Annotated in this window: 36 protein-coding genes and 4 pseudogenes; 23 read left to right on the top strand and 17 right to left on the bottom strand. The window is 72.1% G+C overall.

Annotation, left to right across the window (positions count from 1 at the left end; genetic code table 11):
- Positions 1-225: 225 nt before the first annotated feature.
- Entirely contained in the window at positions 226-1,299 is a 1,074-nt protein-coding gene (locus tag MCAG_RS33445) for a winged helix DNA-binding domain-containing protein (protein WP_198141715.1), read from the top strand.
- Positions 1,300-1,449: 150 nt separating this feature from the next.
- Here MCAG_RS33445 and MCAG_RS05175 read toward each other — a convergent pair whose 3' ends face one another.
- Genes MCAG_RS05175 through MCAG_RS05190 form a run of 4 tightly spaced genes read right to left on the bottom strand, consistent with a single transcriptional unit; the run spans position 1,450 to position 5,801 of the window.
- Positions 1,450-2,658, bottom strand: a complete 1,209-nt coding sequence (locus tag MCAG_RS05175) for an ABC transporter ATP-binding protein (protein WP_007071918.1) — start codon at positions 2,656-2,658, stop codon at positions 1,450-1,452.
- Positions 2,659-2,670: 12 nt separating this feature from the next.
- Positions 2,671-3,504 carry a carbohydrate ABC transporter permease gene (locus MCAG_RS05180; protein ID WP_036372407.1) on the bottom strand — a complete coding sequence of 278 codons (834 nt, stop codon included), beginning with the start codon at positions 3,502-3,504 and terminating at the stop codon, positions 2,671-2,673.
- Position 3,505: 1 nt separating this feature from the next.
- Entirely contained in the window at positions 3,506-4,465 is a 960-nt protein-coding gene (locus MCAG_RS05185; RefSeq protein ID WP_007071920.1) for a carbohydrate ABC transporter permease, read from the bottom strand.
- Between the two features lie 55 nt (positions 4,466-4,520).
- The gene (locus MCAG_RS05190; protein WP_007071921.1) at positions 4,521-5,801 is read right to left on the bottom strand and encodes an ABC transporter substrate-binding protein; all 1,281 of its coding nucleotides are present in this window, start codon (positions 5,799-5,801) and stop codon (positions 4,521-4,523) included.
- Positions 5,802-6,327: 526 nt separating this feature from the next.
- Here MCAG_RS05190 and MCAG_RS05195 point away from each other — a divergent pair.
- Positions 6,328-6,759: a hypothetical protein gene (locus MCAG_RS05195; RefSeq protein WP_007071922.1), complete on the top strand. Its 432-nt coding sequence runs from the start codon at positions 6,328-6,330 to the stop codon at positions 6,757-6,759.
- 47 nt (positions 6,760-6,806) lie between these two features.
- Positions 6,807-7,082, top strand: coding sequence for a hypothetical protein (locus MCAG_RS05200; RefSeq protein WP_007071923.1), 276 nt, complete (start codon positions 6,807-6,809; stop codon positions 7,080-7,082).
- A gap of 548 nt (positions 7,083-7,630) precedes the next feature.
- Here the strand turns inward: MCAG_RS05200 and MCAG_RS05205 are convergent.
- Positions 7,631-8,341, bottom strand: a complete 711-nt coding sequence (locus tag MCAG_RS05205; protein WP_007071924.1) for an HAD family hydrolase — start codon at positions 8,339-8,341, stop codon at positions 7,631-7,633.
- A gap of 53 nt (positions 8,342-8,394) precedes the next feature.
- Positions 8,395-11,145, bottom strand: coding sequence for a glucosidase (locus tag MCAG_RS05210; protein WP_036372409.1), 2,751 nt, complete (start codon positions 11,143-11,145; stop codon positions 8,395-8,397).
- A gap of 41 nt (positions 11,146-11,186) precedes the next feature.
- On the opposite strand from MCAG_RS05210, the gene MCAG_RS05215 reads away from it, so the two are divergent.
- From MCAG_RS05215 to MCAG_RS05260, 10 genes are all read left to right on the top strand, one after another.
- Entirely contained in the window at positions 11,187-13,130 is a 1,944-nt protein-coding gene (locus tag MCAG_RS05215; protein ID WP_007071926.1) for an amylo-alpha-1,6-glucosidase, read from the top strand.
- Between the two features lie 142 nt (positions 13,131-13,272).
- The gene (locus tag MCAG_RS05220; RefSeq protein WP_007071927.1) at positions 13,273-14,604 is read left to right on the top strand and encodes a glycosyltransferase family 4 protein; all 1,332 of its coding nucleotides are present in this window, start codon (positions 13,273-13,275) and stop codon (positions 14,602-14,604) included.
- Positions 14,605-14,683: 79 nt separating this feature from the next.
- On the top strand, positions 14,684-16,501 hold the full coding sequence (locus MCAG_RS05225) for a serine/threonine-protein kinase (RefSeq protein WP_036372412.1): 1,818 nt from the start codon (positions 14,684-14,686) through the stop codon (positions 16,499-16,501).
- A gap of 136 nt (positions 16,502-16,637) precedes the next feature.
- On the top strand, positions 16,638-17,447 hold the full coding sequence (locus MCAG_RS05230; protein WP_007071929.1) for a metal-dependent hydrolase: 810 nt from the start codon (positions 16,638-16,640) through the stop codon (positions 17,445-17,447).
- Positions 17,448-17,633: 186 nt separating this feature from the next.
- Positions 17,634-18,761: a LacI family DNA-binding transcriptional regulator gene (locus MCAG_RS05235; RefSeq protein ID WP_085986105.1), complete on the top strand. Its 1,128-nt coding sequence runs from the start codon at positions 17,634-17,636 to the stop codon at positions 18,759-18,761.
- Positions 18,761-20,065, top strand: coding sequence for an ABC transporter substrate-binding protein (locus MCAG_RS05240; protein WP_007071931.1), 1,305 nt, complete (start codon positions 18,761-18,763; stop codon positions 20,063-20,065). Before MCAG_RS05235 ends, MCAG_RS05240 begins: the two co-directional genes overlap by 1 nt.
- Positions 20,066-20,126: 61 nt before the next feature.
- Complete coding sequence (locus MCAG_RS05245; RefSeq protein WP_007071932.1) at positions 20,127-21,095, top strand: carbohydrate ABC transporter permease; 969 nt, start codon at positions 20,127-20,129, stop codon at positions 21,093-21,095.
- Positions 21,095-21,997, top strand: a complete 903-nt coding sequence (locus MCAG_RS05250; protein ID WP_036372415.1) for a carbohydrate ABC transporter permease — start codon at positions 21,095-21,097, stop codon at positions 21,995-21,997. The genes MCAG_RS05245 and MCAG_RS05250 overlap by 1 nt, the downstream gene beginning before the upstream one ends.
- The gene (gene yicI / locus MCAG_RS05255) at positions 21,994-24,231 is read left to right on the top strand and encodes an alpha-xylosidase (RefSeq protein ID WP_007071934.1); all 2,238 of its coding nucleotides are present in this window, start codon (positions 21,994-21,996) and stop codon (positions 24,229-24,231) included. Before MCAG_RS05250 ends, yicI begins: the two co-directional genes overlap by 4 nt.
- Positions 24,228-25,661, top strand: coding sequence for a GH1 family beta-glucosidase (locus MCAG_RS05260; protein ID WP_007071935.1), 1,434 nt, complete (start codon positions 24,228-24,230; stop codon positions 25,659-25,661). Before yicI ends, MCAG_RS05260 begins: the two co-directional genes overlap by 4 nt.
- Positions 25,662-25,887: 226 nt before the next feature.
- On the opposite strand, the gene MCAG_RS05265 is transcribed toward MCAG_RS05260, so the two are convergent.
- On the bottom strand, positions 25,888-26,577 hold the full coding sequence (locus MCAG_RS05265) for a TetR/AcrR family transcriptional regulator (protein WP_007071936.1): 690 nt from the start codon (positions 26,575-26,577) through the stop codon (positions 25,888-25,890).
- Between the two features lie 166 nt (positions 26,578-26,743).
- Here MCAG_RS05265 and MCAG_RS05270 point away from each other — a divergent pair, with 166 nt between their 5' ends.
- From MCAG_RS05270 to MCAG_RS05295, 6 genes and pseudogenes are all read left to right on the top strand, one after another.
- The gene (locus MCAG_RS05270; RefSeq protein ID WP_007071937.1) at positions 26,744-28,537 is read left to right on the top strand and encodes an ABC transporter ATP-binding protein; all 1,794 of its coding nucleotides are present in this window, start codon (positions 26,744-26,746) and stop codon (positions 28,535-28,537) included.
- Positions 28,534-30,267: an ABC transporter ATP-binding protein gene (locus MCAG_RS05275; protein ID WP_007071938.1), complete on the top strand. Its 1,734-nt coding sequence runs from the start codon at positions 28,534-28,536 to the stop codon at positions 30,265-30,267. Before MCAG_RS05270 ends, MCAG_RS05275 begins: the two co-directional genes overlap by 4 nt.
- Positions 30,268-30,299: 32 nt before the next feature.
- Positions 30,300-30,953 carry an MptD family putative ECF transporter S component gene (locus MCAG_RS05280; protein WP_007071939.1) on the top strand — a complete coding sequence of 218 codons (654 nt, stop codon included), beginning with the start codon at positions 30,300-30,302 and terminating at the stop codon, positions 30,951-30,953.
- Between the two features lie 28 nt (positions 30,954-30,981).
- The gene (locus MCAG_RS05285; RefSeq protein WP_036376432.1) at positions 30,982-31,704 is read left to right on the top strand and encodes an energy-coupling factor transporter transmembrane component T; all 723 of its coding nucleotides are present in this window, start codon (positions 30,982-30,984) and stop codon (positions 31,702-31,704) included.
- Positions 31,701-33,134 carry an ATP-binding cassette domain-containing protein gene (locus MCAG_RS05290; protein WP_036372420.1) on the top strand — a complete coding sequence of 478 codons (1,434 nt, stop codon included), beginning with the start codon at positions 31,701-31,703 and terminating at the stop codon, positions 33,132-33,134. The genes MCAG_RS05285 and MCAG_RS05290 overlap by 4 nt, the downstream gene beginning before the upstream one ends.
- Positions 33,135-33,208: 74 nt before the next feature.
- Positions 33,209-34,468 (top strand): annotated as a pseudogene (locus MCAG_RS05295) (MFS transporter).
- A gap of 181 nt (positions 34,469-34,649) precedes the next feature.
- On the opposite strand, the gene MCAG_RS05300 reads toward MCAG_RS05295, so the two are convergent.
- The 7 genes from MCAG_RS05300 to MCAG_RS05325 all read right to left on the bottom strand — a co-directional run bounded on the left by MCAG_RS05300 (position 34,650) and on the right by MCAG_RS05325 (position 41,624).
- Entirely contained in the window at positions 34,650-35,243 is a 594-nt protein-coding gene (locus tag MCAG_RS05300; protein ID WP_007071943.1) for an NTP transferase domain-containing protein, read from the bottom strand.
- Positions 35,244-35,380: 137 nt separating this feature from the next.
- On the bottom strand, positions 35,381-37,075 hold the full coding sequence (locus tag MCAG_RS05305) for a bifunctional 3'-5' exonuclease/DNA polymerase (protein WP_036372423.1): 1,695 nt from the start codon (positions 37,073-37,075) through the stop codon (positions 35,381-35,383).
- Between the two features lie 48 nt (positions 37,076-37,123).
- Positions 37,124-37,927 carry a carbohydrate ABC transporter permease gene (locus tag MCAG_RS05310; RefSeq protein WP_369751355.1) on the bottom strand — a complete coding sequence of 268 codons (804 nt, stop codon included), beginning with the start codon at positions 37,925-37,927 and terminating at the stop codon, positions 37,124-37,126.
- 169 nt (positions 37,928-38,096) lie between these two features.
- Positions 38,097-39,038 (bottom strand): carbohydrate ABC transporter permease, encoded by a 942-nt coding sequence (locus MCAG_RS05315; RefSeq protein ID WP_007071946.1) that lies wholly within the window; start codon positions 39,036-39,038, stop codon positions 38,097-38,099.
- A gap of 42 nt (positions 39,039-39,080) precedes the next feature.
- Complete coding sequence (ngcE, locus tag MCAG_RS05320; protein WP_007071947.1) at positions 39,081-40,493, bottom strand: N-acetylglucosamine/diacetylchitobiose ABC transporter substrate-binding protein; 1,413 nt, start codon at positions 40,491-40,493, stop codon at positions 39,081-39,083.
- A gap of 25 nt (positions 40,494-40,518) precedes the next feature.
- Positions 40,519-40,671, bottom strand: coding sequence for a hypothetical protein (locus MCAG_RS32240; RefSeq protein ID WP_198141506.1), 153 nt, complete (start codon positions 40,669-40,671; stop codon positions 40,519-40,521).
- Positions 40,668-41,624, bottom strand: coding sequence for a MurR/RpiR family transcriptional regulator (locus MCAG_RS05325; protein ID WP_007071948.1), 957 nt, complete (start codon positions 41,622-41,624; stop codon positions 40,668-40,670). Before MCAG_RS05325 ends, MCAG_RS32240 begins: the two co-directional genes overlap by 4 nt.
- 198 nt (positions 41,625-41,822) lie before the next feature.
- On the opposite strand from MCAG_RS05325, the pseudogene MCAG_RS05330 reads away from it, so the two are divergent.
- Together MCAG_RS05330 and MCAG_RS05335 are read left to right on the top strand one after the other, a co-directional pair.
- Positions 41,823-42,811: pseudogene (locus MCAG_RS05330) on the top strand (N-acetylglucosamine kinase).
- An 89-nt stretch (positions 42,812-42,900) separates the two neighbouring features.
- Positions 42,901-44,322, top strand: a pseudogene (locus tag MCAG_RS05335) (acyltransferase).
- Here the strand turns inward: MCAG_RS05335 and MCAG_RS05340 are convergent.
- Both MCAG_RS05340 and MCAG_RS05345 read right to left on the bottom strand, forming a co-directional pair.
- Positions 44,294-45,784, bottom strand: a complete 1,491-nt coding sequence (locus tag MCAG_RS05340; RefSeq protein WP_007071951.1) for a CoA-acylating methylmalonate-semialdehyde dehydrogenase — start codon at positions 45,782-45,784, stop codon at positions 44,294-44,296. The pseudogene MCAG_RS05335 and the gene MCAG_RS05340 overlap by 29 nt on opposite strands.
- 17 nt (positions 45,785-45,801) lie before the next feature.
- Positions 45,802-47,106: an aspartate aminotransferase family protein gene (locus MCAG_RS05345; RefSeq protein WP_007071952.1), complete on the bottom strand. Its 1,305-nt coding sequence runs from the start codon at positions 47,104-47,106 to the stop codon at positions 45,802-45,804.
- Positions 47,107-47,317: 211 nt separating this feature from the next.
- Here MCAG_RS05345 and MCAG_RS05350 point away from each other — a divergent pair, with 211 nt between their 5' ends.
- The gene (locus MCAG_RS05350; protein WP_007071953.1) at positions 47,318-48,298 is read left to right on the top strand and encodes a hypothetical protein; all 981 of its coding nucleotides are present in this window, start codon (positions 47,318-47,320) and stop codon (positions 48,296-48,298) included.
- 146 nt (positions 48,299-48,444) lie between these two features.
- Here the strand turns inward: MCAG_RS05350 and MCAG_RS05355 are convergent, their stop codons facing one another.
- Positions 48,445-49,116: a hypothetical protein gene (locus MCAG_RS05355; RefSeq protein ID WP_007071954.1), complete on the bottom strand. Its 672-nt coding sequence runs from the start codon at positions 49,114-49,116 to the stop codon at positions 48,445-48,447.
- Positions 49,117-49,584: 468 nt separating this feature from the next.
- Here MCAG_RS05355 and MCAG_RS33450 point away from each other — a divergent pair.
- Positions 49,585-49,824 (top strand): annotated as a pseudogene (locus MCAG_RS33450) (TetR/AcrR family transcriptional regulator); the annotation flags it as partial.

Consider the following 49,824-nt stretch of genomic DNA (forward strand, 5'->3'; position numbering starts at 1 on the left):
CGGCGCAACCCCCGGGCGGGTGGGTCCCTGGTGATCCGCCCGCCCGGGCGCGTGCCCGGCGGTGTCGGTGCCCGGTCCTATGCTGGCCGTCGAGGCGTGGGGAAGGCGGCTGACGACGTGGCGACGAGCGGCGCGAGGAAGCGGGCGGGGGCGGCCCCGCTGGCCGGCGGGGCGGCGCTGACGGGCCGGGCGGCGCTGACCGGCGCGGAGGCGCTCGCGCTGCGGATGGCCAGCCTGCTGCTGCGCCCCCACCCCACGGCCCGCCCGAAGGACGTGGCCGGCGTCGTCGAGTGGTTCGGCGCGATGCAGGCGCAGGACGCGGCGAGCGGCCTGTGGTCGCTCGGGCTGCGGCTGCCCGGCTGGACGCAGGCCGACGTGCAGGACGCGCTGGAGCGGCGGGAGGCGCTGCGCACCTGGCCGATGCGGGGCACCGTGCACCTCGTCCCGTCCCGCGACGCCCGCTGGATGCTCGAGGTCACCGGCGTGCGCGCCCTGGCCGCGGCCGGGCCGCGCCGGGCGTTCCTCGGGCTCAGCCTGGAAGAGGCCGACCGGGCCGCCGACGTGCTCGGCGAGGCGTTGACCGGCGGTGTGCGGATGACCCGCTCGCAGTGCCAGGCCACCCTCCACGCGGCCGGCATCGACACCGCCGGGCAGCGCGGCTACCACCTGCTGTGGTACGTGGCGCAAAAGGGCGTGACCTGCATCGCCCCGCACGTCGGCACCGAGCAGACCTTCGCGCTGCTCGACGAGTGGGTGCCCGACCCGCACCGCCCCGACCGCGACGAGGCCCTCGGCATCCTGGCGCTGCGCTACTTCCGCAGTCACGGTCCCACCACCCGGCAGGACTTCGCCGGCTGGACGGGCCTGACGGCAGCCGACGCCAAGCGGGGCATCGCCGCCGCCGGTGACGCGCTCGCCACGGTGACGGTCGACGGGGTCGAGGCGGTGGCCGATCCGGCCCTGCTCGACGCGCCCCGCGCCCCGGTCGACGACGTGCACACCCTGCCCGGCTTCGACGAGTACCTGCTGGGTTTCAAGGACCGGTCGCTGATGCTCGCCCCGGAGCACAAGCAGGCGGTCATCCCCGGCGGCAACGGAGTGTTCCAGTCGACGGTGGTGCACGGCGGCCGGGTCGCCGGCACCTGGAAGCGGACGCTGGGCAAGACCAAGGTGAAGGTGGCGGTGCGCCCGCTGGTCGACCTCGACGCCGCGACCCGGGGGCGGGTGGACGCGGCGTTGGCGGCGTACGCGGCCTTCGTCGGGTTGCCAGCGGCCGTCGCGTGGTCCGAGGGGGTCTAGTTCGCGGAGAGCCGCTCCAGCTACGCGGAAGTCGACCACGGGTGGCCCCCGGTCGGACCGCCACCGGGCTCCGGCCACGGGACAACCCGGGTCGGAGCCCGTTCGGCGCACTGGGCCCACGCCCATGCCGCCGTGGGCCCGCCGCGCAGGTCAGGAGCCCCCGAGCGCGCCGGACGCCCGCCCCTCGTGCAGGGTCAGGTTGCGGCCGGTGCCCGGGTCGAACAGGTGGATCTTCTCCAGGTTGAACCAGACCCGGCGGTCCTCGCCCTCGCGTACCGTCGACTCGGCCGACAGCCGGGTGACCAGGCTGGCTCCGCCGCCGGTGAAGTCGGCCCCGGCGTCGGCGGCCAACTCCTCCAGCTCGGCGGCGCTGGCCCGCTCCCCCTCCAGGGTGAAGTAGACGTACTTGTCGGAGCCCATGGACTCGACGATGTCGACCGGCGCGGTGAACTCCGCGCCCCGGCGGCGGGTGTCGTCGTCGACGAGTTCGGCGTCCTCGAAGTGCTCGGGGCGGATGCCGAGGATCAGCTCGCGTGGGGCGTCGCCGGCCTCCAGTTCGCGGCGGATCCGCTCGCCGATCGGCACGTCGCCGATGGCGGTACGCAGCTTCCCGTCGGAGACGGCGGCGTGCAGGAAGTTCATCGACGGGGAGCCGATGAAGCCGGCCACGAAGAGGTTGCGTGGGTGGTCGTAGAGCTCCTGCGGCGGGCCGACCTGCTGGATCGAGCCGCCCCGCATGATCACCACCCGGTCGCCGAGGGTCATCGCCTCGGTCTGGTCGTGGGTGACGTAGACGGTGGTGGTGCCGAGCTGCTTCTGCAACCGGGACACGACCGTGCGCATCTGCACCCGCAGCTTCGCGTCCAGGTTGGACAGCGGCTCGTCCATCAGGAACGCCTTGGGCTGGCGGACGATCGCCCGGCCCATCGCCACCCGCTGCCGCTGGCCGCCGGAGAGGTTGGCCGGCTTGCGGTCCAGCAGCGGGGTCAGCTCCAGGACCTTCGCCGCCTCGTCGACCTTGGCGTCGATGGTTTGCCTGTCGAGCTTGGCCAGTCGCAGCGGGAACGCCATGTTCTCCCGGACGGTCATGTTCGGGTAGAGCGCGTACGACTGGAACACCATCGCGATGTCCCGGTCCCGGGGGGCCTTGTCGTTGACCCGCTGGCCGCCGATGCGCAGCTCACCGGAGCTGATGTCCTCCAGCCCGGCGATCATGTTGAGGGTGGTGGACTTCCCGCAGCCGGACGGGCCGACCAGGATGACGAACTCGCCATCGGCGATCTCCAGGTCCACGTTCTGCACCGCCACGGTCCCGTCCGGGAACCGCTTGCTCACCTTGTCCAACACGATGTCAGCCATGCCTACAACCACCTATCCCTTGACTGCGCCGGAGGTCAGGCCGGAGACGATGCGGCGCTGGAAGAAGAGCACGAATGCGACGATCGGTACGGTGATCACCACGGCGGCGGCGCAGATGGCCCCGGTGGGGTCCTCGAACTGCGACTCGCCGGTGAAGAACGACAGCGCCACCGGCACCGTGCGGGCCCGCTCGGTGGAGGTGAGCGTGATGGCGAACAGGAAGTCGTTCCAGCAGAAGATGAAGACCAGGATCGCCGTGGTGAACAGCCCCGGCGCGGCCAACGGGGCGATGACCCGCCGGAACGCCTGGCCCTGCGTCGCGCCGTCCATCTTCGCCGCCTTCTCCAGGTCCCACGGGATCTGCTTGAAGAACGCCGACAGCGTGTAGATCGCCAGCGGCAGCGCGAAGGTGATGTACGGCAGGATCAGCCCCGGCCAGGTGTCGAACAGCCCGAGCTGCCGCTCGATCTCGAACAGCGGCGACACCAGCGACACCTGCGGGAACATCGCGATCAGCAGGGCGACGCCGACGAGCAGCTTCTTGCCGGGAAAGTCCAGCCGGGAGATCGCGTACGCGGCCATCGCGCCGAGCACCACCGCGACGAGCGTGGCGATGAGCGCGATGCCGACCGAGTTGACCAGGGCCCGGACGAACTGGTCGGTGTCGAAGATCGACCGGTAGTTGTCCAGCGTCCACTCCCGGGGCCAGAATCTGCCGTCGGTGAGGGTGGCCGGGGTCTTGAACGACAGCGAGGCGATCCAGAGCACCGGGACCAGCGCGAAGACGACGACGATGACGTCCAGCAGACCCCAGCGCAGCTTCGCCCGCGTGGTGGTGTCGGCCATGTCAGCGCCTCTCCCCATCGTCGCTGCCCGGGGCAGCGGTGCCGAACAGCTTCACGAAGACGAACGCGATGGCCGCCACGGTGAGGAAGATCAGCACGGACATCGTCGACCCGATGCCGAGGTTCAGGCCCCGGATCAGGTTGTTGTAGGCGAGCATCGACACCGACGAGGTCTCGTTGCCACCGGCGGTGAGCACGTAGATGTTGTCGAACACCCGGAACGCGTCGAGCGTGCGGAACAGCAGGGCGACCAGGATCGCCGGCTTCATCACCGGCAGCATGACCCTGGTGAACCGCTGCCACGCGGTCGCCCCGTCGGTGGACGCCGCCTTGAGCAGGTCCTCCGGCACCAGGGCGAGGCCGGCCATCAGCAGCAACGCCATGAACGGAGTGGTCTTCCAGATCTCCGCGAGCATGACGATCGCCAGGGAGCTGGCCCGCTCGGTCAGCGGCGCGCCGTCGCTGAACAGGTTCGCCAGGTAGCCGGTGCCCGGCGTCCAGGCGTACCGCCAGGAGAAGGCGGCGACGACCGTGACGATCCCGTACGGGATGAGCGCGGCGGTGCGGACGATGCCCCGACCGACCAGCGTCCGATGCATGATCAGCGCCAGCCCCATGCCGAGCGCCAGCTCGACCGCGACGGTGACGACGGTGATCAGCATGGTGACCCCGAACGCGGTCCACCAGAACTCGTTGGTCAGCACCGTCACGTAGTTCTCCAGCCCGATGAACTCGCGCTGGTCGGGAAAGCGCAGGTCGTAGCGCTGCAACGACAGCCAGATCGAGTAGCCGATCGGGTACGCCGTGACCAGCACCATGACCAGCGCGGCGGGAGCGCAGAGCAGCCAGCCGAGCTTGCGTTCGGCCCGCTTGTTCTCGCTGAGTGCGGTCTTGCCCAGGCGGCGGCCGGCGCGCTGGGCGGGCACGAGCGCCGGCAGGACCGGCTCACTCCTCACGCTCACGGTGCCTCCTTCGTTCGCGACTGCGGGGCTCGCAGGACCGGCTCACTCCTCACGCTCACGGCAGCACCCCCTTCGACTCCAGGGCGTCGGCGATGGCGTCGCGCAGCTCGTCGGCGGTCTGCTCGGGGCGGATCGCCGACGGCGGCGACAGGATCGCCGACATCACGGTGGAGATGCTCTGGTACGCCGGGGTCAGCGGGCGCGTCGCCGGCTCCTTCAGCTCCTCCAGGATGGTCTCCTTCATCGGGTACGCCTCGTCCATCTCCGGGTCGTCGTAGACCTGCTCGATGGTCGGTGGCACGCCGTCGTTGACGGCGGAGAACCTCTGGTTCCTCGCGTTGCGGAGGCACCTGGCGGCCTCGAAGGACTCCGCCGGGTGCGTCGAGTACGCGCTGACGGCCAGGTTGACGCCGCCGATGGTGACCTTGCTCGGGGTGTCGGCGTCGATCCCCGGCACCCGCGCCCACTTCACCTTCCTCGCCAGCTCCGGGTCGGCCTCCTGCAAGGCCGGGTAGACGAAGGGCCAGTTCACCTGGAACGCGCCGCCGCCGGACTGGAACTCCAGCCGGACGGGGTCCTCGGTGGCGTTGCTGAACGACGGCGACGTCACGCCGGACGTGGCGAAGCGCCGGAGCTGGTCGAGCGCGGTGACCGTGCCGGCGTCCATCACCGCCTGCTTGCCGTCGTCGCTGAGAATCTTGCCGCCCGCGCTCTCGGCGAGGGTGTTGTAGAGCACGACGAGCCCCTCGTACTGGGCGCCCATGGTGAGCACCTGGTAGGGCTTGCCCTGCGCCTTCAGGTCCTGGGCCTGCTTGATCATGTCGTCCCAGGTCTTCGGCGGCTGTGGCACCAGGTCGGTGCGGTACCACAGGAGCTGCACGTTGGTGTTCTTCGGCGCGCCGTACAGCTTGCCCTGGTACCGGGCGGTGTCCAGCGGCCCGGCGAGGGTGCCCTGCTCCACGTCGGCCCGGTCCTGCCCGGTCCACTCCCGGATCCAGTCCGCGCTGGCGAACTCCTGGGTCCAGGTGACGTCGAGGCCGAGCACGTCCATCCCGGTGTCCCCGGCGGCGAGCCGACGGACCAGTTGCACCCGCTGGTCGTCGGCTTGACGCGGAAGCACCCGGTAGGCGATGCGGTAGCGCCCCTGGGCCTCGGCGTTGCAGTCGTCGACGACCTTCTGCAGGTTCTGCTCGGGCGGGTAGTACAGGTTGATGGTGGGCGTACCGCCGTCGCCGCCGGAGCCGCACGCGGCCAGCGGCGCGACCAGCGCGAGCGCGGCGGCGACGGCCCCCGCCCGGGCCGCGGGTCGACGCCGATGTCGGGCCGATTCTGCCATCGTCCTCCCCCTCTCTTCGGCGAAGATCCGGGGAGGTCACCCGTGCCCCGGCGCACGGCGAGACGGCCGGGCGAGGGCCGGCGACCACCGGCCCGTCCCGGGCGCTTCGTGCGGGGAACACTGCCCGACCTGCGAAGCCGCGAAACCTGACCGCAACAGGTGTCACCCCGGGCGGCCTCCGCTTCGGCCGCCGGGCCGCCGATCGCGCCACGTGTCCGGTTCGTCCGCCGGCGACGGCCGCTGGGACGAGGCGGTACGCGGGTCGCACGGGAGTCCGTCGGGCGCGGGCCGGCCGGGACAACGTGCCTCCGGCCGGTCACGACACGTACGCGCGGAGGCTACCGGGCATCCGCCGGTTCGACTAGCGTTTGCCTGGAGTTCCCCCGACTCAGCTGCCAGCGCGTCGCCGTCGAAGTCGATACGCCTCCGGCCGACCCCTGCCTGCCCGATCGGTGGGTAATCGAGCGAACCCCCCGCTGCCGGTTCACCCGTTGGGCAGGATCGTTGACGACGAGGAGGTGCCGTCGTGCAGGACACCCGCGCTCTCGCCCTGACATTCGAGGTGAGCGGCCTGCCCCCGGTGAAGACCGAGGCCCTGTCCATCTTCGCCGCCGGGCACCGGCAGGCGACGAGAGTCCGGGCCCTGCTCCTGGCGGCCTGCTCGGCGGCCCAGCGCACCGGCTGGACCCCGCTGGGCGGGCCGGTGGAGGTGGAGCTGACCCTGCGCTGTCCGCCGGGGCACCGCACCTCCGACGCCAGCACCCTGCTCGGCGGAGTCTGCGCGGTGCTGCAGGACAAGAAGAGGGTCGCCACCATCGGCCTGACCCACCTCGGGGTCCTCGCCGACGTCGCCCTCTACACCGACGACCGGCAGATCCGCCGGCTGTCGTACCTGGAGGAACCGGCGGAGGAGTTCTCCTACCGGGTGCGGGTGGCCGCCATGCCAACCGTGGTTTGACCGACGCGCGCGGTGGGGTACCGCCGACGCCGACGAAGGGAGCGTTGATGTCGGAGCCACATGTCACGCTCGACCCGAACGGGCTCGACCCCGTGCAGCGGAAGCTGCGGGGCCCGCTGGAGGACCAGCTGACCTCGGCCCTGCAGGCGGCCACGGAGCGGATCCGGTCGAGTTTCGCGGGCGAGCCGGTGGAGCAGGTCTGTCAGCGGCTGCTGGACGAGACGCGGTCCGGGCTACACCCGGACATCGCGGCCGGTTTCCAGCCGGACATGGACGAGTTCTGCCGGGTGGCGGTGGCGATCGTCCGGGGCGAGATCTCCTGACCGCCGGTCGAGACGCCACCCGCTCCACGATCGACGGCGTCGACCCGACGGGCGGCCACGATGCTTGATCGGCGCGGCAGGCGGCCCACGGCGTCGCCCCCGTGGGCGGACACGGGTCAGGACCGGGTCCGCAGTTCCCCGGCCCTGACCCACCGGCCGTCCGGTGTGGCAGCGGAATCGCGCCGGTGAACGCGTGAGCGGACCATGCCGCCCACGCTGGGGCTCACCCGCGACGATGCGGCCCGCCTGCACTCAGCTCCACGGTGCGCCACCGCCGGACTTCGGCGCGTTCCCGACTCACCCGAAGAGCCGCGAACGCCGGTTCAGGTTAGGCAGCGCGGCGCAGGCGGAACAACCTGTCCCGGCCATTCATGGCCGCGATTGTCGGCAGATCCCAAATCCGGCAGCAGGCCGTAACACGAGCCACCGCGCCGACGCTGTTCTGCATCGGAGCAGGTGCGCCCGGCGGGCGTGTCGAGCGCGCCCAGAACGGGCGTGTCGAGCGCGCCCAGAACGCGAGAAACGGGCGCGTCGAGCGGGTGAGAACGTCAGAAGTGCCGGAGCAGGTCTTCGAACGTGGCCAGCCGGAGCACGCCGGTGTCGGTCGGGTCGAGGTCGTCGTGCTCCAGCACCCAGGTGTTCTCGTTCGGGATGAACACCGCCCACATGCCGGCGGCCCGGGCCGGCAGGATGTCCGACCGCGGCGAGTTGCCGATCATCCAGGCGGCGCCCGGGTCGAAGCCGTGCTCCCCGGCGAGCCACCGGTAGGTGTCGACGTTCTTCTCCGGCACGACGTGCGCGGCGTGGAAGTGGTGCAGCAGCCCGGAGGCGTCGAGCTTGCGCTGCTGCTCCTCCCGGTCGCCCTTGGTGAGCAGCAGCAGCCGGTGCCGCTCGGCCAGCGCGTCGAGCGTCGCGGCCACCCCGGGCATCAGTTCGACCTGGTGGTTGACCAGCGCCTCGGCCAGGGCATCGATCTGGCGGCGCTCCGCGGCGGAGACGGGCCGCTCCCGCAGCCGCTCCAGGCACTCGCCCAGGCTGCGCAGGAAGACCTTGCTGCCGTACCCGTGGACGACCGCGTTGGCCCGCTCGATGTCGTCGAGGATGGCCCGGATCTCCGCCCGGTCCAGCGTCGGGTGGTCCAGCCACGCGAGGAAGTCGTCGATGACCCGCTCGAAGACGACGTTGTTCTCCCACAGCGTGTCGTCGGCGTCGAAGACCAGCACCTGCGCGTTCCGCCGGCCCGTCGTGCCCTGCCGCATCGCTTCCCCCTCCCGCTGGGCCCGGACACCGTACTGCGGATGGCGCGGCGCGGTCACGCCGATTCCGCCGGGCCGGTGGGCCCGCGGCGCAGGGTGAGGATCAGGTCGGCGACCAGGGCCGTCCAGCCCGTCTGGTGCCACGCCCCCAGCCCCGCGCCGTTGTCGCCGTGGAAGTACTCCGGGAAGCTGATCAGGTCCCGCCAGTCGGGGTGGGTCTGGAAGAGCTGGGCGGCCCCGTAGATGGGCCGCCGGCCCCAGCCGTCCCTGGTGAACAGCGAGATCAACCGCGCGGAGAGGTCATCGGCGATCTCGTTGAGGGTCCGCTTCACCCCCGAGCGGGTCGGATACTCGACCTGGAGGTCGTCGCCGAAGAAGGCCGCGTAGTCGCGCAACGCGCTGATCAGCAGGAAGTTGGTCGGCATCCAGATCGGGCCGCGCCAGTTGGAGTTGCCGCCGAACAGGCCGCTGGTCGACTCGGCCGGCTCGTAGCCGACGCTGAACTCCTGGCCGCCGAGGGTGACGGTGAACGGCTTGTCCAGGTGGGCACGGCTGAGCGTGCGCAGGCCGTACTCGGAGAGGAACTCCTCGGTGTCGAGCATCCGGGCCAGCATGCGGACCACCTTCTCCGGGCCGACCATGGTCAACAGCCGCTGCTGGCGGCCGTCCGGGCCGATCCGGCGGGCGCCGATCACGGCGGCGTACTCGGGCCGGTGGGTGAGGAACCAACGCAGCCGGGCTCCCAGCTCGGGCAGGCGGCGCAGCGTACGCGCGGTGAGCCGGGTGGTGGCCGCCAGCGGCAGCAGGCCCACCACCGAGCGGACCTTCAGCGGCACCTGGCTGCCGTCGGCCAGCCGCAGCACGTCGTAGAAGAACGCGTCCTCCTCGTCCCAGAGCCCCTGGTCGTACGCGGCGGCGGCGATGTAGGCGAAGTGCTCGAAGAACTTGGTGGCGGTGTCGACCCACGTCCGGTCGTGTTCGGCGAGCACGATGGCGATGTCGAGCAGGTTGAGCGCGTACATGGCCATCCAGCCGGTGCCGTCGGACTGCTCCAGCGTCCCGGCCACCGGCAGCGCCGCCGAGCGGTCGAACGGGCCGACGTTGTCCAGCCCGAGGAAACCGCCCTCGAAGACGTTGTTGCCGCCGGTGTCCTTGCGGTTGACCCACCAGGTGAAGTTGAGCAACAGCTTGTGCATGACCCGGGCCAGGAACTCGTGGTCGCGGGAGCCGTCGATCTCGAAGACCTTCAGCACGGCCCACGCGTGCACGGGCGGGTTGACATCGCCGAACGCCCACTCGTACGCCGGAATCTGCCCGTTGGGGTGCAGGTACCACTCGCGCAGCAGGAGCAGTAGCTGCGACTTGGCGAAGCCCGGATCGACGCGGGCGATGCTGACGCAGTGGAAGGCCAGGTCCCAGGCCGCGTACCAGGGGTACTCCCACGGGTCGGGCATGGAGATCACGTCGAAGCTGGTCATGTGCCACCAGTGGCTGTTGCGCCCGTGCCGGCGGCCGGCCGGAGGCGTGGAGCCGGGGTCGCCCTCCAGCCACCGCTTCACGTCGAAGTGGTAGAACTGCTTGCCCCACATCAGCCCGGCGATGGCCTGCCGGGCGACGAGGGCCTCGTCGGCGGTGGCGGTGGCCGGGACGACACCGTCGAAGAACCGGTTCGCCTCGGCCCGCCGCGCCCACACCAGCGCGTCGAAGCCGGCACCCAGGTCGGCGGCCGGCGGCGGCGTCCCGCCAGGCGGCGGCGCGGTGCGGGTCAGCCGCAGCCGGATCTGCCGGTGCCCGCCGGCCGGCACGTCGAGCACGTAGTGCAGCGCGCCCTTGGTCCCCTCCCGCTCGGGGTTGACCGTCGCCGCGCCGTTCACCACGTGGTCGTTGATCCCGTCCTTGGGGTACGCCGAGCGGCCGGGCAGCCCCCAGAGCCGCTCGGCGTTGGTGTCGTTGTCGCAGAGCAGCGGCACCGGGTCGCCGTCGCCCTCCAGCAGGATCTGGCCGAGCACCCAGTGCTCGCCGACGAGCCGGGCGCCGACGCCGGCCCCGGCGGCGGAGCCGACGAGCCGGGGCACCCGGTCCCCGCCGGGCAGGCCCCACGCCCACGTGTTGCGGAACCACAGCGACGGCAGCACGTGCAGCCGCTCGGCGGTGTCGCCCCGGTTGGCGACGGTCACCACGACGCACATGTCCGTCGGGGACGCCTTGGCGTAGTCGACGGTCACCGCCCAGTACCGGTCGTCGTCGAAGATCCCCGTGTCGACCAGCTCGTACTCGGTGTCGTCGCGGCCACGCAGCGCGTTGACGGCGACCAGTTCGTCGTACGGGAAGGCGGCCTGCGGATAGTGGTAGCGCCACCGCATCCAGGAGTGGGTGGGCGTGGAGTCCAGGTACCACCAGTACTCCTTGGCGTCCTCGCCGTGGTTGCCGCCGTCGCCGCCGAGGCCGAACATCCGCTCCTTGAGGATCGGGTCGCGCCCGTTCCACAGGGCGAGGGCGAAGCAGAACGTCTGCCGGTCGTCGCAGACGCCCGCCATGCCGTCCTCGCTCCACCGGTAGGCTCTGGACCGCGCGTGGTCGTGGGGGAAGTAGTCCCACGCCGTGCCGTGCTCGCTGTAGTCCTCCCGTACCGTCCCCCACGCCCGCTCGGACAGATAGGGACCCCATGCGCGCCAGTCCTGCTCCCCGGAGTCTGCCTGGGCGAGCCGGAGCCGTTCGGCGTCGGGTGCGGGCGCGGAGGAGGGGGGCATGTCGGTGATCACGTGCCTATCTTCGGTGCCGCCGGGGTACTTCACCACAGCGGCCATTCTCGTCGTGGTGTGTTACACCTCGCGCCGCTGGAGGAAAGTTGATCGACATTCGTTTCGGTCCGCAGATTTGCGGGGAGCTGACCGGCGGAGCCACCAGGGAGTGGCTGGTCCCGGACGGCCTGGGCGGGTACGCCATGGGCACCGTGAGCGGGCTGCGCACCCGCCGCTACCACGGGTTGCTGGTGGTTGCCGGCCAGACCCCGGCCTCCCGGAACGTGGGACTGGTCAGTCTCGACCCGGCGGTCACCCTCCCCTCGGGCGCGCGGCTGCGCCTCGGCGCGCACGAGTGGTCCTCCGGCGACGTCGACCCGCGCGGCTTTGAGCTGCTGGAACGCTTCGACTTGACCGACGGGCTGCCGCGCTGGCGGTGGCGGATCGGCGACGTGGTGATCGAGCGCGAGCTGGCGATGGCGTACGGGCGCTCGTGTGTGGCGGTGGTGCACCGGCTGGTCTCCGGCGGGCCGGTCCGCCTCGACCTGTCGGCGGCCTGCACCTGGCGCGACGCGCACGGCGAGCGGCGCGCCGACGGTCCCGCGCCCCGGGTCGAACCGGTGGACGGCGGCGCGGTGGTGGAGGGCACGTTCCGCCTCGCCGGGCCGGACTGGGCCCCCGAGGGGCAGTGGTGGCTCGGGGTGCACCACCGCGAGGAGGCGGCTCGGGGCCTGCACCCGGACGACGACATCTTCCACGCCGGGCGGTTCTGCGGCACGCTGGAGCGCCCCGGCGACACGGTGTCGGTGCTGGCCTGGGCGGGAGACCTGACCACCGCGCCGCCCCCGGCGGAGCAGATCGTCGCGGCGGCCCGGCGGCGCAGCCGGCAGGTGGTAGCACGGGCCATGCCGGCGGACGCCGTCGAGGCCACCCTCGCGCTGGCCGCCGACGCGTTCGTCGTACGCACCGCCGCCGGCCCGGACGTGGTCGCCGGCTACCCGTGGTTCGGCGCGTGGTCACGGGACACCATGACCTCGTACGAGGGGTTGTTCCTGTGCGCGAACCGGGCCGACGAGGGGCGGGAGCTGCTGCGGGCGTACGCGGCGAGCCTGTCGGAGGGGATGCTCGCCAACACGGCCGACACCGGGCAGGTGGAGTACAACACGGTCGACGCCGCGCTGTGGTTCCTGCACGCGGTGAGCCGGCACGTCACCGTCACCGGGGACACCGACCTCGGCGACGAGCTGCTGCCGGCGCTGCGCGGGGTGGTCGACGCGTACCTGGCCGGCACCCGGTACGGCATCGCCGTCGACCCGGCCGACGGCCTGGTCACCCAGGGCGGCAGCCCGGGCACGGCGCTGACCTGGATGGACGCCCGGGTGTACGGGGTGCCGGTCACCCCGCGCACGGGCAAGCCGGTGGAGGTCAACGCGCTGTGGGTCAACGGGCTCGCGGGGCTGGCCGAGCTGACGGAGCTGGCCGGGGCCGACGCCGCCGAGCTGTGGCGGCTGCACGCCCGGGCCACCGCGTCGTTCGCCGCGCGCTTTCCCTCCCCGGTCGGCTGGCTGCACGACGTGGTGGACGCGCCCGCGCCGGCCTACCCGCTGGGCGGCGCGCCGTTCCACGACGACGACCTGCTGCGCCCGAACCAGCTACTGGCCTGGTCGCTGCCGTACGCGCCGCTGGAGCCCGACGAGCCGACGCTGCGCCGGGTCGCCGCCGGGCTGCTCACCCCGCTGGGGCCGCGCAGCCTCTCCCCCGACTCGCCCGGCTACGTCGGCCGGCACCGGGGCGGCCCGGCCGAGCGGGACGGCGGCTACCACCAGGGCACGGTGTGGCCGTGGCTGCTCGGGCCGTACGTGGACGCGGCCCGGCGGGCGAAGCTGCCGGTGGACGACCTGTTCGTCGGCGTGGAGGCACACCTGACCGAGCACGGGCTGGGGTCGGTCAGCGAGACGGCCGACGGGGCGGCCCCGCACGCGGCGACGGGCTGCCCGTTCCAGGCGTGGTCGGTCGCGGAGGTGCTGCGCGCGCGCCGGGTCCGCCGGTAGCGCTTTACATCCCCGCAACGGTGACGTCTCCGCCGGTTATCCGGCCGGGGGCAGGATTGGCCGAAGATCCAGGGCTCGTCGGCGGCACCCGGTCTGCGGGTGTGGCCGGCGCGCGCGCCGGGGACAACTCAAAGGGGGCCGCATGTCACCTGACGCCAAAGTGATCGACATCAACCCCGCCCGGCACCAGCGGGTGCTCATCCTCTCCTGGGAGTATCCGCCGGTGCTCGTCGGCGGCCTCGGCCGCCACGTGCACGCCCTCTCCGTCGCCCTCGCCGCCGCCGGCCACGAGGTCACCGTCGTCACCCGCCACGCCGAGGGCGCACCCCTGGAGGAGTACGCCGACGGCGTCCGCGTCCTACGCGCCGCCGAGGACCCGGTCACCTTCCCCCTGGCCACCGGCAGCCTCCTGGCCTGGACCATGGCCTTCAACCACACCCTCACCCGCGCCGCCCTGCGCGCCACCGAATCCGCCACCTACGACGTCATCCACGCCCACGACTGGCTCGTCGCGCACACCGCGATCACCCTCGCCGAGTACCTGGACCTGCCGCTGGTGACCACGATCCACGCCACGGAGGCGGGCCGGCACCAGGGCTGGCTGCCGGAGGAGATGAACCGCACCATCCACGGCGTCGAACACTGGATCAGCGGCGAGTCGACCCGGGTGATCGCCTGCTCCGGGTACATGCGCGACCAGATCACCCGCCTGTTCGACGTGCCGGCCGCCCGCGTGGACGTGGTGGCCAACGGGGTGGACGACCGGGCCTGGCGGGCCCGCCCCCGGGCGGTCGCCTCGGCGCGGGCCCGGTTCGCCGGTGACGGTCCCCTGGTCGGGTACGCGGGCCGGCTGGTCTACGAAAAGGGCGTGCAGCACCTGATGCACGCGGTGCCGTACCTGCGCGAGCGGCACCCGGGGCTGCGGGTGGTGATCGCCGGCGACGGCCCGTACCGGCAGGAGTTGGTGGAGCAGGCGCACCGGCTGCACCTGGGCGACACCGTGCGCTTCACCGGCTTCCTGGACTCCACCCAGCTCCCGGCCATGCTGGCCGCCACCGACGCCACCGTCGTGCCTAGCCTCTACGAGCCGTTCGGCATGGTCGCCCTGGAGGCCGCCGCAGCCGGCGCTCCGCTGGCGGTCGCCTCGACGGGCGGGCTCGCCGAGATCGTCGAGCCCGGGGTCACCGGGGTGACCTTCCCGCACAGCGACCCGGGCGCACTGGCGGGCGCGGTCGACCGGCTCATCGGCGACGAGGTCTTCGCCCGCCGGGTGGCCCGCCGGGCCCGGACGATGGTCAGCGAGCGGTACGGCTGGGCGACCATCGCCGCCCACACCGCGAGCAGCTACACGGCGGCCCGCCGCGAGCACGGCTCGTTCCAGGCCCGCCGGGCGGCGAGCCGGCTGGGCGCGGGGCGGCCCCGGATCGCCATTCCGGAGGGTAACCTGCTGACCGCCGGGCACGCCGCCTGCTGACGCTTCCCCGACCTGACGTCCGATAGGTCGTCGCCGATCCTCTGGCTATGGTGTACGTCGGCCAGCGGTGAGGAGAGCGGTGCAGCAGGTAGTTATCGGCGGCCGGTACCGCCTGCTCGACCTCGTGGGTCGCGGCGGCATGGGCCGGGTCTGGCGTGCCAAAGACGAGATGCTTGACCGCGACGTCGCGGTCAAACAGGTCGTCCCGCCGGCGGTGCTGGCCGGGGAGGAGCGCGACGAGCTGCGTTCCCGCACGCTGCGGGAGGCGCGCACGACGGCCCGGCTCAACCACCCCAACGTGGTCCGGGTCTACGACGTGGTGCCCGTCGACGGCGACCCGTGGCTGATCATGGAGTACGTGCCGTCCCGGTCGTTGCAGAACATCCTGGACGCGTCCGGGCCGCTACCACCCCGACGGGCCGCGGCGATCGGGCTGGCACTGCTGGCCGCGCTGCGCGCCGCGCACCACGCCGGGGTGCTGCACCGCGACGTCAAGCCCGCCAACGTGCTCATCGCCGACGACGGGCGGGTGATGCTCACCGACTTCGGGCTCGCCGTCTTCGACGGCGGGGACGGGGCGATGACCCAACCGGGGCTGGTACTCGGCTCCCCGCAGTTCGTCGCCCCGGAGCGGGCCGCCGAGGGTGTCTCCAGCGTGGAGGCCGACCTGTGGTCGCTCGGCGCGACCCTGCACGCGGCCGTCGAGGGCAAATCGCCGTACGCCCGCAGCACCGCGATGGCGACGCTGAGCGCCCTGGCCACCCGGCCGCCGGATCCGGCGCCGCACGCCGGACCGCTGCGGCCGGTCCTGGCCGGCCTGCTCCGCCGGGACCCGCGGCACCGCATCGACCACGACGAGACGCAGCGCCGCCTGGCGAAGGCCGCCGCCCCGGGCGCCGACCCCTCCCCCATCGTGGTCGCCTCACCGGCGACGGTGGTCCCGTCGGTCGGGCCGGTCGGGCCGGTCGGGCCCGTCGAGGCGGACCGGATGGTCGTGCCGGGCTGGACGTCGGGGCCCCCGGGACGGAACGGGCCGAAGCGGAACGGGCCGACGCGGAAAGGCTCCAGGCAGAACGGACCGAAGCGGAACGGGCCGACGCCGGAGGGGCCCACGCGGGACGCGCCGGCGTGGAAGGAACCGACGTGGGACAGGCCGACGCTGGCCGGGCCGTCGGACGCCGCCACGCTGGCCGGGCGACGCTGGCCGCTGGTCGTGGCAGCCGTGGCGATCGTGCTGCTGGTCGCGCACACCGTCGCCTTCGCGCTGTTCAGCCCCCACGCCGCCCGCAGGGCGGCACCCCCGGACACGCCGGGGGCGACGCCGAGCCCGTCGGCGGCCGGACCGGTGCTGCCGCCGCTCGGTGCGGGTGTCCCGCCCCCGCCCTTTCCCTGCCTGCGGCCCTACCCCTTCGGCGAGCCGCCGACGACCGTCCCGCCCGCACCGGACGAGCCGCTGCGCCCGCCGGAGGGCTGGGCCTGGTACGCCGACCCCGCCGGGTTCCGGCTCGCCGTGCCGCCCGGCTGGCGGCACTACCGGGACGGGACCGCGGTCTGCTTCCAGGACCCGTCCGCCCGCCGGATGCTGACCATTTCCCCGGCCGATGACCCAGACGTCACTCCGCTGGCTCAGCTGCGTGCCAACGAGCGCCGCGCGCGGGCCGCGGGCGCCCTCCCCCGGTACGTGAAGATCCGGCTGGCGGAGGTGGCCGACCGGGGGGCGGAGTGGGAGTGCGCCTGGGACGCGCCGATGGGCGCGCGACTGCGTGGGGTGCAGCTCATCCCCCGCAGCACCCGCTCGTGGTCGCTGGCCTGGAGCGGCCCCGACGCGGGATGGGCCGCCGGCGCGGCCGAGCGGGAGACGATGCGGTCCAGCTTCCGGGCCGACGGCACGGCGTGAGCCGACTCGGCCAAGCACGTGGCGACCGGATCGCGACGCCTTCCCCTGTGGACCGTCCGGGTGATTGCTCCCCGGCGGCGACTCTGCCACAGTGGCGTAGTTTGTGGATCAAGATCCCTGGGGAGGGCGAGACGTCATGATGGGACCGTCCCACGCACTGTCGGGCGCGGCGGTGTGGCTGACCGGCTCCTGGGCGCTCGATCAGTTCGCCGACTACCAGCAGTCGCCGCTGGCCCTCGCCGTCGGCACCGCGGTCTGCGCCGGAGGCGCGCTCTTCCCCGACCTCGACCTGTCCGGCAAGGTGACCCGCAACCGGGGCGGGGCCACGGTCGCGCGCACCTTCGGGGTGGTCAGCCTCTTCGTCGCCGAGGTGATGGAGAAGATCTCCCTCGGCGTCTACTACGCGACCAAGCTCAGCAAGGACCCGCGCCGCAACAACGGCCACCGCACCCTGACCCACACCATCCCGTTCACCGTGCTGGTCGGCTGGGGCACCACCGCGCTCTGCGCCGCGTACGGCAAACCGGCGGTGGTCGGCATCCTGTTCTTCATGTTCGGGCTGGCCCTGCGCGGGCTGTTCGACCGGTGGGCGGAGCGCGCGGGCTGGGTGATCGTGACCCTGGCCTCGGCCGCCGCCGCCTGGTTCACGTTCGCCAACCTCCCCGGCGACCGGGGGTACCCGCTGATCGGGCTGGCCGTCGGGGTGGGCTGCTTCGTGCACATCCTCGGCGACATGATCACCCGCGCCGGGGTGCCGATCCTCTGGCCGATCCCGATCAAGCGCCGGATGTGGATGATGGTCGGCCTGCCGAACAGCATCGCCCTGCGCACCGGCAGCAAGACCGAGGTGATCGTGCTGCGCGGCGTGCTGACCGCCCTGTCCGTGCTCGCGGCGGTGGGCCTGGTCGCCCCGTCGGTGCTGCGCAAGTTCAACATCGAGATCTGACCCACCCCCACCAGCCCCGTCGCCGGGCCGGCCGCGTTCTCGACGCGGAATCGGCCCGGCGACCCATTTTCGTCATCGGCTATTGACGCCCTCGTAACACGTGACCTACGGTCTGTCGAAACGCTTCGACTAAGCGCTTCGACGCAGGTCAGAAGCCTGTCGGCCAGCCGGTGAGGGAGGTGCGCGATGGCCACGATGCACGACGTCGCCCGGCTCGCGCGGGTCTCCGTCAGCACGGTGTCGTACGTGCTCACCGGCGCCCGCCCCATCTCCCAGGCCACCCGGGAGAAGGTCCGCGCCGCGATGGCGGAGCTGGACTACCAGCCGCACGCGATGGCCCGGGGGCTGGCCAGCCGGCGCAGCCGCATCCTCGGCCTGCTCCTGCCGATCGACGAGCGCGGCATGGGCGCCACCGAGACGGCCTTCGTCACCGGCGCAGCCTCGGCGGCCAGCGCGGCGGGCTACCACCTGGTGCTCTCCCCCGTCGACGCCGACGACCTCGACGGCCTGCGGCGACTGGCCAGCCAGCGCATGCTCGACGGCGCGTTGCTGATGGAGGTGCAGCTCGAAGACGACCGGGTGGCCGTGCTGCGGGAGGCGGGCGTGCCGCTGGTCCTCATCGGCCGCACCGGCGACACCACCGGCCTGTCGTACGTCGACATCGACTTCGATCGCACCGTGCGCGACGCCGTCGCACACCTCGTCGGCCTCGGCCACCGCCGCATCGTCTACGTCAACCACTCGGCCACGACCATCGCCGAGGGGTACGGCCCGGCGCTGCGCACCCGCGACGCGTTCGCCGCGGCGATGGCCGAGCACGGGGTCGAGCCGCTGATGATCCCCGCGGAGGACAGCGCGGCCGGCGGGCGGGCGGCCCTGGACACGGCGTTCGACCGGGCCCCCGACCTGACCGCGGTCCTCGCCATGAACGAGAGCGCCGTGTTCGGCATCCTCAGCGGGCTGGCCGGCCGAGGCCTCACGGTGCCCGACGACGTCTCGGTCGTCTCCATGGTCACCTCGCCGCAGGTCGCCGAGCTGGCCACCCCGGCGCTGACCGCGATGACGTCGCCCGGTTCGGCGCTGGGGCGCATCGCGGTCGAGGCGCTGCTGTGCCACCTGGAGCAGGACAGCGCCCCGATCCACCAGCAACTGCTGCCGTGCACATTGGAGGTCCGCGGTTCCAGCGGGCCTTCCGGTCGTCCGACGGGGGACGCCGCCGGGGACGACGAGCAAGAAACACAGCCCGCCGCCGCGCTGCCACGCGACGGCGGGCCTAGAGGAGTACCCGCTCGATACTCACGAGGAGAATGGTAATGCAACGATTCCGCACAGTCGTCGCGGCGGTGACCCTGGCCGTCGCCGCGACGGTTTCCCTGACCGCCTGCGGTGACGACGCCGACGAGGGCGCCAGCGGCGCCAAGGTGCTCAAGCTCTGGCACTACGAGGGCGAGACCAGCGCCATGGGCGTGGCGTGGGACAAGGCGATCGAGGTCTTCAAGCAGGAGCACCCCGGCGTCGAGGTGCGCTTCGAGCGCAAGGCGTTCGAGCAGATCCAGCAGAACGCCGGAATGATCATCAACTCGTCCGAGGGCCCGGACATCATGGAGTACAACAAGGGCAACGCCACCGCCGGCCTGTTGTCCAAGCAGGGCCTGCTCACCGACCTCACGGCCGAGGCGACCAAGCGCGGCTGGGACAAGGCGCTCAGCCCCAGCCTGCAGACCACCGCCAAGTACGACGACAAGGGCGTGATGGGCTCCGGCAACTGGTACGGGGTGCCGAACTACGGCGAGTACGTGATGGTCTATTACAACAAGGACCTGTTCGACAAGTACGGGGTGAAGGTCCCCACCACCCTCGACGAGCTGACCGCCGTGATGGACACCTTCGTCGCCAAGGGCGTCACCCCGCTGGGCACCGCCGGCGCCGAGTACCCGGCCGGGCAGCTCTTCTACGAGCTCGCGCTGGCCAAGGCCGACCGGGCGTTCGTCGACAACTACCAGCTCTACAAGAACCCGGTGAACTTCAAGGCCGACCCACTCAAGTACGGCGCGGACACGTTCGCCGAGTGGGTCCGCAAGGGCTACGTCGGCAAGGGCACCGCCAGCGCCAAGGCCGAGGACATGGGCACCGCGTTCATCGCCGGCAAGACCCCGATGATCGTCTCCGGAAGCTGGTGGTACGGCCGGTTCAAGAGCGAGATGAAGGCGAACTGGGACAGCTTCCTGTTCCCCGGCAACAAGCTGCACGCCGGCTCGTCCGGCAACATCTGGGTGGTCCCGGCGACCAGCAAGGCCAAGGACCTGGCGTACGACTTCATCGACATCACCATGCGCCCGGAGATCCAGGCCCTGATCGGCAACAACGGCGGCGTCCCGGTGGCCGGCGACCCGACGAAGATCGCCGACGCCAAGGACCGCAAGCTGATCGAGAACTTCAACGCGATCAGCTCCACCGACGGCCTTGCCTTCTACCCGGACTGGCCGGTCCCCGGCTACTACGACGTGCTGGTCTCCGGCTTCCAGGGCCTGATCAACCAGTCCAAGTCTCCCGATCAGGTGCTCGACGCGATCGCCAAGCCGTACGACGAGGGCGTCGCGGAGATCAAGCGCGGCTGACGAGGACGCCCGGCGGGCGCGTGCTGAGCGACGCGCCCGCCGGCGCACCGGAGGGATCACCATGGCTGCATCCGACGCCCTCGTCACCCGACGCCGGGCCACACCCACCCCGAAAGCCGGCAGGGGCCCGCGCCGTCGGCGTGGCGACGCGGCGTACTGGCTGTACCTGCTGCCCGGCGCGGTGCTCTTCGCGTTGGTCATCGGCGGGCCGCTGCTGTTCACCGGCTACCTGTCGCTGACCCGCTGGTCCGGCATCGGCGATCCGACCTTCGTCGGGCTGGAGAACTACCAGCGCCTGCTCGACGACACCGTGTTCTGGCAGTCGTTCCGCAACACCCTCGCCATGATCGTGGCGATGGTCGTGGTGCCCACCGCGGTCGGGCTGGTGCTCGCGGCGGTGCTGTTCGACACCATCGGGCGGCGGTTCAAGCCGCGTACCGCCAACGCGCTGCGGGCCGCGTTCTACCTGCCGCAGGTGCTGCCGGTCGTGGTGGCCGGCATCGTGTGGGGCTGGATCCTGCGCCCCGACGGGGCCCTCAACGGGCTGCTCGACGCCGTCGGGCTGGGCGCGCTGTCCCACGACTGGCTCGGCGACCCCGACACCGCCCTGCCGGCGGTGATGGGCGTGATGATCTGGGTGCAGATCGGCTACCCGGTGGTGGTGTTCATGGCCGCGTTGCAGCGGGTGGACCCCGAGTTGTACGAGGCGGCGGAGATCGACGGCGCGGGCTGGGCCCGCCGGTTTTGGGCGATCACCCTGCCGCAGATCCGGCCGGAGACGTTCGTCGTCGCGCTCACCTGCACCATCGCCGCGATGAAGGTGTTCGGGCCGATCTACGCGCTGACCCGGGGCGGCCCGGAGAATGCCACCAACGTGCCGTCCTACTTCGCGTACTACACGTTCTTCAAGAAACTCCAGGTCGGGTACGGGTCGGCGATCTCGACCGTGCTGACGCTGATCATCGTGGTGGTGGCGCTGCTGTTCATCCGCGCGCAACACCGCGCCGAACGACGGGACGGGGGCGCCTGATGTCCGTCACCATCACTCCCCCCAAGGCCCCCACGGCCTTCGCGAAGCCCGGCCGCCCCGCCCGGGTGCCCGATCGGCACCACCGGGGCATCGGCCGGTGGATCGTGCTGGCCGTGGTCACCGCCGGGGCGCTGGTCATGCTGGTGCCGTTCGCGTTCATGCTGCTCAACGCGTTCAAGGCGCCCGGGCAGTACTCGACGGACGGGCCGCTGAGCTGGCCGTCGGAGTTCTACACCCAGGGCCTGCGGACGTACTGGACGCGGGTCGACTTCCCGCAGAAGCTGTGGAACTCCACGCTGATCGCCGGCTCGGTCGCGGTGCTCGCGGTCGCCGTGTCGCTGCTCAACGCGTACGCGCTGGGCATCGGCCGGGTCCGCGGCCGGCTCTGGATCGTCGGGGCGTTCCTGCTGGCGAACATGCTGCCGCAGGAGTCCCTGGTGTACCCGCTCTACTACTTCGCCAAGGAGGCCGGCCTCTACAACACCAGACTCGTCGTGATCATCATCTTCACGGTCATCCAGAGCGCGTTCGGCACGTACCTGCTCGCCTCGGTGCTCGGCACGTTCCCCAAGAGCCTGCTGGAGGCGGCGGCGCTGGACGGGGCCGGCAAGTGGACGATCCTGTGGCGGGTCGTCCTGCCCAACGTCCGGCCCACCCTCGCCGTGCTGCTGGTCTTCTTCTTCATCTGGACCTGGAACGAGTTCCTCATCCCGCTGGTGATGCTCATCGACAACCAGACCCAGACCATCCCGGTGGCCCTCGCGTCGTTGCAGGGTGACCGGCTGATGGACGCCCCCACCACCAACGCCGGGGCGCTGATCAGCCTCGTCCCGGCGATCGTGTTCTTCCTCATCTTCCAGCGCACGCTGAGCCGCGGCATCACGGTAGGAGCCGAGAAGTGAAGTTCACCGACGGGTACTGGCAACTGCGTCCGGGGGTCACCGTCCTGCGCCCCGGCACAGTCGAATCGGTGGAGCCGGACGAACGCGGCTTCACCGTCTTCGCGCCGACCGGTCAGATCACCGGGCGGGGCGACACCCTCAACCGCCCGGTCGTCACCGTCCAGTTCTTCTCCCCCGCCCCGGGCGTCATCGGGGTGACCGTCGGGCACCACTCCGGCGGGCTGCCGAAGCAGCCGCGCTTCGACCTGGCGGCCGGCGACGACCACCCGGTCACCGTCGAGGTCACCGGTGTCAGCGCGGCACTGACCACCGGCGAGCTGACCGCCCGGGTCACGCTGGTCGACCGGTGGCGGGTCGACTTCCTGCGCGGCGATCGCCTGGTCACCTCGTCCACCGAGCGCAGCGTCGGCATCGTCACCGACGGCGAGGGCCGCCACTTCGTCCACGATCGGCTGGCGCTGGGCGTCGGGGAGACGATCTACGGCCTCGGCGAGCGGTTCGGCCCGTTCGTCAAGAACGGCCAGACCGTCGACATCTGGAACGCCGACGGCGGCACCGCCAGCGAGCAGGCGTACAAGAACGTGCCGTTCTACCTCAGCAGCGCCGGCTACGGCGTCTTCGTCGACCACCCCGAGCACGTGTCGTTCGAGGTCGGCTCGGAGGTCGTCTCGCAGGCCCAGTTCAGCGTCGAGGGACAGTCGCTGACCTACTACCTGATCGACGGGCCCACCCCGAAGGACGTGCTGCGCCGCTACACCGCGCTCACCGGCCGCCCGGCCCGCGTCCCGGCCTGGTCGTACGGGCTGTGGCTGTCGACGTCGTTCACCACCTCGTACGACGAGAAGACCGTCGCCGAGTTCATCGACGGGATGGCCGAGCGGAACCTGCCGCTGTCGGTGTTCCACTTCGACTGCTTCTGGATGCGGCAGTTCCACTGGGTCGACTTCGTCTGGGACCCGGCGACCTTCCCCGAGCCGGAGGGGATGCTGCGCCGGCTGCACGAGCGCGGCCTGAAGGTGTGCGTCTGGATCAACCCGTACATCGCCCAGCGTTCCTACCTGTTCGAGGAGGGCCGCCGGGCCGGCTACCTGGTGCGCAACCCCGACGGGTCGGTCTGGCAGTGGGACAAGTGGCAGGCCGGCATGGCGCTTGTCGACTTCACCAACCCCGACGCGGTGGCCTGGTTCTCCGGCAAGCTCAAGGTCCTGCTCGACATGGGCGTCGACTGCTTCAAGACCGACTTCGGCGAGCGCATCCCCACCGAGGTGGTCTGGCACGACGGGTCGGACCCGCAGCGGATGCACAACTACTACGCCTACCTCTACAACAAGGCGGTCTTCGAGCTGCTGGAGTCCGAACGCGGCGTCGGCGAGGCGATCGTGTTCGCCCGGTCCGCCACGGCCGGCGGGCAGCAGTTCCCGGTGCACTGGGGCGGCGACTGCGAGTCGACGTTCGTGGCGATGGCCGAGTCGCTGCGCGGCGGGCTGTCGCTGTCGGCGTCCGGGTTCGGGTACTGGAGCCACGACATCGGCGGCTTCGAGGGCACCCCCGACCCTGCGGTGTTCAAGCGGTGGATCGCGTTCGGGCTGCTCTCCTCGCACTCCCGGCTGCACGGCTCCGGCTCGTACCGGGTGCCGTGGGCGTACGACGACGAGGCCGTGGAGGTGCTGCGCCACTTCACCCGGCTCAAGCTGCGCCTCATGCCGTACCTGGCGGCGGCGGCCGAGGAGGCGCACCGCGACGGCGTGCCGGTGATGCGGCCGATGGTCGTGGAGTTCCCGGACGACCCGATGGCCGCCTACCTGGACCGGCAGTACATGCTCGGCCCGGACGTGCTGGTCGCGCCCGTGATGAGCGCCGACGGCGAGGTCACCTTCTACGTGCCGGCCGGCACCTGGACGCACCTGGTCAGCGGCGCGCAGCTCACCGGGCCGGCCTGGGTGACCGAGAAGCACGACTACGACAGCCTGCCGGTGCTCGCCCGCCCGGGTGCGGTGATCCCGTTCGGGTCGACCGACGACCGGCCCGACTACGAGTGGGCCGACGGCGTACGGCTGCGGCTGTTCGCACCCGTGGCCGGGCAGCGGACCCGGGTGCGGATCCCCTCGCCCGGCGGCGGCCCGGGCGCCGAGTTCGAGGTGCGGTACGACGACGCGACGGCCGGAGTCGAGCTGGTGGCCGGCGCGTCGTCCGGGTACGGCTGCGACGTGGTGGGATCGGAGGCGAACCGGTGACCAGGGTCTTTCCTGAGGGCTTCGTGTGGGGCTCGGCGACGGCGGCATACCAGATCGAGGGCGCGGCCACCGAGGACGGGCGGGGCCCGTCGATCTGGGACACCTACAGCCACACCCCGGGCCGCACCCACAACGGGGACACCGGCGACGTGGCCGCCGACCACTACCACCGGTGGCCCGAGGACCTGCGGCACATTGCCGAGCTGGGGCTCGCCGCGTACCGGTTCTCGATCTCCTGGCCCCGGGTGCAGCCCGGCGGCTCCGGCGCGTTCAACCGGGCCGGGCTGGACTTCTACTCCCGCCTGGTCGACGGGCTGCTGGAGCGGGGCGTCCGGCCGGTGGCCACCATGTACCACTGGGACCTGCCGCAGGAACTGGAGGACGCCGGCGGCTGGCCGGCCCGGGACACCGCGCTGCGATTCCAGGAGTACGCGGCCGGCGTCGTCGAGGCGCTCGGCGACCGGGTACACACCTGGACGACGTTCAACGAGCCGTGGTGCTCGGCGTACCTCGGCTACGGCTCCGGGGTGCACGCGCCGGGGCGCACCGAGCCGGCCGGGGCACTGGCCGCCGTACACCATCTCAATCTGGCCCACGGTCTGGCCGGCCGGGTGGTGCGCGAGCTGGTGCCGGCGGCGGAGCTGTCGGTGACGCTGAACCTGCACGTGATCCGGCCGGCGTCGGGCTCGGCGGCCGACGCCGACGCGGTGCGCCGCATCGACGCACTGGCCAACCGGGCGTTCCTCGGCCCGATGCTCGACGGGGCGTACCCGGCCGACCTGCTCGCCGACACCGCGAAGGTGACCGACTGGTCGTTCGTGCGCGACGGCGACGAGCAGACGATCGCGGTGCCGCTGGACGTGCTCGGGGTGAACTACTACTCGACCACCCTGGTCCGGGCCTGGGACGGTGTCTCGGCCCGCTCGGACAACGACGGGCACGGCAGCTCGGCGCACACCCCGTGGGTCGGCGCCGACGACGTGGACTTCCTGCCGCAGCCGGGCCCGTACACGGCGATGGGCTGGAACATCGAGCCCGCCGGCATGACCGAGCTGCTGCTGCGGCTGCACCGGGAGCACCCCGACCTGCCGCTGATGATCACCGAGAACGGCGCGGCGTTCGACGACGTGGTCACCCCCGACGGCCGGGTCCACGACGAGCGGCGGCTGGACTACCTGTACCGGCACATCGACGCGGTCGGCGCGGCCATGGACGCGGGCGCGGACGTGCGCGGGTACTTCGTCTGGTCGCTGCTGGACAACTTCGAGTGGGCGTACGGCTACGACCGGCGCTTCGGCATCATCCGGGTCGACTACGACACGCAGGAGCGGATCTGGAAGGACAGCGCCCACTGGTACCGGGGCCTGGCCGGTACGGGCCGGCTGGAGCCGCCGGCGGGCGGCCGAGGCGTGGTGGCGTCGTCAGCCTGAGCGTCCTCAGCGGAGCTGCTCGTCCGCCCGGCGGGCGAGCAGCTCCGGCCGGCGGCCGGCGGTTGGTGAAGCGATCGGGCCACACAATCCACAGGTACGGCTCGCAGAACATCGTCATGCCCGGGCACAAGGAGATCAACGAACTCTCCGCCCGGGCATTCTGCGCACCCTGGGGCATGGGCGGGTAGGCGCAAGGTTCGCAGGCGCGGGCCTGACCTGTCGAGGATCAGGATCCGGCGAGCATGGTGGACAGCCCTGCGATGGTGGTTTGGTTGACGAAGCGGTAGTAGTCCTCGCGCTGACGGGCTGCGGTCTCGCCGCCCTGCGCGAACGGGGTGATGAACGCCTCGGCCAGCACGGCGACCCCGGGGCTGTGGGCGGCGGCTCGGCGGAACTCTTCCATCATCGAGGCATGGTCCCTGGGGCCGTCGTCCTCGTGGACGAGACGCTCGTCCCCGATCGAGATGGTGAGCATGGCGTTGTTGAGTAGCGCGGCGTAGGCCAGGCCGGCGCGGTCGCCGAATCCGGCGCGTTGAAGGACCCTGACCCCCGCGTCGATGACGGGGACGACCGAGGGGAAGGTCGGTCCGTGCATGAGGAGCCATTTGGCGACTCCGGGGTGCGAGGAGACGGCCGGGTAGCTGGAGTCGAGCAGTTCGCGGAACCATGCCTGCCATTCGAGGTCGACGGGCGGCGTGACGAGCGTGGCGAGCACGCGCTCGACGACATGGCGTGCGATGCGGTCCTTCCCGCCGACGTGGTGGTAGATCACGGACGGCGCGACGTTGAGCCGGCGGCCGAGGTCGCGGATCGACCAGCCGAAGAGGTGAGACTCGCGGGTGAGATCGAGGGCGGCGTCGATGACGCGATCGGGCGTGAGGCCCACGTGGAACGGGGCTGAGGACGTCTCGGGCACGTCGGCATCTTCCCAGGTTCCGTCCGCAACATCACCCGAACAGTCGATTAGGCAAGCCTGGCCTAATCCGTAGACTTCGAAGCTGATTAGAACAGTGTTCAATGCCACTGTTGAAAGTCGTTTTCACTAGCGGTAGACAGGAACGTACCGGACAGAGGGGGCCTCGATGGCGGCGCAGCGGCGGCACACCGACGGCGGTGGAGTGCGAGCGCCGCGCGACGATTTCTTCGCACCGGTCAGGGGCAGCCTCGCGGGCATCGTCGCGCTCAGCCTGGTCGGCGCCGTGACCAGCGTGATTCCGTTCATCGCCATCGTCGAGCTCGCGCGCGCCCTGCTGCCGGCCCGGTCCGGCAGCGACGTGGACGACTCCCGGGTCTGGACCGTCGTGGCCGTGGCGGTGGTGGCGCTGTTCGTCAGCTTCGGCGCCGCGTTCTCGTCCGGGATGGTGAGCCACCTGGCCGACGCGGAGCTGCAACTGTCGCTGCGTCAGCGGATCATCCGGCACCTCCAGCGTCTACCGCTGGGCTGGTTCGACGCGCGCACCTCCGGAACGGTACGCAAGATGGTCGAGAACGACGTCATCGCGCTGCATCAGCTCCTCGCCCACGCGATCCAGGACGTCGTCACCGCGATCACGGTGCCCGTCATCGGCATCGTCTACCTCTTCGTCGTACAGTGGCAGCTCGCGCTGGCCGCGTTGGTGCCGGTCGTGCTGTCGGTCATCCTGTACGCGCTGATGATGCGGGGCGGCGCGGAGAAGTTCGCGCAGTACGACGCGGCGACCGAACGCCTCTCGGGGGCGACGGTCGAGTTCGTCCAGGGCATCGCTGTGGTGAAGCGGTTCGGGCAAATCGGGCGCAGTCACCGCCGTTACCGCGACCAGATGCGCCAGTACGTCGACTTCATCGGGCAGTGGACCCGGGAGGCCGCGGCGCTGCAGAGCGTCACCGAGGTCGTCACCTCCCCGGTGGTCGTGCTCGTCTACCTGCTCGCCGTCAGCACCGGGCTCGTGTCGACCGGCGCCGCAGAACCCATCGACGTGTTGCCGGGCCTGCTGCTCGGCCTGGGCTTGACCGGCCCGCTGATGAAGCTCGGCTCCTCGGCACAGTTTCTGCGCAACGCGGCCAAGGCGCGGGAGTCCCTCGCCGCGTTCTTCGCCCTGCCGCCGGTGGCCCAGGCCGACTCACCCGCGATGCCGCACGGTCACGAGGTCGGCTTCGAGCGTGTCTCGTTCAGCTACGACGGGCAGCACCGGGTGCTGCACGACATCGCCGCGACCTGCGCCCCCGGCACGGTGACGGCGCTGGTCGGTGCCTCCGGCTCGGGCAAGTCCACCCTGGCCAAGCTGGTTCCGCGGTTCTACGACGTCGCGGAAGGGCGGGTGACGATCGGCGCCGCGGACGTCCGGGAGATCCCGTCCGACCGGCTGTATCGCGAGGTCGGGTTCGTGTTCCAGGACGTTCAACTGCTTCGCACGAGCCTGCGCGACAACATCAGGCTCACCCGCCCCGACGCCACGGACGAGGAGGTCCAGCGTGTGGCGCAAGCGGCCCAGATCCACGACCGGATCCTGCGCTTCGAGCGCGGCTACGACGCCGTCGTCGGCGAGGACGCGAACCTGTCCGGCGGCGAGGCGCAGCGGGTGACGATCGCCCGCGCCCTGCTCGCCGACGCGCCGTTGCTCGTGCTCGACGAGGCGACCGCGTTCGCCGACCCGGACTCGGAGGCCGCGATCCAGGCCGCGCTCGGCACGCTCACCGCGAACCGCACCGTCCTGGTCATCGCCCACCGCCTGCACACCATCGTCGGCGTCGACCAGATCCTCGTCCTCGACGGCGGCCGGGTCGTCGAACGCGGCACCCACGCGCAACTCGTGGCCGCCGACGGGCGGTACGGGCGGATGTGGGCCGACTACCAGGCGAATCGCGCACGCTCCCTTCCGGAAGAGGTCAACGGATGATCCGGCGTCTGCTGCGGTACTCGTCCTCGCGGGCACGCCGCTTGCTCCTCGCGGAGTTGGGGTTCATCGTCGCCACGGCAGTGCTCCAAGGCGTCGCCTTCGTCATGCTCGTACCGTTGCTGCGCGCATTGTTCCTCGAGGACATGGCGGCCGTACGGTCCTGGCTGATCGCCCTCACCGCGGTCGGCGCCGCCTACGCGGTGGCGTTCTGGTTTGCCAGCCAGATCGGCATGAAGGCCAGCACCGCCGTGCTGTCCTCGCTGCTGGAGCGCCTGGGCGACCGGCTGGTGGAACTGCCGATGGCGTGGTTCGGCACGGACCGGTCGGGGCTGATCGCCGACATCGCCACACGCGGGGCGATGTTCGTGTCCTCGACGCCGTACTCGACCGTGCGGCTCATCCTCACCGGGTTCATCACGCCGGGCACGGTGCTCGTCGGCATGGTCTTCCTCGACTGGCGCCTCGCGGTGGCGATGGCGGCGACGGTGCCGGTCATGTGGTTCGCGTTCCGATGGTTGCGCACGAGCATGGAGCGCGACGACGTCGAGCACGCGGCGTCGGTCGCCGAGGCGTCGAACCGCGTGATCGAGTTCGCGCGCGTCCAGCCGGCGCTCCGCATGGCCGGCACCCACTCCGTCGCGGACCGGCTGGTCGAGGACGCGCTGCAGCACCAGCACCGGGCATACCGCGGACTCCTCATCACCGGCGGCGCGGGCATCGCGACCTTCGCCGGGGTGGTGCAGCTCGCCCTGACCGTCATCATCGTGCTCGGCGCCTACCTCGCCGTCGGCGGCTCACTCGAGCCCGCCACGCTCATCGCCCTGCTCGTGCTCGGTGTCCGGTTCACCGAACCGATCTCGAACTCGGGGGCGCTCGGCGGCGGCGTCGCGGTCGCGACCACCACCTTGAACCAACTCGACGACCTCTCCGCTGTCACCGCACTGCCCGAACCCACGACCCGGGGCACGCCCGCGGACTGGGGGATCGCGTTCGACGACGTCACGTTCGGCTACGGCGGCGACCCGGTCCTGCGGCACCTGTCGTTCACCGCTCCGGCGGGGCGGATGACGGCGATCGTCGGACCGTCCGGCTCGGGCAAGACGACGATCATCAAGTTGATGGCGCGCCTCTACGACCCGGAGAGGGGAAGCGTGTCGATCGGCGGCGTCGCGGCCCCGCAACTGGGCACCGACGTGGTCGAAGCCGCGGTCGCCCCCGTCTTCCAGGACGTCTACCTCTTCGACGACACGATCCTCAACAACGTGTGGATCGGCAATCCCGACCTCGACCGAGAGCAGGTCATCGCCGCGGCCACCCGCGCCCGCGTCGACGAGATTGTCGCGCGCCTGCCGCAGGGCTGGAACACCCGCGTCGGCGAAGGAGGCTCCAACCTGTCCGGCGGCGAGCGGCAGCGCGTCTCCATCGCCCGGGCGCTGCTGAAGGACGCGCCGATCATTCTGCTCGACGAGGCCACCGCCGCGCTCGACATCGGCAACGAGATCGCCCTCTCCGATGCCCTCGACGCCCTCCGCTCCGACCGCACCATGATCGTCGTCGCCCATCGACTTTCGACGATCATGACCGCAGACCAGATCCTCATGCTCGACGGCAACGGCGGCATCCAGGAGGCCGGCACCCACGCCGAACTCCTCGCCGCCGGCGGCGCCTACGCCCACTACTGGCGAGAGCGCGTCGACGCCACCGGCTGGCAGCTCGCCCCACACGACTGACCACCACCCTCCCCGTACCGGAAGGACCCCTCATGAGTGACGACACCCTGTCCGTGCCCACGAGCACACCGCCCGCCCCGACGGCGCAGCGCCCCAGGCTCACGCTGACGCTCAGCGCCCGCGACCTGCTCAACGTGGCGATCTTCGCGGTGATCTACTTCGTGATCGTCTACGCGATCGCCATGCTCGGCATCATCAGTCCGCCGGCCATGCTGCTCACCCTGCCACTGAGCGTCATCGCCGCCGGCGTGCCGTACATGCTCTTCCTCACCCGGGTGAAGCACGCCGGACCGGTGACCCTGTTCGCGATCGCCGTCGGCGGGCTCTATCTGATCTCGGGGCACCCGTGGATCAGCACTCTGCTCACGATCGGCGTCGCGGTCGTCGCGGAGGTCATCCTGTGGGCAGGCCGGTACCGGTCCTACTGGAGCGCGATCCTTGCGCACGCGGTGTTCTCACTGTGGTACATCGGGCCGATGCTCCCGCTGCTGATGAACCGCGCCGAGTACCTGAACTCGCCCGGCATGCGGAACATGGGCCAGGACTACGTCGACGCCTTCGACCAGACGGTGTCGGTCACCGCCGTGTGGATCTACAACGCCTCGACCTTCGTGTGCGGACTGCTGGGCGGGCTGCTCGGCGCCTTCCTGCTCAAGAAGCACTTCACCCGGGCCGGACTGGCCTGACCAACCGGTGAACACGAACTTGCTTACGGTGCGCTCTCCAGCCGGCACGACCCGGGCGCCGAGGCTCGACCCCCGCACGAAAATCCTGCTCGTCCTCCTCGTCAGCATGGTCGTGACAGGTCCGGACGGCCTGCGTTTCGTGCTTCCCGGGCTGCTGCTCGCGGCGGGCCTCGCGCTCTGGGAGGGCGCTCGCCGCCGTGCGCTCGTCCTGTGCGTCGCGGTCGCGACGATGTGTGTGCTCGGTTGGCTCCTGCCACTGTGGTGGCCGAACCCGCTCACGGCGATCGTATCGCTGACCTGCACCTACCTGATCCGGTTCACGGTGGCGATCGGGGTCGGGATGCACCTGGTCGCCACGACGTCGCCGACCGAACTCAACGCGGCCCTCCGTGCCGCCAGGGCACCACGGGCGATCTCGGTGACCATGGCGGTCATGCTCCGCTTCTTTCCAGTCGTCGCCGCCGAGGCCGCGGCGGTCCGCGACGCCCTGCGACTGCGCGGTCTCACCGGCGTCGGCGCGTTCCTCTGCCACCCCGTTCTCAGCCTGGAACGGTTCACCGTCCCCATGATCGCTTCGAGCCTGCGGGCCGGTGAAGATCTCGCGGCCTCCGCGATCCTGCGCGGACTCGGCTCGCACCGCAGGCCGACCGCGTTGCACCCGCCACGCTTCGGCCGGCCCGACCTCGTGTGGGCCCTCCTCACCGCCGGCCTGGCCACCGCCGCCATCGTCCTACCCACACCGTTGACGTGATCCGCATCGACCGGGCCACCTGGACCTATGCCCACGCCGACACACCGAGCCTGCGCGACTTCAGCCTCACCGTCGCCCCCGGGGAGTTCGTCGTCCTCTGCGGCGCCAGCGGCTGCGGCAAGTCCACCGCGCTGCGCCTCATGAACGGCCTCATCCCGCACTTCCACGAGGAAGGAACACTGACCGGCACAGTGACCGTCAGCGGCCTGTCCACGAGCGCCGCCGAACTCGACGAGATCGGCCTGCACACCGGCACCGTCCTGCAACACCCGCGCCGGCAGTTCTTCACCGACACCGCCCGCGAGGAGGTCGCCTTCGCGATGGAGAACCTCGGGTTCCCACCCGAGGAGATCCGCACCCGCGTGACGACGACGGTCGCCGGGCTCGCCGACAGCGTGCCGATCGAACAGCGCCTCCACCATCTGTCCGGCGGTCAGCAGCAGCAGGTCGCGCTCGCCGCCGCGATCGCTCACGGCCCTTCCGTCCTCCTGCTCGACGAACCCAGCTCGAACCTTTCGGCCGACGCCATCCGACGGCTGACCGCCACCCTCGCCGACCTCAAGGGCAAAGGTGTCACGGTCGTCGTCGCCGAGCACCGTTTGCGCTACCTGCAGAAGCTCGTCGACCGCGTCTTCGTCGTGCGCGACGGGACGATCGACGTCGAGTGGTCGGCGGCGCAGTTCCGCGCGGTGCCCGACGACGTGCTCGCCCGGGAAGGGCTACGCGGGACCGTCCGCACCGCCGAACTGCCCACCCTGCCGGCAGCGGGACCGAGCGCCGCGAATCCGGTCCCGGCCGACGACGTGCCCTCGGGAGCGCTCGAGCTTGCCGGGATCCGCTGCCGCCTCGGCGGACGCACGGTCCTCGACCTAGAGCGCGTGGCCTTTGCCGCCGCCGAGGTGACAGCGATCCGCGGCGTCAACGGCGCGGGCAAGTCCACCCTGGCCCGGGTCGCAGTCGGACTCCAGCGCTGCCCCGGAACCGTGCTCCTCGACGGGGAAGCCGTCAAGCCCCGAGCACGACAACGAGCCAGCGCGATCGTCATGCAGGACGTGCAGCGACAACTCTTCACCGACCGCGTCGAGGCAGAGATCGAACTCGCCCGCGCCGACGTCCCGGGCGCTCCCGACGCCCGCGAGGTGCTCACCACGCTCGACCTGGCCCACCTCGCCGACCGTCACCCGCTGTCCCTGTCCGGCGGCCAGCAGCAACGCCTCGTCGTCGCGGCGGTGCGAGTCTGCGATCGACGCATCGTCGTCTTCGACGAACCCAGCTCCGGTGTCGACCGGCGACACCTCCGGTCCATCTCGGACCAGATCCGGCAGGTTGCCGCCGACGGCTCGGTCGTCCTCCTGATCAGCCACGACGAAGACCTGATCGCCCTCACCGCTGACCGGCAGCTCACGCTCACCCCCGTGACCCGCAGGTGAACGACAGCGCAGCGATGACAGGTTCCCTGTCGTCACGCGCAACGACCACTGGAAGAGACGCACATGACCCTGAAGTGCCCGCTCCGGCCCCGGAGGCGACCGGCTCCCGCCCGCAGATTCCGTTGCTGCTGGGCGCTGTGCTGCTCGTCTACCTCGGTCAGATGACCCTCAACCCGATCATCGCGCCCCTCTCCCGAGAGGTCGGCCTGGCCGAATGGCAGATCGGGGCGACCCATCAGCACCGCCGCGATCATGCTCGTGCTCACCAGCCCAGTTCTGGGGACGCCCGCGCGCAGTCCTGGGGACGCAAACCCGTGCTGGTCGCCGCGTTCGCGCTCGCGACGGTGGCAATGACCCTGTTCGCCCTCCTCGCCTGGCTCGGCATGGTCGGCGCGGTCAGCGGCATCACGCTGTTCGTGCTGTTCGTCCTGCTGCGCGGCGTCGGCTTCGGCACCGCCATCGCCGCCGTGCCCCCGACCGCGCAGGCGTACATCGCCGACGTCACCACCGACGAGACGGCACGCGTCAAAGGCATGGCCGGCGTCGGTGCCGTGCAGGGCATCGCCATAGTCGCCGGATCCGTCGTCGGCGGCGTCCTCTCCGCGTTCGACCTCATCGCGCCCCTCATCGCCGTGCCCGTCCTGCTCGCGTCCGGACTCGCCCTCGTCGCCGTCGGCCTCCGCCGCGAACCACGGCACGCCCTCATCCAGCGGCCGGCCCGGATCAGCCCGCTCGACCCCCGCGTCTGGCCGTTCCTGCTGGCCGGGTTCGGCATGTTCACCGCACTCGGCTTCATCCAGGTCATCACCGGATTCATCGTCCAGGACCGGCTCGGACTCGACGCCGAGACCACCGGCCTGGTCACCGGCGGCGCGCTGCTCATGGCGGGCCTGGGCATGATCCTCGCGCAAGCGGTGATCGTGCCCCGCAGCCGGTGGACACCTGCGGCCCTGCTGCGCATCGGCGGCACCGTCGCGTTCCTCGGATTCGCCCTGCTCATCCCCGACGCCGGAGCGATCCCACTGTTCACCTCCATCCTGCTCATCGGGCTCGGCCTGGGTACGGCGATGCCCGGCTTCACCGCAGGGCCGACCCTGCTGGTCGCTCGCGACGAACAGGGCGGGCTCGCCGGACTCATCGGCGCGACCACCGGTCTGACCTTCGTGATCGCACCCACCGCCGGGACCGCCCTCTACGGGATCTCGGCCCCGCTCCCCATCATCGCCAGCACGGCCATGATGGCCGTCGTCGCTGCCTTCGTCTTCATCCATCCCCGCTTCCGGCGAACGCCGGCACCCCAGGAGGCCGCCGTCGCGGCAACCGAGCCCACATGATGACGTCGGCCACCGCCTGACGCGGGCGCACGGCTGCGTACCAGGCCCGAGTACGACCTGACCGGGAGCCTGCCGACGGCGAAGCTGGCGAGCTGTGGGAGTCCGCTCGGCGGCGCGACCCCGGGCTCGCCGAAATCTCACCCGCGCCAAGCCGGCGTGGGCCCGACTTCGACCCGGGGGGCTAGGCGCCGACGCGCTGGGGCGGGACGGTCAGCCCGTACAGGGCCATCAGCTCCGGGGTGTCGACGCGGCTGCCGTCGGCCACCGAGTCGCAGGAGATGTCGACGATCCGGTCCTTGTGCGCCAGCAGGTACGGCCGGGCACCCACGTCGGCGCTAGCCAGGGTGGCGATGCCGGACCAGTGCCGGCGGCCGAACACCATCGGGTACCCGCGCAGCCCGTCGTAGGTGGCGCAGACCAGCACGTCGGGGTACGGCAGCGCGGCCACCCGCCGCACGGCCGCCGAGGTGAGCCCCGGCATGTCCACCGGGACCACCACCACCGCTTCGACGCTCTCGTCGGTGAGCGCCGCGAGGCCGGCCCGGATCGACGAGCCGACACCCGTCCCCCAGGCGCGGTTGACCACCACGGTGGCCCGGGTCAGGGCGGCGGTCCGCCGCACCTGGTCCGCCGCCGCGCCCAGCACCACCACGATCTGCTCGCAGCCCGCCTCGGCCATCGTGTCGATCATCCGGTCCACCAGGGGCTGGTCACCCTGGTGGAGCAGTGCCTCGGGGCCGCCGAGGCGGCGGCCCCCGCCCGCCGCGATGATCATTCCTGCGATTCGCACACCGGGTGCAACGAGCACTCCCCGGATGAGTGTCGGGGCGAAAGGTATATTTGACGCAGTCGGGACAAGGTTTGCCGCAGCGGTCAGGCGTCCGGGGTAGCAGTCGACGACGGCGTCAGCGGTCAGGCGTCCGCGTAGCAGCCGACGACGGACACGTCGAGCGGAAACCGGACCGGGGTGTCGCCGAACAGCAGGGCGGTGGCCCGCGCTCCACTGGCGCGGATCGCCTCGGCTACCTCGTCGGCCTGCCCGGCCGGGCAGTGCACGATCACCTCGTCGTGCTGGAAGAAGACCAGCTCGGCGTCGCTGCCGGCCAGCGCCGTACGCAGGGTGGCCAGCAGCGTGGAGGCCCACTCGGCGGCGGTGGCCTGGATGACGAAGTTGCGGGTGAACCGGCCCCGGGAGCGGGCCGCCCGGGCCCGGGGCCCCTGCGGGTCGACCGCCGCCTCCGGGTCGATGCCGGCGTCGTCGCCGTCGGCGAAGCCGGCCGCGCCGGGCGGGCACGTGCGCCCGAGCCAGGACCGCACCAAGCCGCCGGCCTCGCCGGTGCGGGCCGCCGCCTCCACGTACGCGAAGGCGGTCGGATAGTTGCGCCGCAGCACCGTGAGGGCGGGGACGGCCATCCCGCCGGTCTGCCCGTACATGGCGCCGAGCAGGGCGACCTTGGCCCGGGGCCGGTCACCGCCGAAGGAGTCCCGCGCCAGGGCAGCGTAGAGGTCACCCGCCCCGCCGGCGGCGGCCAACCGGGCGTCGCCGGAGACCGCCGCGAGCACCCTCGGTTCGAGCTGGCCGGCGTCGGCGACGACGAGCCGCCAGCCCGGGTCGGCCACCACCGCCCGCCGGATCACCTTGGGGATCTGCAACGCGCCGCCGCCCCGGGTGGCCCACCGGCCGGAGACGACGCCGCCGGGGACGTACTCCGGGTGGAACCGGCCGCCGCGCACCCACGCGTCCCGCCACGCCCAGCCGTGCGCCGTCCAGATCCGGTAGAGCTCCTTGTGCTCCAGCACCAGCGGCACCGCCGGGTGGTCGACCCCGCGCAGCACCCAGGCCCGGGTGTTGGGCAGCTCCACCCCGGCGCGGGCGAACGCCCGCAGCAGCTCGGCCGGGGAGTCGGCGTGCACCTGACGCACGCCGAACGCCTCGGCGATGCGAGCGGCCAGCTCGGCCAGCCGGCGGGGCGGGCCGCCGACCGGGGACGGCTCGCCGAGCAGCTCGGTGAGGATCTCGTCGTGCACCTCGGCCCGCCAGGGCAGGCCCGCGGCACCCATCTCGGCCGCGATCAGCGCGCCGGCCGACTCGGCGGCCACCAGCAGCCGGAACCGGCCGGGGTGCGCGGTGGCGGCGATCCGATCGAGCTGGTCGGCGTACACCCGGGTGAGGGCCTCGACGCCGGGGCCCGGCGGGCCGGGGAGGGTGTCGAAAAGCGCGCCCTGCCCGTGGCCGGGCGGCTCGGCCGGGCGGGGCGACGGGTCCGGCGGCACCGGCGCGCCGGTGAGCCGGGCCCACGCGGCGGCCGGCGAGCGGGGCTCGCCCCAGCGGCCGGCGTGCCCGAGCAGCAGCGACTCGGTCAGCTCGACGTCGTGGCAGCGGTCGAGCCGGACCCCGGCGCGCAGCAGCGCCGGGTAGACGGTGGCGCCGGAGCCCCAGACCCAGCGGGGGTGCGTCGCGGCCTCCCGGGCGGCCACGGCGGCGGCGAGGTCGGCGACCTGCTCGGCCGGGCCGGCGGGGTCGAGGGGCCGCAACACTCCCCCACCCCGGTCGTCCGCCTCCACCGCCACCAGCACGGAGACGATTCTGCCTCCACCCTGCGACACTCCGCGTGCTGCCCGCGCGCCGGGCGCGGGCGGGACGACGGGCAGCGGCTACTTGCTCACGCCGGCGGTCAGGCCGGACTGCACCTGACGCTGGAACACGATGTACACGATGAGCACCGGCAGCATCGCCATGGTCACCCCGGCGAACAGGCCGGACCAGTCGGACCTGTAGCCCTGGTTCACCGACAGCTCGATGAGTCCCTGGGCGATCACCTGGTTCTTCGGCTCCCCAGCCACCGACTGCATGAGCAGCGTCGGCAGGTACCACTGGTTCCACTGGCCGAGCACGTTGAAGATGCCGATGCTGATCAGGCCCGGCTTGGACATCGGCAGCATGACGCTGAAGAACAGCCGGCTGTGCGAGGCCCCGTCCACCATCGCGGCCTCGGCGATCGAGTCGGGCAGCGTCCGGAAGAACGAGTGCATGAAGAAGACCGTGAACGACAGCGACCAGGCGACATAGACCAGGATCAGCATGAGATGCCGGTTCGGGCCCAGCAGCGGCAGGACGATCCCCATGTTGTAGACGCCCTTGAACAGCGGCACGGCGGCGAGGTAGATCGGCAGCGTCAGGCCGGACAGGAACATGTAGTAGATCAGCCGGTTGCCGGGGAACTCGTAGCGGGCCAGCACGTACGCGGCCATCGAGCCGAGCAGCATGGTCAGGAAGACGCTGCCGACCAGCACCAGCAGCGTGTTGAGGAAGAACGCGCCGAGGTGCCCCTCCCCCCAGGCCCGGGTGAAGTTGTCCCAGTGCAGTTCGTCGGGGATCAGCGACAGCGGTTCGCGGATGACCTCCGAGTCGTCCTTGAACGCCGACATCACCACCCACAGCAGCGGGTAGATCACCATCACGGCCCAGACCACCAGGAACAGGTGGGAGAAGCCGTTGAAGACGCGTCCGCTCAGCTCACGGCCGCGGCTCACGAGGCCCCGGCCCGGCGCGGGGCGGAGGGCCGGACGCCCGGGGCGGGCCAGCTCACCGGACGGTTGGGTCACCGTGCTCATCGTCGGGGTCTCCTCAGTACTCGATCCGCTCACGGCGGGTGATCCGGAGCTGGAGGGCGGCCAGCAGGATCGTGAAGACGGCCAGCGCCACGCCCATCGCGCAGGCGTAGCCGAACTGCCCCTTCTGGAACGCGGTGAAGTTGAGCACCGACGCGAAGATCTCGCTGGCGTGGTTCGGCCCGCCCTGGCTCGGGGTCATGACGAAGACCAGGGCGTACATGTCCAGCGCGATGAAGCCCAGGTAGACCCAGGCCACGGAGATGGTGTCCCGCAGCAACGGCAGGGTGATCCGGAAGAAGGTGTCAAACCGGCCGGCCCCGTCGAGGATGGCCGCCTCGTAGATGTCCTTGGGGATCGACTGCATCGCCGCCGAGAAGAGCACCATGTAGAAGCCGGCCCCGCTCCACACCGCGATGAACAGCAGCCACCACAGCACGGCGGGCACGCCGAGGAACGGCTCGGGGTCGGCGGTGAACGCGATCGGGTCGTCCGCCTCGACCAGACCGATCTTCATCAGCAGGCCGTTGATCAGTCCCTGGCTGTCCGAGCGGTAGATCTGCTGCCACATCACGGCGATCACCACGAGCGACAGGACCTGTGGAAAGAAGAAGATGACCTTGTAGAGCCCGGAGCCGAAGACCCCCCGGATGCCGGCCCTGTCCTCGCGTCCGCCCACGTTGAGCAGGAACGCGAGGAACAGGGCCAGCGCGATCGTGAACAGCGGCACGGTCACCAGGAAGAACACGTTGTGCCAGAACGCCTTCCTGATCAGCTCGTCGGAGAACAGCCGGACGTAGTTGTCCAGCCCGACGAACTCCTGCTTGTCGGAGTAGCCACCCCAGTTGGTCAGCGAGTATCCGGCCGCCTGGGCGAAGGGCCACACCACGTAGAAGAGGTACAGCGCGACGGGGAGGGCCAGGAAGCCCGTGACGAAGCGCGCGACACCGTGCCGCATTCCACTCAACTCTCTCGAACGGATCAGTGGGCCGCCACCGGGTCAGGCGCGGGTCTGCTTCTTGATCGACGAGTCCTTGGCCACCTTGTCGGCCGCCGCCTGCATCTTGTCGACGAACTGCTGCGCGGTGAGCCGGCCGGCCATCAGCTCCTCGGCGAGGTTCTGGCTCTCCTTGTCCAGGTCGGCGTAGAAGTCGAAGAGCTTGGTCTTGATCAGGTCCTTCGGCGCGTTGCGCATCAACTCGTTGGCGCTGGCCAGTGCCGTGTCCTGCACCCCGTCGCCGGAGCCCTTCGTGGAGGCGAGCGACTTGGTCAGCTCGGCGAACTTGGTGGACCCGGACTTCGACAACACGGCCCGCAGGAACTCCTTCGCCGCCGCCTTGTTCGGGGCCTTGCTCGGCACCACGAGGCCCTCGCCGGCGCCGGCGAAGACGTCCTTGGGCGCTTTGTCCGTGGCTCCCAGGCCCCAGTAGTCCGACAGCTTCATCTCGAAGCCCGGCGGGATCGTCGCCGCCATCTCGTTCTTCAGCCAGGTGCCGACCTGGATGAATGCCGCCTTGCCGTCGAGCCAGGCCTGCTGGGACTGGGTGTGGTTGAGGTTGCCCGGCAGCAGCAGCTTGTCCTTGACCAGCTTCTCCCACGCCTGGAGGGCGGGCAGCACCCCGTCGGCCTTCCAGGCGTTCTCCTTCAGGTTGTCGATGTCGACGACCGCCTGCCTGCCGGCGGACTTCCAGATCGTCGCCATCAGCGCCCAGCGCGGGTAGTAGCCGTGCACGGCGTCGTGCACGTACGGGGCGATGCCCTTGGCCTTGATCTTCGGCGCGAGGGCGAAGAACTCGTCGAACGTCGTCGGCGGCTGCCAGCCCTCCTTGGCGAACAGCGCGCCGTTGTACCAGTTGCCCCACACGGTGAAGGCCACGTTGACGACGTAGAACTTGCCCTGGAAGGTGCCGTCCTCCACCGTGCCGGGCAGCAGCGAGTCGGCGACGGTACCCTCGCTGTCCCAGGCCGGGGCGGTGAGCAGGTCGTCCAGGGGCTCGATCGCGCCCTCGTTGACCAGGGTGCTGATGTCCATCATGTCGGCGCCCGAGTTCATGACGAGGTCGCTCGGCTGCGTCGCCATCTTCGGCTGCTCTTCGGTCTTGATCTTCTGGGTGGAGCTCATGTTGACCGTCACGCCCGCGTGCTTGGCGTTGAAGACGGCCTTGTCCTCCTTGGCCCACTGGTCGCCGAGGCCGCCGTTGAAGATCACGACCTTGACGGCGCTGCCGTCCTGCACGCCGAACGGGTTGTCCTTGCTCTTGGCCGCGCCGGTGTCGTCGGACCGGCTCGGCTCACTGCCGGCGCAGGCGCTGAGCAGGCCCACGGCGGGGGTGACGAGCAGGCCCGCCGCGGCGGCGCGACGCAGCAGGGTCCGGCGGCTCAGATCGGCCGGGTGCTCGGGGGTAACCGACATCGTTGTCTCTCCTTGAGGTGTCGAATCAGGCGGTACGCCGGAGACGTCCGGCGTACCGCGACCCGAGGGCGAGGTGGTGCTCGTCCCCACCGGGGACGTCGGCGGAGAGGTAGATAGGGGGTACCTCCCCGGCCTGGTGGAACCGTCGTACGACCTCCGGGGTCACCAAACTGATCATGCGGTGGCCCCCTTCGTGGCCTTGTGCCCGTCGACTGCCTTGGCGGTGCGCTGGAAGGCCGCGTGGGCGCGGTCGTGGGTGCGCTGCGCGACGGCGATGTAGAGCAGGTCGAGCACGACGAGCTGCGGGTGCCGGGCGGACAGCGCGTCGGGGCGGAAGGTCGTCGCCTGGCTGGCGGTGAGCAGCACGAGGTCGGCCAGTTCCGCCAGCGGTGAGCGGGGGAAGCCGGTGAGGGCGACCGTGGTGGCGCCCCGGCTGCCGGCCTCGGCGAGCATCTCGATGGTTTCCCGGGTCTGCCCGGTGTGCGAGATGCCCAGCGCCACGTCACCGGGGCCGAGCAGCGCGGCGCTGGCCAGCCCCTCGTGCACGTCACTCCAGGCCCACGCGGCCACCCCGATGCGGTGCAGGCTGAACTGCATCTCCTCGCCGACGAGGGCGCTGCCGGAGGCGCCGAAGATGTTGACCCGGCTGGCCCCGGCGATGGCGACCGCCGCCCGTTCCACCTCGGCGAGGTCGAGCAGCGTGGCGGTGTCGTGCATGGCCCGCGTGTCGGCGGCCATGATCTGGCCGAGGACCCGTTCCAGGGGGTCGCCGGGCTGGATCTCCCGGCCGATGTCGACGGTCCAGCCGGCGGAGCGGGCCCGGCCGGTTTCGGCGGCGATGCCGAGGCGCAGGTCGGCGTACCCCTCGAAGCCCATCGCCCGGCAGAACCGGGTGATGGTGGCCGGGGAGGTGCCGCTGCGCTCGGCCAGCTCGACGATGGTCGCCCGCGTGGCGGCCTCCGGGTCGCTGAGCACGTGCTCGGCGACGCGGCGTAGCGCGCCGGTCAGCTCTCCCGCGCCGGCCCGGACCCGGGCGAGCACGCCGTCGGTGGGCAGCGCGCCCCGCCGGTCGGCCGGGTCGGCGTCGACCACGGCGGCCCCCCGGAGGGTGTCGACCTCGTGATCCACCATGCGACGCCTTTCGGAAAAGAGTGTTAACTGTTAGTGGTAAAAGTTCTTACTGAAGGGCCCTCCGTGTCAAGACCGTGGTCGAAGTTTTCAAACTGTTACCTGGCGTACGGCCGCCGACCCGGTCGGGGATCTTGCTCCCCGCAGCGGGGCCCACCAGCATGGATTCGCTCACAACGCCGACCCGGGAGGACCCACCGGATGTGCGACACCATCGTGGTCGGCCTCGACGTCGGGGGCACGTCCACCCGGGCCCTCGCCGTGACGCTGACCGGGGAACGCCTCGGCACCGGCCGGGCCGGCGGGGGCAACCCGACCAGCCACGGGGCCGAACGGGCCGCCGGGGAACTCCTGGCCGCCCTGCGCGCCGCGCTGTCCGGCGTGGACCCGGCCCGGGTGCGGGCCGGCACGATCGGGCTCGCCGGGGCGGGACGGCTGCTCGCCGACCCTGCGGGGCGGGCGGCATTCGACGGGGCGTGGCGCGACGCCGGCCTGCGCTGCCCGTACGCGGTGCACGGCGACGCCCTCGTGGCGTACGCCTCCGGCACGCCCAGCGCCCACGGCACGGTGCTGGTCGCCGGCACCGGCGCGATCGCCGCGCAGGTCCGCGACCTGCGGCTGGACCGGGTCGCCGACGGCCACGGCTGGCTGCTCGGCGACGCCGGCTCGGGGTTCTGGCTGGGCCGGGAGGCGGTCCGCCGGCTCCTGGCCGACCTGGACGCGGCGCACGACCCGGGGCCGCTGGGCCGCCGGGTGCTCGCCGCGTTGCTCGGCGTCGACCGGGTCGCCGACCGGCCCCGGGACACCGTGGACGCGGTGGTCCAGGCCGTCACCCGCCGGCCGCCGGTCGAGCTGGCCCGGCTCGCGCCGCTGGTGGTGGCCGTCGCCGCCGAGGCGGAACCGGTCGCGGCGCGGCTGATCGGGGAAGCCGCCGGTCACCTGGCCGCCAGCGTCGCGCGGATCCGGCCGGCCAGCGCGGTGGACCCCGTGGTCCTCGGCGGTGGCCTGCTCACCGGCGACACCCCGCTGGCCGCCGCCGTCCGCGCGGAGCTGGCCCGCCGGTGGCCGGGCGCGTCGCTGCGCGCGGCCGGCGACGGGGCCGCCGCCGCGGCCTGGCTCGCCGCCCGCCACCTGCCGAGGTCACCGACCCGGCCGCCCTGCACCCGCTGCTGGTGCCGGCGACTTCCTGACGGCGCTTCGCAGGCGACCCGCCGACCGCGTCGGGGCGTTCGTCGCCCGATGCCCCGCCGGAAGCCCCGGCCTGGCATAGCCTGATCCCATGCGCCGCCTGCGGCAGCTCGCCGAGCGTACGCCGGCCCGGCGGGAACGCTACGTCGACCTGTTGCGGGCGGTCGCCATCGGCATGGTCGTCGCCGGGCACTGGGGCGTCACCGTCATCACCCGGGACGCCGCCGGCCGGCCCACCGGCCACTCCGCGCTCGGCGACCTGCCGTGGGCGTACCCACTGACCTGGGCGGCCCAGGTGCTGCCGGTGTTCTTCCTCGTCGGCGGGTTCGCCAACGCCGCCTCACTGACGGCGAGCCGGGCCCGGGGCGGCGACGCCACCGGCTGGCTGATCGACCGCAGCGCCCGGCTGGTGCCGCCGACCACCGTCATGCTGCTGGTACTGGCGGCCGGCGCGGGCGGGGCGTACCTGTGGGGCGCCGGGGAGGCCCGGATCCGCACGGTGGTCTGGTTCGCCACCATCCCGCTGTGGTTCCTCGTGCCCTACCTGGCCGTCGTCGTCCTCACCCCACCGGCGCACGCGCTGCACCGACGCTTCGGCCTCGCCGTGCCGGTGGCCCTGGCTGGCCTGGTCGCCCTCGGCGACCTGGGGCGGCTGACCGGGCCCGGAGTCCTCGCCTGGGGCAGCTACCTGGCCGGCTGGCTCGCCGTGCACCAGCTCGGCTTCGCCTGGTACGACGCCCACGCCGCCGCCGGTGCCCGGAGCGCCCCGCCGGGCGGGCGGCCCGCAGCGAGCGCGGACGGTCCCCGGCACCCGCTGCCGACGTCCCGTCCGGCGGCGGTCGCGCTGCTGGCCGGAGGAATAGACGCGGTGCTGCTGCTCACCGTCGTGGGGCCGTACCCGGTGGCCATGCTGAACGTGCCAGGCCAGCGGCTGGACAATGCCAGCCAAACAAAAACCTGGCACTGCTCGCCCTAAAACACCGCCCAAATCGGGCTGGTCCTGCTGCTGCGCGACCGCGCCGAGCGGTGGCTGCGCCGACCCTGGCCGTGGCAGGTGGTCATCGCGGTGAACTCGGTGGTGCTGACCCTCTTCCTCTGGCACCTCACGGCCGCCCTGCTGCTGATCGGCCTGCTGGACGCGGTCGACCTGCTGCCCACCCCGGCGGTGGCCACCGCCGCGTGGCTGGCCTGGCGGGTGCCCTGGCTGCTGCTGCTCGCCGTGGTGCTGGCCGGGCTCGTCGCCGTCTTCGGCCCGGTCGAGGCGCGGTCCGGCCGGCGGCGGCGCGCCGGGGAGGAGGCACGCCGCCGGGCCACCGACGGCGGTCGCCGCCGGGCCCAGGCCACGCTGGTGGTCGTCGGATACGCCGCCGTGGTCGCGGGGCTGCTGGTCAACGCCGTCACCCCGAAGGCCGCGTCCGAACCGCTGGGGCTGCCCGCCCCGACTCTGGTGGCGTACCTGACCGGGGCGGGGCTGCTGCGGGCGCTCAGGTCTGGGTGGGGAAGCCGAGATTGACCCCGCGGTGGCGGGGATCGGGCCACCGGCTGGTGACCACCTTGCCCCGGGTGAAGAACGCGACCCCGTCGGCGCCGTGGGCGTGCAGGTCACCGAAGAGGGACGCCTTCCAGCCGCCGAACGAGTAGTACGCCATCGGCACCGGGATCGGCACGTTGATGCCGACCATGCCGACCTCCACCTCGTGCTGGTAGCGCCGGGCCGCGCCGCCATCGTTGGTGAAGATCGCCGTGCCGTTGCCGTACGGGTTGGCGTTGACCAGGTCCACCGCCTCGTCGTACGAGCCGACCCGCAGCACGCCGAGCACCGGCCCGAAGATCTCGTCGGTGTAGATCGACATGTCCGGGTTGACCCGATCGAACAGGGTCGGGCCGAACCAGAAGCCGCCCGGCTCACCGTCCGGTGCGACGTCGCGCCCGTCGACCACGGGGACGGCCCCGGCGGCCACCCCGGCCTCGACGTACCCGCGTACCCGCTCGGCGTGCGCGGCGGTCACCAGGGGACCCATGTCGCAGCCGCGCCGGCCGTCGCCGGTGCGCAACCGGGCCATCCGCTCGGCGATCCGGGCGACCAGGGCATCGGCGACCGGCTCCACCGCGACCAGCGCGGAGATCGCCATGCACCGCTCCCCCGCCGAGCCGAAGCCGGCGTTGACCGCCGCGTCGGCGGCCAGGTCGAGGTCGGCGTCGGGGAGCACCACCATGTGGTTCTTCGCCCCGCCGAGGGCCTGCACCCGCTTGCCGGCGGCGGTGCCGCGCCGGTGCACGTGCCGGGCGACCGGGGTGGAGCCGACGAACGACACCGCCTTCACCCCCGGGTGGTCGAGCAGCGCGTCGACCGCCTCGGCGTCGCCGTTGACCACGTTGAACACCCCAGCGGGCAGGCCGGCCTCGGCGAACCACTCGGCCAGCAGCAGCGCCGCGCTCGGGTCCTTCTCGCTGGGCTTGAGCACCACCGCGTTGCCGCAGGCCACGGCGACCGGGACGAACCACAGCGGCACCATCACCGGGAAGTTGAACGGGGAAACCACCGCGACCACCCCGAGCGGCTGGCGCAGGCTGTACGAGTCGACCGCGGCCGAGACGTTCTCGCTGAACCCGCCGCGCAGCGCCGAGGAGATGCCGCAGGCGTACTCGATGACCTCCAGGCCGCGCTGCACCTCGCCGGCGGCGTCGGCGAGCACCTTGCCGTGTTCCGCGGTGATCACCTCGGCGAGCCGGTCGCGGCGGGCGTTGACGATCTCGCGGAAGGCGAACAGCACGGCCGTCCGCTTCGCCAGGGAGGCGTCGCGCCAGGCCCGCGCGGCGCGCCCGGCGGCCTCGACCGCGACCGCCACGTCCGCGGCGGACGCCAGCGCCACCTGTCCGGTACGCCGGCCGGTGGCCGGGTCGAACACGTCCCCGCGCCGGCCGGACGTGCCGTCGACCCGCATGCCGTCGACGAAGTGCCCGATCGGGTTCACGGCGCTCGACTCGGACATCAGGCCGCCGCCTCGCCACCGACGCAGGAGGCGATGGCGTCGACCAGGATGGCCAGCCCCTCGCGGGCCTCGTCCTCGGTGAGGGTCAGCGGCGGGCCCATCCGCAGCACGTTGCCGTACAGGCCGCCCTTGCCGACCAGTAGGCCGCCGGCCCGGCACGCCTCGAAGACCCGGGTGGTCAGGGCCGGGTCGGGCTCGACGGTGCCCGGGTGGACGAACTCGACACCGAGCATCAGCCCCTTGCCGCGTACCTCGGCGACGGGGTCGAGGCCGCCCACGGCGGCCCGCAGCCCGTCGGCGAGGATCGCGCCGACGCGGGCCGCGTTGGCCTGGAGGTCGTGGTCGATCAGGTAGTCCAGGACGGCGTTGCCGGCGGCGGTGGCGACCGGGTTGCCGCCGAAGGTGGAGAAGCTGATCGCCGGCACCGACTCCATGATCTCGGCCCGGCCGACCACCCCGGCCAGGGCGAAGCCGTTGCCGATGCCCTTGGCGAAGGTGAGCAGGTCCGGGGTGACGCCGTGCGCCTGGTACCCCCAGAAGTGCTCGCCGGTGCGCCCCCAGCCGGTCTGCACCTCGTCGGATATCAACAGGATTCCGTGCTCGTCGAGCACCTTCCGCCACGCGGCGAGGAGGCCGTCGGGTCCGTGCACGAAACCGCCGACGCCCTGGATCGGCTCGGCGATCAAACAGGCGACGTCGCCGGCGGTCTGGGTGGCGAGGACCTCGCGCAGGTCCTCCACCGCAGCGTCGACCCGGTCGGCGGGGTCGAGGCGGGACAGCAGGCCGCGCAGCCGCTCGCCGGAGTGCAGCCAGGCCACCTGGAGCGGGTTGAGGGCGCTGGCCGACCAGCTTCGGTTGCCGGTGACGCCCATCGCCGCGTACGTGCGCCCGTGGTAGCTGTTGCGCACGGCGAGGATCTGGTGCGAGCGGCGGTGGTTCGTGGCGGCCAGCAGGGCGGCCTCGTTGGCCTCGGTGCCGGAGTTGGTGAAGAAGACCCGGGCGTCGGGAATGCCGGAGTGTCGGGCGATCTTCTCGGCCAGCTCGACCTGCTGGCGGATCAGGTAGAGCGTCGAGGTGTGCACGAGGCCCGTGGCGAGTTGCCGCTGCACCGCCTCGCGGATCTCCGGAATGTCGTAGCCGATCATGTTGGTCAGCACGCCGCCGAAGAAGTCCAGGTAGGTGCGGCCCCGCGCGTCGGTGACCCGGCGGCCGGAGCCGGAGACCAGCTCGATCGGCTCGGCGTAGTAGAGCGGCATCCAGGACGGCAGCACTGCCCGGTGCCGGGCCAGCAGGTCGTCGGTCATTCGTCGCACCCTCCAACGCGTCGGCGGTCACCGCACGGTCCCACCCGCAGGCGGCGGGGACAACTGCCACTGTGTAGCGCAGGGGTGGTTCTCGGCTGACAGCACGTCAACCGGTCCGCTGCGGTTTCCGGGGCCTCCGGCGCGTCCGACGCGCGTTTCCCCTGGCTGTGGACCCCGGAGGCGACTCGATCCGCACGGTACGATCCGGGGCGTGCGGATCATCCGGGACATGGCGCTGCCGGACGGCGAGGCGGGCATCAACCCGGCGCGGATCGTCGACGGCGTGCGGTCCTGGGTCACCTCGCCGCCGCTGCGGGACCTGGTCGCGCGGTTCGGCGGCGACCGACCCCCGGACGACCTGGCCGCGGCGCTGGCCTGGCTGGACGACTTCTCCGCCCGGCACTGGGACTTCCGGGGCGGCCGGGAACGCCCCGAGGCCGCCGAGCCCGCGTTCGACCCCCGCACGGCGGGGCTGGTGCTCGCCGCGGCGTCCGCGCTCGGCCTGGTCCAACCGGTCCCGCCGGCCCGCCCGGCGTACGCGCACCTGGTCGTCCTCGGCGGGCTCGCGCACGCCTGCCTGCGCCGGGTCGCGTTTGCCGCGCGCCTGCTGGACTCGGGCACGACGGTGGCCGGCGAGGTGGCCGTGCTGGGCAGCTTCCGGCCGCTGTCGGGGGCGGAGCGGCGGGCGCTGGCCGACGCGGGCGTGGCGGGCGGCGACACCGAGGTGGACGCCCTCGACGCGGCGGTCCGGCTGACGTTCGGGGTGGCCGAACCGGCCGAGGAGGACGGCGTCGACGTCGGGGATCCGCACCGGTCCTGGTCCTCGCGCACCTGGCGGCCGGCGGGGCTGCCCCCGGTGCGGGTGCTCGCCGCCCCGTCCAGCGAGCCCGGGCGGCGGCGCGCGCACACGGCCGACACCCAGCGGTTCTGGGCCGAGCGCGTCCGGCTGCGCGTCGGCGACCCGGTGCTGATGGTCACCGCGCCGATCTACGTACCTTTCCAGCACTGCGACGCGCTGCGCACGCTCGCCGTGCCGTACGGGTGTGGGATCGAGACCGTCGGCGTGGACCCGACCCTGCCCGACCTGACGCGGCTGCCCGAGCCGGCCCTGACGCCCGGGCGCTACCTCCAGGAGATCCGCTCGGCGATCCGGTCGATGCGCGCGCTGTACGCCGCCGTCGCCGCCGGGTGAGCCACCGCGCCGCCGCCAGCAGAACCGCCGCGCCGCCGCCGGCTGCACCGCAGCCCAGTGAGCTGGGCGGCGAACCTCCAGGCCGGGTGGCGGCCCGGGTCGGCGCCCGACGGGGAGATCGGGCACCGACCCGGGCCGTCGCAGGGTCAGTTCACGTAGACGGTCGCGCCGCCCTGGGTGATGTCCCGGACCGGGGCGTACGTCGCGCTGAAGTACGCGGAGGAGAAGCAGGTGCCCGGGCCGGCGGACTTGGTGAACGGCTGGTTGACGAAGGCGATCGAGGTGGTGGCGTTGGACGCTGTTCCCCGCACGACGTTGCCGTTGGCCTTGTAGACGCAGGTGACGTTGCCGAGCAGGGTGCGCAGCGAGACGGTGCTCTGGATCGGCCCGGTGAGGGTGACCGCGCCGGCACTGGTCACGGAAACCGAGTACGGCAGGACGTCTACCGTCACGCTGTTCACCCCGAGGGTGCCGGCCACGTTGCTGGTGCAGCTGGTGAAGGTCTGCCCGGTGAGGCTCTCGGTGGCGGTGCCCGGCGCGGCCGGGTTGGTCAACGCCTTGGCCGTGAAGGTGGACGCGGCGCACTTGACGCCGGTCGTGCCAGTGGCCGACGAGTAGAAGTTGGCGGTGCTCCCGGTCCGGAGGCTGGCCTGGAGGGTGTCGGAGACGGCGACGGCGGTCCCGCCCGCGCTACCGGTGGTGAGCACCGTGTTGGCGAGGGCGGCCGGATCGGCGGCGGAGGCGGGGGCCGCCGCCACGAGGGAACCGAGCAGCGCGACGGCGGCGAGGCCGACGGCGGCGCGTCCGTACCTGGGCATGGTGGGTCCTTTCGACGGGTGGTGGTGCGACGGCGGCGGCCGGACCGGCGGGTCACCGCGCCCGGTGGGCCGGGCACGGCCGGGCGGCCGCGAGGGGCGGCCACGGCGGGACGTCGTGACCGTGGGCCCGCCGCCGGGAGACGGTCGGCGGCGGGGGCGGACCCCGCCAGGCGGCGGCGGGGCGGGTTGCGGGTCGGTGACCGGTGACCCGGCGGGTCGACCCTGGTGTCCGGCCGGTCAGTGGCCGGTGCCGGCTGGGGCACTGCGGCGTGGCCGCGTCACCCGCACCTTTCCGGCCTTGGGAGCGCGCGGGCGGTCGGCGATAATGACGACCATCGAGCCCTCCTTCGGCGCTGCTCGGTGCGACCATCCGGCGAAGATGACTATCAGCGACACGATGGAAACCCAACGTGGTGAAGTTATAAACCCCGGAGGGTCGCAAAGTCAATCGTTGATGCATGGAGGTCGATGTCGATGTCGCTGGCACCCCACCCGGAGGCCGGGGCCACCCCCCTGCCAGGGGCCCGACCCGGGCGCGATCCCGAGCGGGCGATCAAACGCGGGCCGCGCCGCCTGTCGGCCGAGGTGGTCGCGGCGACCCAGCGCGACCGGCTCTTCGACGGGCTCGTCCACGAGGTGGCAGCCAAGGGCTACGACAACGCCCGGGTCACCGACATCTGCCGCGCGGCGGGGGGTGACCCGCCCCGC

Source organism: Micromonospora sp. ATCC 39149 (assembly GCF_000158815.1).
Classification (GTDB): domain Bacteria; phylum Actinomycetota; class Actinomycetes; order Mycobacteriales; family Micromonosporaceae; genus Micromonospora.

Bases quoted from the DNA above. Each gene is read 5' to 3' on its own strand.
- MCAG_RS33445 (WP_198141715.1), top strand. From the start codon at position 226: ATGGCCAGCCTGCTGCTGCGCCCCCACCCCACGGCCCGCCCGAAGGAC.
- MCAG_RS05175 (WP_007071918.1), bottom strand. From the start codon at position 2,658: ATGGCTGACATCGTGTTGGACAAGGTGAGCAAGCGGTTCCCGGACGGG.
- MCAG_RS05180 (WP_036372407.1), bottom strand. From the start codon at position 3,504: ATGGCCGACACCACCACGCGGGCGAAGCTGCGCTGGGGTCTGCTGGAC.
- MCAG_RS05190 (WP_007071921.1), bottom strand. From the start codon at position 5,801: ATGGCAGAATCGGCCCGACATCGGCGTCGACCCGCGGCCCGGGCGGGG.
- MCAG_RS05200 (WP_007071923.1), top strand. From the start codon at position 6,807: ATGTCGGAGCCACATGTCACGCTCGACCCGAACGGGCTCGACCCCGTG.
- MCAG_RS05205 (WP_007071924.1), bottom strand. From the start codon at position 8,341: ATGCGGCAGGGCACGACGGGCCGGCGGAACGCGCAGGTGCTGGTCTTC.
- MCAG_RS05210 (WP_036372409.1), bottom strand. From the start codon at position 11,145: ATGGCCGCTGTGGTGAAGTACCCCGGCGGCACCGAAGATAGGCACGTG.
- MCAG_RS05220 (WP_007071927.1), top strand. From the start codon at position 13,273: ATGTCACCTGACGCCAAAGTGATCGACATCAACCCCGCCCGGCACCAG.
- MCAG_RS05230 (WP_007071929.1), top strand. From the start codon at position 16,638: ATGATGGGACCGTCCCACGCACTGTCGGGCGCGGCGGTGTGGCTGACC.
- MCAG_RS05235 (WP_085986105.1), top strand. From the start codon at position 17,634: ATGGCCACGATGCACGACGTCGCCCGGCTCGCGCGGGTCTCCGTCAGC.
- MCAG_RS05240 (WP_007071931.1), top strand. From the start codon at position 18,761: ATGCAACGATTCCGCACAGTCGTCGCGGCGGTGACCCTGGCCGTCGCC.
- MCAG_RS05245 (WP_007071932.1), top strand. From the start codon at position 20,127: ATGGCTGCATCCGACGCCCTCGTCACCCGACGCCGGGCCACACCCACC.
- MCAG_RS05250 (WP_036372415.1), top strand. From the start codon at position 21,095: ATGTCCGTCACCATCACTCCCCCCAAGGCCCCCACGGCCTTCGCGAAG.
- MCAG_RS05270 (WP_007071937.1), top strand. From the start codon at position 26,744: ATGGCGGCGCAGCGGCGGCACACCGACGGCGGTGGAGTGCGAGCGCCG.
- MCAG_RS05275 (WP_007071938.1), top strand. From the start codon at position 28,534: ATGATCCGGCGTCTGCTGCGGTACTCGTCCTCGCGGGCACGCCGCTTG.
- MCAG_RS05280 (WP_007071939.1), top strand. From the start codon at position 30,300: ATGAGTGACGACACCCTGTCCGTGCCCACGAGCACACCGCCCGCCCCG.
- MCAG_RS05300 (WP_007071943.1), bottom strand. From the start codon at position 35,243: ATGATCATCGCGGCGGGCGGGGGCCGCCGCCTCGGCGGCCCCGAGGCA.
- MCAG_RS05310 (WP_369751355.1), bottom strand. From the start codon at position 37,927: ATGGTGATCTACCCGCTGCTGTGGGTGGTGATGTCGGCGTTCAAGGAC.
- MCAG_RS05315 (WP_007071946.1), bottom strand. From the start codon at position 39,038: ATGCGGCACGGTGTCGCGCGCTTCGTCACGGGCTTCCTGGCCCTCCCC.
- ngcE (WP_007071947.1), bottom strand. From the start codon at position 40,493: ATGTCGGTTACCCCCGAGCACCCGGCCGATCTGAGCCGCCGGACCCTG.
- MCAG_RS32240 (WP_198141506.1), bottom strand. From the start codon at position 40,671: ATGATCAGTTTGGTGACCCCGGAGGTCGTACGACGGTTCCACCAGGCC.
- MCAG_RS05325 (WP_007071948.1), bottom strand. From the start codon at position 41,624: ATGGTGGATCACGAGGTCGACACCCTCCGGGGGGCCGCCGTGGTCGAC.
- MCAG_RS05345 (WP_007071952.1), bottom strand. From the start codon at position 47,106: ATGACCGACGACCTGCTGGCCCGGCACCGGGCAGTGCTGCCGTCCTGG.
- MCAG_RS05355 (WP_007071954.1), bottom strand. From the start codon at position 49,116: ATGCCCAGGTACGGACGCGCCGCCGTCGGCCTCGCCGCCGTCGCGCTG.